A 56,252-nucleotide genomic window follows, 5' to 3' on the forward strand; every position below is an offset into this window, starting at 1 on the left:
ACGCTTCGACACGCTCAGCGAGCAGCATGAACGACCCAGCCACCGCTCCCTGAACCTGTCGAAGGGCCCCGACCCAGCGCCCGCACCGACGCTTCGACACGCTCAGCGAGCAGCATGAACGACCCAGCCACCGTTCCCTGAGCCTGTCGAAGGGCCGCGACCCAGCACCGGAACCCGCGTGCGACTCGCGCCGATAGAATCCTGAGGTGAGCGACGCGCAACCCCAGGTGAAGATCGGCCCCAACGACATCCTGAGGTTCCTCCTCGAGATCTTCGCCGTCGTCTCGCTCGCCATCTGGGGATTCAGCACCTCGTGGCCGGCGCCGTGGCTCAACTGGGTCATCGGACTCGGGGCGCCTGCCATCGCCATCGTGCTGTGGGGCCTGTTCCGCTCCCCCAAAGCCGTCTTCCACCTCGACGTCTTCGGCCGGGCGATCGTCGAGATCCTCGTCTTCGGTGCGGCCGCCGTGGCCTGGTGGGACATGGGGCAGCCGCTCGTCGCCGGCATCTTCGCCGTCGTTGCCCTCGTGTCGGGAATCATCAACGGTCGCAAGGAACTCGCGTGAGCCTTCTCGTCCACGGCGCCCGCAAGCTCGATGCCGACGGGATCGTCGAGGACTTCTGGTTCGCGGCCGAGGGCGATCGCATCCGCGCCACGGGCACCGGCGCGAGCTGGCGCGAGCAGGCGACCGACGACGTGACGGATGCGGCGGGAGCGTGGCTCACGCCCGGATTCATCGACCTGCACCACCACGGCGCCGGCGGCTTCGCCTACGAGGGCGGGGACGACGCCATCCGGGCGGCGCTCGCCACGCACCGTGCGCATGGCACGACACGCTCCGCGCTGAGCCTCGTCGCCAACCCGGTCGAGGCGCTGGGTGCGAGCCTGGAGCGGATCGCTGGGCTCGCGGCCGACGACCCGCTCATCCTGGGGTCCCACCTCGAGGGCCCCTTCCTCGCCGAGTCGCACAAGGGCGCGCACAATCCCGCCTTCCTGCTCGCGCCGACCGCTGAGGTGATCGACGCCCTGTTGGATGCCGCACGTGGCACGCTGCGGCAGGTGACTCTCGCGCCCGAGCTGCCTGGAGGCCTCGACGCCATCGAGCGCTTCGCCGCTGCCGGAGTCGTCGCCGCGGTCGGGCACACCGCCGCGACCTACGAGACGGCCCGCGCAGCCTTCGACGCGGGAGCCACTGTGCTCACGCATGCCTTCAACGCCATGGAGGGCATCCACCACCGCGCCCCCGGCCCCGTGATCGCCGCCCTCGAGGATGACCGGGTCACTCTCGAGCTCGTGCTCGACGGCGTGCACGTGCACCCCTCCGTCGCCGCCATGATCGTGCGCGAGGCACCGGCGCGCATCGCGCTCGTCACGGATGCGATGGCCGCTGCGGGTGCCGGCGACGGCGACTACGTCCTCGGCTCCCTCGCCGTCACCGTTCGCGACGGCGTCGCGAGGATCACCGAGACGGGCTCGATCGCGGGATCGACCCTGCTCACCGACGCCGCCCTCGGCATCGCGATCCAGCGGGCGGGCTTCGATCCCGTCGCCGCCGTGAGCGCCCTCACGCTCACCCCTGCGCGAGTGCTCGGCCGTGACGACGAGCTCGGCCTGCTCGCCGCCGGCTACGCCGCCGATGCCGTGCTGCTCGACGCATCCTTCACGGCGCAGCGGGTCTGGGCGAACGGCATCCGCCTACGCTGAGCGCGGCCCCGGTTCGAGCGCGGCCTGACCGAAAAGCGAGGAGATTCCGAAAAGCGAGGCGATTCCGGGCGGCACGCGGTCGCCCCAACGCGTTTCGGCGGCGTGTCCGCCAAGATCGCCTCGCTTCTCGGTCAGGTCGCGCCGGATTCGGAGGACTCAGGCGTCGGGATGCGACAGGTCGGCATCGGGGTCGGGCGCGGTTCCGCGATCGCCGACGAAGGCCGTCACGAGGAGCAGAGCCCCGACGAGGATTGGCCCGTACCCCTGCACCGCCCCGCCGATCGCGCCGTAAACCCCGACACCGATGAAGACGACGGCGAGGCCGGCCGCCACGAGTGCCACCGAACGCGGCGCGCGGGGCGGCGCGGTTGGTGCATCGAGGGATCTTCGCCGTCGCAACCATCCGTAGAGGCCGAAGAGCACGTACGCGCCACCGGCTGCGGCGGTGACCCAGGCGATCCAGCCCGTCGAGAACAGACCGACGACGACGAAGACGAGCCCGCTCAGCACGATGACCCAAGGGTTGCCGGCGCCCGGTCCCAGAATGTCCCGACGATTCGATGGAGGCGGTGGTGCCTGCGACACATGGGCCTCCCTCGTCTCCCGCAGCTTAGGGAGGCTTCCGCATCAAGCGCAACGCCGCCGGAGCTCTGGACCGATCCGAAAAGCGAGGCGATCCTGCGGGACACGCCGGTCCCGCCCGCGCGTTCCGGCGGCGAGTCGGCGGAATCGCCTCGCTTCTCGGAATCTCCTCGCTTTTCGGCTGAGCAGGAGCGTAAGCCTCGAGCCGCGGCCGCGCCCGCCGGCTCCCTAGAGCGGCACCTCGGGGAAGCGCAGCGCCCACGCCCTGCGGTAGTAGTCCGCGTGCTCGAGGGCGGATGCTGCGGCGTCGTCGACCACGACCGTCACGTGCGGATGCAGCTGGATGGCCGACGCCGGCAGGCTCGCCGTCACCGGGCCCTCCACCGCTCCCGCGATCGCCTCGGCCTTGCCCTCTCCGAACGCGAGCAGCACGAGGTGGCGGGCCCGCAGAATGGTGCCGAGCCCCTGCGTGATGCAGTGCGTCGGCACCTCGTCGAGAGAGTCGAAGAAACGCGCGTTGTCGAGGCGGGTCTGCTCGGTGAGCGTCTTCCAGCGCGTCGTCGAGGCGAACGAGGAGCCCGGCTCGTTGAAGCCGATGTGGCCCGTTGTGCCGATGCCGAGGATCTGCAGGTCGATGCCGCCCGCCTCCACGATCATGGCCTCATAGTCCTCACCGGCGACGGCGATGCCGTCGATGCCGCCGTCGGGTACGTGCACGTGATCGGGGTTCAGGCCGAGGGGCTCGGTCACCTCGCGGTGAATGACGGAGTGGTAGCTCTCGGGATGCGACACCGGCAGGCCGACGTACTCGTCGAGGGCGAACCCGCGCACGCCCGAGACATCGAGACCCTCGTTCCGTATGCGGCGCGCGAGCGCCTCATAGGTCGAGAGCGGGGTCGACCCGGTCGCCAGACCGAGCACGGCCGCGGGCTCGGCGGCGATGAGCCGGGCGATCGCGTCGGCGACGAGCTCGCCCGCCGCCTGGCGCCCGTCGAGGATGACGACTTCAGCCATTGTCCACTCCTGTCAGTGCGGCTCCCACCGCGGCCGCCGGGAAGCCGAGCGGGATGACGTGCATGCGCTCGGCCAGCCCGAGCGAGGCGAGGAACGGCGAGGATGCCGCACCCCGGTCCAGCGCTGCCCGCACGCCGTCGATGAGCGGGGTGCCGAGGGCGCTGAGCCCTCCCCCGATGACGACCGCGTCGACATCGGCCGTGAGCACGAGGATGCGCACCGCGGCGGCGACGCCGTCGAAGAAGCGCTCCCGCACCTCGAGCGCCGACGCATCGCCGGCGTCGGCCGCGTCGAACAGGTCGCGGGCCGGCAGCGCAGCATCCGTCGGCCACATGCGGGCGATCGCCGAGCCGGACGCGAGCGTCTCGACGCAGCCGATCTGGCCGCAGCTGCACTGCACGCCGAGCGGATCGATCGGGATGTGCCCGATCTCGCCCGCCACTCCGTGACCGCCGCGCAGCAGCCTGCCTCCCAGCACGATGCCCGCGGCCAGCCCGGTACCGAGGTTGAGGTAGGCCATGGAGTCGAGCCCGGCGATCGTGCCGGACTGCGCGAACAGGTGATGGGCGCCGACCGCAGCCGCCTTCACGTCGTTCTCGACGCGCACGGCGATGCCGAGGCGATCACTCAGCGCGCGGCCGAGGGCGAGGTCTTCCACGCCCAGGTTCACGGCGTGGCTCACGCGGCCGGTACGCGAGTCGACCGCGCCGGGGATGCCGATGCCGATCGAGTGCACGTCGGCCAGAAGGAATCCCGAGAGCTCCGTGACGCGCTGCACGATGTCGACCGCGGTCTCCACGACCGCACCGGCGCCGAAGCCGGTCGGCATGCGCACCTGCTCGCTCAGGCGGCCGTCGCCGTCCATGGCGATGGCGGCCGTCTTGGTGCCGCCGATGTCGATGCCGAGCCTCATGCCAGCTCCTCGCCCGCGTGCGCCGCGTGGCCGGGTACGTCGAGAAGCGCGAGCAGTGCCCGTCCGAGGCCGCGCGAGGCGCCGAAGGTCGCGATGTCCGCGTAGCGCCGGTCATCCGACGGCCAGCCCATGTCGACCACCAGTACCGGTCGTTCGGAGGAGCGGAGGGCGTCGATCGCCGCACGGGCGAAGGCGTGCCGGTGCAGGTCCTTTCCGACCACGAGCACAGCGCCCGCGGCCGGGAGCTCGAGCCGAGCGCCGTCGCCCACGGGCACGGGTCGCGTCCACACCGTGGCCGCCTCGTCCTCATCGAGCGCGGCGAAGGGACCCCACGGCGCGACGCCGACCGCGATGTTCGCGACCGTTTCGACGCGCACAACGAGGTCGGGCACCGTGCCCGCCGCGAGCCATTCCCGAGCGCGTGCCGAGAGGTCGAAAGCAGCAGCGATGCGGTCGGGGTCGAACACCGGCTCGGCGGAGTAGGCGTCGCTCGAGAGGGGCAGCGCGGCGTTCGTGGCCGCACCGAGCCCGTGCACCCGACCCGCGGCGGCGCGCACGCGGTCGGGGCTGAGCCGGCCCTCGGCGACGGCCGCCAGCACGGCGTCCTCGATGGAGGCGAGTTGCGCATCCGTGTTCTCGGTGCCGATGCAGAGCAGGTCGCATCCGGCTGCGAGCGCACGCACGGCGGCCTCGGGGATGCCGTGGATGCCGCTGGCACCCTTCATGTCGAGGGCGTCGCTCACGATCACGCCGTCGAAGCCGAGCTCTTCGCGCAACAGGCCCTCGAGGATGCGGCGCGAGTGCGTCGCGGGGAACTCGGGGTCCACAGCGGGAATGAGGATGTGCGACGTCATGATGCTGCGGGCCCCCGCCGCGATCGCCGCACGGAAGGGCACGAGCTCGCGCTCCCGCAGCGTCTGGAGCGACGCGTCGATGACGGGCAGGGCGAGATGGGAGTCCTGGGCGGTGTCGCCGTGGCCGGGGAAGTGCTTGGCGCTCACGGCGATGCCTGCGCCCTCGTGGCCGCGCACCCATGCCGCAACGTGTCGTGCAACGTCGTGCGGCGAGGAACCGAAGGAGCGCGTTCCGATCACGGGGTTGTCGGGGTTCGAGTTCACGTCGGCGTCGGGCGCGAAGTTGAGCGTGCAGCCGACCGCGGCGAGCTCGCCCGCCACCGTACGGCCGACGTGCTCGGTCAGCGCCTCGTCGTCGATGCGGCCGAGAACCGCCGGCCCGGGGTAGGGAGAGCCCTGGTCGTAGTAGAGCCGGGTGACGTCGCCGCCCTCCTCGTCGATCGCGATGACCGCCCGCGGGTTCGCGGCCCGGATCGCATCCGTCAGCTGCCGCAGCTGCTGACGGGAGACGACGTTCACGCCGAAGATGCAGACGCCTCCGAGGCCGGCGCGCAGCCGATCCGCGAGCCACTCGGGGAGCGTGGTGCCGACGAATCCCGGCAGAAGCGTCGCCGCAACGAGCGGGCGCAGCTCATCGAGGTCCGCGGGGCTCGTGGCCGGCGCGGACGTGGTCGCGTCGCTCATCCCTTCACCGCCCCGCTCACCAGGCCGCTCGTCATCCGCCCCTGCACGATGAGGAAGAACACGATGACGGGAATGGCCATGAGCGTGGAGCCGGCCATGATGGCCGCCCAGTTCGTCGTTCCCGTGAGTGTCTGGAAGGTGCGCAGCCACACGGGCAGCGTCATGGACTCGGGGCGTGCGTTCACGACCAGCGCCAGGAGGAACTCGTTCCACGCCTGGATGAAGCCGAACACCCCGGTCGCCACCAGCCCGGGGGCCAGCAGCGGGAAGGTGATGCGCCAGAACGCGCCCGACCGCGAGAGGCCGTCGATCATGCCGGCCTCCTCCAGTTCGGCCGGAACGCCGTTGACGAAGCCGCGCAGCGTCCAGATGGTGAACGGGAGCACCGTGGCGACGTAGACGATCGTGAGGCCGGCGATGGAGTTGAGCAGGTGCCAGCCGTCGAGCACCCGGAAGATCGAGACGATCATCGCCTCGCCCGGGATCATCTGCACGATGAGGATGGTGATGATGAACAGCTTGCGGCTGCGGAAGTTGAAGCGCGTCACGGCGAGCGAGGCGAGGAAGGCGAACACGAGGGCGATGGCCACCGTGAGCACCGTCACGATGAGCGAGTTCGCGAACGCCGGCAGGAACGGCGTGCGCCCCGGGTCGAAGAGAACGGTCGCGTAGTTGCGCAGGGTGAAGTTGTCGGGCACGAAGTGCAGCACCCGCCCACGGATCTCGTTGTTCGGCTGGAACGACGTGTTGATCATCCAGTACACCGGAAAGACCGAGGCCAGGAAGACGAGCACCGAGACGGCGCTCAGAACGACGGTGACGACCCGCTTGCGGCCCTTGCCACGGCGCACGCCGACGTTGGCGTCGACGCCGGCGCTCGGAGCGGATGCGCGGGATGAAGCGGTTGCGACGGTGGCGCTCACAGCTCCTCCTCCTTGATGGTCTGGCGCACGTAGTAGATCGAGATGGCCATGAGGATGACGACGGTGATCACGGCGATGGCTCCGCCGATGCCGTACTCACCGCCGGCGATGGACGTGGAGTAGATGTACGTGCCGAGCACGTTCGTCTGCTCCTTGATGCCGCCGATGCCCTGGAGGGCGTAGATCTGCGTGAACACGCGCAGGTCCCAGATGACCTGCAGGATCGTCACGACGAGGAAGATCGACTTGAGCGACGGGAAGATGATGAATCGGAAACGCTGCAGGTAGCCGGCACCGTCGAGCTGGGATGCCTCGAGCATCTCGTCGGAGACCTGGGTCAGGCCCGCGTAGACCGTGAAAGCGACGAAGGGCACTGCGCCCCAGATCACGATGATCGCGGCGACGAGGAAGAACGACATCGGCTCGATGAGCCAGGAGTGCTGGGTGAACTGCGCCTGGCCGAACAGGTTCACGAGCACGTTGTTGATCACGCCGTAGTCGGTGTCGAAGATCCAGCCCCAGACGATCGTGGCGGTCAGCGCGGGCATGGCCCACGCCAGCAGCAACCCGACCGTGGTCAGCAGGCGGAAGAACTTGGGCAGGCGCATCATCATGAGGGCGATGAGGGTTCCGAGCACCATGGTGCCGACCACGCAGACGGCGGCGAAGGCCAGGCTGCGGCCGAGCACCTGCCAGAAGGAGTCGTCGGTGAGCACCTTCACGTAGTTGTCGAACCAGATCCACTCGGGCGGCGCCCCGAAGACCTGGGCGCGTCCGAAGTGCTGGAACGACATGACGAGCAGCTGGATGAGGGGCCATCCGACGATGACGGCGAGGATGGCGAGAGAGGGTACGAGCAGTGCGTACGGGGTGAACGCGCCCTGTCGGCGCCGGCGCGGCTTCGCGGGCGGGACCGGTGCGGTCAGCCGTTCTCCGTCGATGGCTGTGGGTGCCGCATCCGTTGCGGCGAGATTGGAAGACATGGGTGCGCTCCCCCTTATGATGACGAATGTTCCCGCGCGATTCCTAGGGCGGTGGGGCACGAAAGCAGACTGCCCGGCGCGACATGCACGGTCGCGCCGGGCAGTTCTGTGTGGTGCCGAGCCCGCCGATGTGTGGGCGGCGGGCCCGGCGGTCTATCGACTAGCCGTTGAGGATGTCGTCGATCTTCTTGTCGGCGTCCTTCGCGAGGCTCTCCACGTCGCCGCCCTGGGCGATCTTCGTGAAGAGGTCGGTCAGCACGCCGGATGCCTCCACGTCGGCCCACTTCGGCGATGCCGGGGTGAGCTTGGCGTTGGCGGCGGCCTCGGCGATGGCCTTGGCCACGTCGTCGGTGCCGAGCGTGGATGCCAGCGACTTCAGCGAGGGCACGAGACCGGCCTTGCCGTAGATCGTCTGGAAGTCCTTGCTCTCGATGATCTTCAGCGCGTCGACCGCGAGGTCGGGGTGCTTCGACTTGGCCGAGACGCCGATGTTGGAGCCGCCGGCGAAGACCTTCGCCGCGCCGCCGCTCTTGCCGGGCAGGGCGTACACGCCCAGGTTGGCCTCCTGGTCGGGGCAACCGGGGGTCTCGGCGTCAGCGGCCGCGAGGATGGACCACTTCACCCAGCTGGGAGCCGAGAGCTGCAGCGTGGTTCCGTCGCAGAACCCGACCTGCGGGTTGGTCTCCTGGCCGTCCTTGGGGGCGCTGGATGCCTTGGTCATGACCTCCTGCACCTGCTTCAGGCCGGTGACCGAGTCGGCGCTGGAAAGCTGGGCCTCCCACTTGCCGCCCTTCTCGACCGCGACCTCGCCACCGTTCTCCCAGATGAAGGGGAGCGCGTTGTACCAGTCCTGGCCGGGCCACCAGATGCCGGACTTGCCGGGGTTGGCCGAGGCGAGCGCCTCGCCGTTCGACACGTACTGGTCGAGCGTGGTGGGAACGGACAGGCCTGCTGCAGCCAGTGCGTCCTTCTTGTAGAAGACCAGGCGTGCACCGGAGTACAGCGGCGGCGCGTAGAACTTGCCGTCGTAGCTGCCGGCTTCGACGAAGCCCGGAAGCAGGTCGTCTCCGCCGAGGTCGTCGTAGTACTTCGTGAGGTCCAGGAACGCGCCGGCCGACGTGAACGCCGATGCCTGCGTGTTTCCGACCTCGACGACGTCGGGGCTGTCGCTGCCCGACAGGCTCGTGGTGAGCTTGTCGACCAGGCCGGTCCAGCTCTGCTCCTCGATCGTGAGGGTCGAGCCGGGGTGCTTCTTCTCGAAGGTCTTCACGAGGTATTCGCGAGCGTCCTTCGGGGTGTCGGTTCCCACGAACCAGACGCGGATGTTCGCCTTCTCGTCGGAGTCTCCGGAAGCAGCGTTGCCTCCCGAAGCACAACCGGCGAGAGCAAGCGCAGCAGCGGCACCGAGTGCCACAATGCCGAGTTTCCTCATTGCGTTTCCTTTCCTAGGGCGAAGGTGAGGGCAAGGGCGCCGCCACCGTTGGTGCAAGGGCTCTTACGAGACCCCGAGTTGTCCGGATAGGACCATGACGGCCGCGCCGCGCAGGACGATGTCCTGCCCTTGCGAGGTCATCCGGAGCGACAACGACCCGGTGAACTCGGCCATGGTGCGCGTCCGGATCGTCTCGATGGCCGCTTCGGCGAGCGGCCCATCAAGCAGTTCGGCCGGGCCGCTCAGCACGATCTCGTCGAGATCAAGAGCGCCGACCACGGGAGCGAGGGTGATGCCGAGCCGGCGGCCCGCCTCCCGAAGAATGGTGCCGCGTTCCTCGTCGCCGTCGATGCCGGCCAGGCGCGCGGACAGGCGGGGCGCGGCGAGCCACGCCTCGAGGCAGCCGGTCTTGCCGCACGCGCACAGCGGCCCGCCGTCGGTTCCCACCACGACGTGCCCGATCTCGCCGGCAGCGGAACTCGTGCCGAAGACGGGCCGCCCGCCGAGCAGCAGGCCTGCGCCGACGCCGTGGCCGACCTTGATGAGCATGACGTCGCCGTCCGCTCCCCCGAAGCTGTGCTCGGCGTAGATGGCGGCATTGGCGTCGTTCGCGACGAGCACGGGAACCTCGAAACGCTCGGCGAGCATGGCCTGCAGCGTCACTCCCGTCCAGCCGAGGTTGGGCGCCGTGCGCACGACGCCCTCGATGTCGACGATGCCCGGAGAGCCGACACCGATGCCGAGCAGGGGCGCCGTCGCGAGGGCGACGAGGGCGTCGGCGAGTTCGATCACCTTGGCCACCGCCTCGGCTCCCGTCGCACCGGCGAGCGGCACGTCGGTGCGCTGGAGGATCTCGCCGCCGAGGTCGAGCAGCGCTCCGCGGAAGACGGTGTCGTCGGAGAGGTCGATGGCCACGATCTGGAAGGCGCCGTGGTCGAAGGCGAGCAGGGTCGCCGGCTTGCCCGGACGGGCGTCTTCGCGCTGTCCGAGTTCGACGATGAGCCCCTCCGAGATGAGCTCGGCGACGAGGTCGGAGACGGTGACCCGGGTCAGCCCGGTCTCACGGGCGATGTCGGCGCGGGACAGGCCTGACGCGCCGAAGAGCGTCTGGAGGACGAGGGAGCGGTTGTGGCCGCGAGCGTGTTCGGGGAGCACCTTGGCCGTCGGTCGGAGTGTCCGACCGTGGGAGAGCTGCGTCGCCGTCATGTTTGTTAGTAAAGCTTACGAACAAAGCGGGCGCAACACTCGTCGGCAAATTAGTCAAGCATCTTTACAAACTCGTGACCTGCGGGAAACATCCGGGAGAACGTGTCACTGCGCGCGCGTGCCCACGGCGGGTCGAGTGCTCGCGCCAGCGGCGACCTGCGTAGCGTCGCGGCGCGTTCCGATCGCACGCAGCGCGGCCAGGATGCTCACGAGGTCGACCACCTCCTGCAGGGCGGCGCCGGCCGTCGCGGGGATCACCCCGAAGGCGGCCACGACCATGAGGACGACGGAGAGCGCGATGCCGATCCAGATGCTCTGCAGTGCGATGTTCACCGTGTCGCGTCCGATGCGCACCGCGCGGGCGACACGCTCGACGTCGTCGACCAGGATGACCGCTCCGGCCGACTCGCTCGCGGCGGTCGCTCCCTTCGCTCCCATCGCGATGCCCACGTCGGCCGCGGCGAGCACGGGCGCATCGTTCACGCCGTCGCCGACCATGATCACCGGCCTCTCGGTGATGCGCTGCACCTCCTCGACCTTGTCGGCCGGCAGGCACTCCGCTCGCATCCGGGTGATGCCGAGCTCGGATGCGACGTGCTCGGCCGTCTGACTGACGTCGCCCGTGAGCATGACGATCTCCCGGATGCCGAGCGCGCGCAGTGCCGACAGCGTCGCGGCCGCCTCGGCGCGCACGCGGTCCCGTGCGATGAGAACGCCCGCGAACCTCCCCCCGATCGCCGCATAGACCGCGAGCTCGCCCGGACGGATCTCGGCCCGACGGGTCTCGGGCGCGTACTCGGCGACGAAGCGCGGCTTTCCGACGACGACCTGGGCGCCCTGCACCACGGCGACGACGCCGTTCGTCGCCACTTCCTCGGCCTGCGTCGCGGTGGGCAGTCGCAAGCCACGGGATCGCGCCTCGGCCACGATCGGAGCCGCGAGCACGTGCGAGGAGTACGCCTCGGCTGCGCCGATGGCGGTGAGCAGTCCCTCCGCGTCGAAACCGGGCTCCGGACGCACGTCGACGATGCTCGGGTGCCCGCTGGTCAGCGTTCCGGTCTTGTCGAACACCACCGTGCGCGCCGCCGAGAGCCGTTCGAGCACGCCCCCGCCCTTGACGATGACGTTGTTGCGTGCAGCCCGGCTCATGCCGCCGAGGAACGCCACCGGGGCCGCGATCAGAAGCGGGCAGGGCGTGGCGAGCACGAGCACCTCGGCGAACCGCACCGGATCGCCCGAGAGCCACCACGCTGCGCCGGCCAGTGCGAGCGAGAACAGCGTGAACGGCACCGCGTACCGGTCGGCCAGACGCACGACCGGAGCCCGCGACTGCGCGGCGACGGCGACGAGGGCCACGATCTGCTGGTACTGGCTCGCCTGCGCCGTGGCCGTCGCCGTGAGCTGCATCGCGACGGCGCCGTTCACCGAGCCGCTGAGAACCGCGTCGCCGGCCAGTTTCTGCACGGGCAGGCTCTCCCCCGAGATCGAGGATTCATCCACCTCGACCGAGCCCGTCACGAGCCGTCCGTCGACCGGAACGATCTCGGCGGGGCGCACGAGCAGCGTCTCCCCCACCCTCACCGAGTCCACGTCGACGTCGCGGACGGCTCCGTCGCCGTCGACCAGATGCGCCCGCTGCGGCGCGCGGCGCAGGAGCGCGTCGAGCTCGCGCGTGGCGCGGCGCCCTGCGTAGTCCTCGAGCGCCTCCCCACCGGTCAGCATGAGGGCGATCACGAGCGTGGCCACGTATTCGCCGACGAGCACCGTCGCGACGATCGCCGTCACCGCGAGCACGTCCAGACCCCATCGGCCGTGCAGCGCCGCACGCACCATCCCGACCGAGTGCCAGAGCGCCACGACGACCCCGTAGGCGGTGAACAGCCAGCGCACCGCTTCCTGATGGCCGGCGAGGGCGAGCACGATGCCGACGACACCGACGAGAAGGGTCGTACTGACCCACGGATAGCGCCGCACGAGAGCCGCCATGCACCCAGTCTGCCGCTTAAGCGGCGATCGGCCCCCGCCGAAGAAGCGAGGGCCGACCGGCGGATGTGGCGGATCAGGCGCCGAGGCGTGCCTTGAGGTTCTCATCGATGGAGTTCAGGAACTCCTCGGTGGTCTGGTACGGCTGCTCGGGGCCGACGAGCAGGGCGAGGTCCTTGGTCATCTTTCCCGACTCGACGGTCTTGATGACGACGTCCTCGAGGGTGTTCGCGAACTCGATGAGGTCCTGGTTGTCGTCGAGCTTTCCGCGGTGCGAGAGACCGCGCGTCCACGCGTAGATCGACGCGATCGGGTTGGTCGAGGTGGGCTTGCCCTGCTGGTGCTGGCGGTAGTGGCGTGTGACGGTGCCGTGGGCCGCCTCCGCCTCGACGACCGAGCCGTCGGGCGTGGCCAGAACGCTCGTCATGAGGCCGAGCGAGCCGAAGCCCTGCGCAACCGTGTCGGACTGCACGTCGCCGTCGTAGTTCTTGCAGGCCCAGACGTAGCCGCCCTCCCACTTGAGGCTCGAGGCGACCATGTCGTCGATGAGGCGGTGCTCGTAGGTGAGGCCGGCTGCCTCGAACTTCTCCGCGAACTCGGTGTCGAAGACCTCCTGGAAGAGGTCCTTGAACCGGCCGTCGTAGGCCTTGAGGATCGTGTTCTTCGTCGAGAGGTAGACCGGGTAGTTGCGGTCGAGCCCGTAGTTCAGCGATGCGCGGGCGAAGTCGCGGATGGACTCGTCGAGGTTGTACATGCCCATCGCGACGCCGGAGCCGGGCGACTGGAAGACCTCGAACTGCTGCGGCTCGCCGCCGTCCTTCGGCGTGAAGGTCATCGTGAGCGTGCCCTCACCCTCGAATCGGAAATCGGTGGCACGGTACTGGTCGCCGAACGCGTGGCGGCCGACGATGATCGGCTTGTTCCAGCCCGGCACCAGGCGCGGGATGTTGGAGATGATGATCGGCTCGCGGAAGATCACGCCGCCGAGGATGTTGCGGATGGTGCCGTTCGGGCTGCGCCACATCTTCTTCAGGCCGAATTCCTCGACACGGGCCTCGTCGGGCGTGATAGTGGCGCACTTGACGCCCACGCCGTGCTTCTTGATCGCGTTGGCCGCGTCGATCGTGATCTGGTCGTCGGTCTCGTCACGCTTCTGGATCGAGAGGTCGTAGTACTCGAGGTTCACATCGAGGTACGGATGGATGAGCTGGTCTTTGATGGCCTGCCAGATGATGCGCGTCATCTCGTCGCCGTCGAGTTCGACGACGGTGCCGGAAACGGTGATCTTGGACAATTGTTCTCCTCGAGACTCTCGGCCGATCGGCCGCGATAATCCTACCGGAGCGAGGCAAGTATCTTGACATCGAGACAGTTCGCGCCCCGCGTGGGGGCAGCGGTCCACATTTCCTCCGACTACCGGGTGCCTCGGCGCACAGGATAGCCTTGCGGCATGGGTGAGATGAGACTCGAAGAACTGTCGGCCTCGAATATCGTTGCCGCGAACGGCCTGGGCCTGAAGCCCGGGCAGGAGCAGTTCATCACCCCGGTCTCCTACTCCGCCGAGACCGCCGTCATCGACCCCCAGGCGGCCTGGCAGCGGGTCGCCGTGCTCGATGACCGTGTCGTCGGCTTCATCCACGGCAACTTCGACCCCGACAACGAGCACGAGGAATTCCGGGCCTGCATCTGGCGCATCAACGTGGACGCCGATGTGCAGGGCCAGGGCGTCGGTCGCTTCCTCGCCCGCGCGCTCGCCGAAGAGGCGCGCGGTCGCGGCGTGCAGCGCATCACCGTGCTGTGGGAGCCCGGCACGGAGGGCCCCGAGGCGTTCTTCCACCGCATCGGCTTCACCGACGTCGGCATGACGCAGTACGGCGACGTCATCGGGGCACTCGAGCTCTGATGCGTCCGGCCCCCGACCCGGGTGCCGGGCTGCCCGGCTTCGCGGATGCCGTGCTCGAGATCGTCGAGCACATCCCGCCCGGCCAGGTGGCCACCTACGGCGACATCGCCGCGCTGCTCGGCTCGCGCGGCGCCCGTGTCGTCGGCCGCGTGATGGCCCTGTACGGATCGGACGTGCCGTGGTGGCGCGTCGTTCGCGCGGGCGGGCTGCCGCCGCGCGAGCACGAGGAACGGGCCCTTCCTCACTACCGCGACGAGGGTACGCCGCTCGTGATGACGGCTGAGGGCTACCGCGTCGCCACGAGCGCCCGGTGGCGCCCGACCGGCTGAGCAGGCGGGCTCAGTCCAGCGCCTCCGCCGGGATGCTCGCCGTCACCGTGGTGCCCGCGCCGGGTTCGCTGCGCACCTCGACGTGACCCCCGATGGCCGCGATGCGGTCGGCGATGCCGATCAGCCCCGAACCGGCCCCCATGTCGGCCCCGCCCCTGCCGTCATCGCTCACGCTCACCCGCAGTCCGGAATCGTCGACCTCGAGCACGATCCGGCTCGCCCGCGCATCGGCGTACTTCGCCGTGTTCGTCAGGCACTCTGCGATGAAGAAGTACACCGTCGCCTCGGTCAACGGCGGCAGCCGACGCGGTACGTCGACGTGCACCTCGACGGGAATGGACGAGCGGCTCACGAGCTCGCCGATGGCCATGCTGAGCCCGCCGACCGTCAGAGAGGACGGGTGGATGCCGCGCGCGAGTTCTCGCAGCTGCCGCAGTGCGTCGGAGAGCTGGTCGAGCGCCGCCTCGAGATCGACCGCGAGCGCCTCGTCGCCCTCGCTCCGCGCGCGTCCCACGGCCATCCGCAGGCTGAGGGCGACCGAGACGAGGGACTGCTGCGATCCGTCGTGCAGGTCGCGCTCGATCTGCCGGCGCGCCAGGATGCCGGCCTCCACGATGCGCACCCGCGACTCGCGCACCTCGTCCAGCGTCGCCTCGAGTTCCTCGCGCAGCCGCCCGTTGTCGACCGACAGACGCAGGGCGGTCGAGACGGCGCCGAGGAGCTCGCCGTTCTCGCTCAGCACGATGTCGTGATCGATGACGGCGAGCCGGCCGTCGGACGAGTCGATCGGCATGAGGGCGCGCCCCTTCGGCCGATCGCGGTCGGGCTCGCCCGGCATGCGGCGACCGGTGGAGTCCGCGTAGGAGCCGCTGTCGGGCTCCCACCAGTACACCCGCAGGCCGGGGTCGCGCAGCGTGTCGGCGAGCGTCTTCTCCCAGAAGTCCTTGTCGACGCCGTCGCGCGTGAGCACCATCAGGTCGCTGACCCGCCCCCGCAGGCTTCGGATGTACAGCACGCCGGCGACGAAGCTGATCGGGATGGCCGAAACGCCGAGGTAGCCGAGGTAGACGAGCAGGGCGTCGGCCGTCGCCCCCAGCGAGTACGCGACCGACTCGTAGCCGATGGCCGCACAGAACAGCACGAGCGCCACCGGCATGACGAAGGCGATGTTGCGCGCGGGCGTCGTTCCGCGCGTCCAGCGCACCAGGACGATGACGATGATGATGATGATCAGGGTGACGCCGAGCAGCCGGAAGCCCTTGTCGATCACGCCGTACAGCTCATCGTTCGCGAGGAACGCGTACGCGTTGGGCGCACAGTCGCAGCCCGCCTCGGGAACGGTGGCCAGAAGCAGCACCGAGAGGGTCCGGATGATGCCGCCGACTGCGGCGATTCCGACGATCCACCGCTCGATGCCGCTCTGCCAGCGGCCTGCCGGATAGACGGCGACGAGCACGGCGGCGAGGATGGCCCAGTACAACCCGACGGACTCGAGCAGCGGCCAGAGCGCTCCGACCGGCCACGTCGCGGCGATGAAGGGCGGCGGAAGCCAGATGAAGGCGATCGTGATCATCAGCCGCCCGGGAATGGGCGAGTCCGCCGACTGCCAGGCCAGCCAGGCGCAGACGGCGTAGCTGAGCCCGGTGAAGGTGTGCACGATCGTGCGCGTCAGTCCCCACGGCTCCGGGGAGGCCGCCGCCCGAAACCCGATGACCTCCTCGACGACGATGAGCGAGGCCGCCAGCAGCACCAGCAGCAGGCGGCGACCCTGCACCGGGGTCATGGCTGGCCGAGCAGCCGCAGTACCGCGAGCACCCTGCGGTGGTCCTCGGGCGATTCCTCGATGCCGAGCTTGGACATGATGTTGCCGATGTGGGTCTCGACCGTCTTGAGGCTGAGGAACAGCTTGGAGGCGATGCCCTGGTTCGACTTCCCCTCCGCCATGAGGGCGAGCACATCGCGTTCACGAGGCGTCAGCACCTCGACCGAGGCGTTGCCGCGCCCGCCCACGAGCTGGGCGACCACCTCGCTGTCGACGACGGACCCACCGCTCGCGACCGCCTGCACGGCCTGCACCAGACGATCCGGCTCGGCCACGCGGTCCTTCAGCAGGTAGCCCGTTCCGCCGCCGGCACTCATCGCCCGGATGGCGTACGCCGGCGTCGCGTACATCGAGAGCAGCAGCACGCCCACACGGGCACCACCGCTGCGCAGCTTCTCGAGCGCGACGAGGCCCTCATCGGTGTGCGTGGGCGGCATGCGGATGTCGAGCACCACGGCATCGACGGGGCGCTCGCGCACCACCTGCAGCAACTCCTCAGCCGTTCCGACCGAGGCGACGATCTCGCATCCGCCTGCCGTGAGCACCGAGGCGATGCCCGTGCGCAGCAGCATGGCGTCGTCGGCGATGGCGACCCTGGTTCGGGGCGTCTCGGGTTCGACCCTCTCCGCGTTCATCGGTGATCCCAACTCTGAGCGGGGCTGCCTGCCCCGGGGAATGCTCCTGGTCGCCGCCTGATGCCTCAGGCGACGAAAGCCCGAAGCCCCGCTCCGGAGAGCTGGTCCTTCGGAATGAAACCGTCCGCGCCGCTGGACTCGATGCGACTGCCGTAGTCACTCCGGTCACGACTCGATGTCAGAACGATAGCGAAGGAACCGAGCTCGCGCAGCGAGGGCACGACATCGAATCCCATCGCATCCGGCAGCATCACGTCGAGCAGCACGAGGTCGGGCTGTTCGCTGCGCACGAGCTGCATGCCCGAGGTCGCGGATGCGGCGTCGCCGACGACCTCGAAGCCCTCGGCCTCGAGGAGCTTGCGGACCTGGTCACGGAAGACGTCGTGATCATCCACTATCACCACTCGAGAACTCGCCATAGCTCGATTGTCTCCCGCACGCCGGGCCGCATCGCACGGGAGCGCCGAAGATCGGGGCAGACCCCGAGACGGTGACGAGGGGGGCCACCGATGCCACCCCCTTTGGGGAGGGGCAGTATCGATCCCGAACTCGCGGACCTCCCCCGAGCACAGCGGTGGGGGTTCGCCGGCGGCATCGCATCCGCGCCCGAACACGGATGCCCGAGCTCTCCCCGAACGCAGCCCGGAGCGCCGGAGTTCACGAGGAGGGCGGTTCCGCACCCGACGGAACCGCCCTCCGCACGACCTGCCCCCTCCTGCCCCCTCCTGTCACCCGAACGGATGCCCACCATGGAACCTCGCCTGCGAGCCGAACTGCTGAACGAGCTGCGTGAGAGCGCGCGGCTCACCGGACTCGACGAGCTCGTCGACCCGTGCGATGGCCCCCTCGCCCTGATCGATCCGGCCGGCGCCCGCGAGCGCCTGGCCGAGCTGAAGCGCGCACTGCCCTTCGTGCGCTTCTCCGTCGCCGTCGCGGCGCTTCCGCATCCCGCCATCGTGCAGGCACTGTGGGGTGAGGCCGACTTCTCCCTGTCCTCCGCAGCCGACCTGCGGCTGCTCGCCGACGCGGCCGTGCCCGCCGACGGAGCCCTCTTCACCCGTCCCGTCGCGACGAGCACAGAACGCGCTCGTGCCTACGCGGCAGGAGCGCGCACCTTCGTCATCGACAGCCCCAGCGAGGTGGACCGCCTGCTGGAACTCCCGAAAGACGTGCGGGTGCTCGTGCGGCTGGCCACTCCCCGCAGTGCGGACCCCTCGGTCTACGGCATCGCGCCCGAGAACGCCCTGCACCTCGTGCGCTACGCGCTCTCACGCGGCGTCAACATCTCGGGTGTGAGCTTCCACCTCGCCGAGGCCGCCCGATCGGCAGTGGTGCTCGAAGCCGCCCTCAGGAGTGCCCTCGACGTGATCGACTCCGTGCGACGCGTGCTCGGCGTGCACCTGGACGTGCTCGACATCGGCGGCGGGTTCGCGCCCTCGGCGGCGCATCGCGCCGCGGAACTGTCTGCCCAGTCCGCCATCATCCGGCGGGTGCTCGCGCCCCGCCTGCACAGCCTGAGCGTGATCGCGGAGCCCGGCCGCTACATCGCCTCCGGGTGCGCCTTCACGCTCGTACACGTCATCGGCCACGCACGGCATGGTGCACGGCAGTGCGCCTACCTCGATGAGGGCGTCTTCGGACTCTTCGGGGGTCCCTCGAGCTCGGCCGGCTCCCCGGCGCTGTTCGGGCTCGCCGAGGCACTGGGAGCCACCGAGCGGCTGCACCCGACCACGGTCGTCGGCCCATCGGGGTCCGGCTCCGACATCATCGCCGCGGAGGAACTGCTGCCGGCGCTCGCAGCCGGAGACACCCTCGTCGTCCCCCACGTGAGCGGACGCATCCACGCGCCCGATGACCGCATCGTCGTCGTGCCCGTCTCAGGTGAGGCGGTTGTCGCCGGGCCGAACGACGCGCAGCCAGCGATACCCGTAGGCATCCAGGGCGAGCGTGACGGAGCCCTTCGCGTCGACGTCGGTGTCCGCGTCGCGTAACAGGTCGCTCAGCCAGATGCCCTCCGGCTCCCCGCCGAGACGGAAGGTGACGCTCGCGGCCTCGGCCGAGAAGTTGTGAACCCCCACGAAACGCCCGGTGTCGGTGCTGAGCGAATGCACGAGCACCGCGGTGTTCGGCTGGTCGATCACGCTCAGCGTGCCCCAGCCGATCTCGGGCGAGGCCCGGTATCGGGTGGCGAGCTTCATGATGAAGCGCAGCAGCGAGTCACGGTCGTGGCGCTGCTGCACGACGTTCACGTGCTCGGGAGCGTAGCCCGAGGTCGGCGGGGAGGCCACAAGGCGCCGCGCCGGCGCCGTCGAGAACCCGCCGTTCGGCCCATCGCCCCACTGCATGGGGCCGCGCACTGCGGTGCGGCCGGGCAGGTCGAGGTTCTCCCCCATGCCGATCTCCTCGCCGTAGAAGAGCACCGGCGTTCCGGGCAGCGAGAACAGCAGGCTGTAGACCATCCGGATGCGGCGCGGGTCGCCGTCGAGCATCGGCGGCAGCCGGCGGCGGATGCCGCGGTCGTAGACGCGCATGGCCTCGGCATCCGGCGCGAAGGCCGCGAACACCTCCGCGCGCTCGTCGTCCTTCAGTTTGTCGAGCGTGAGCTCGTCGTGGTTGCGCACGAAATTCGCCCACTGCGACTCGATCGCCAACTCGGGACGGGCGGCGAGCGCCTTTCCGACGGGGCGTGCGTCACCCCGGGCGAGCGAAAGGTAGAGGTTCTGCATGGTGATGAAGTCGAACTGCATGTTCAGCTCGCTGCCCGCGGTTCCGCCGAAGTAGTCCACCTGGTCGGCGAAGGGCAGGTTGACCTCGCCCAGCATGATGGCGTCGCTCGAACGGCGCTGCAGGAACGCCCTCAAATCCGCGAGGTAGCCGTGCGGGTCTCTCCACTGCTTACCCGCGGGAACATCGAGGAGGAACGGCACCGCATCGACGCGGAAGCCGGAGACCCCGAGTTCCAGCCAGAATCCCATCACCTTGGCGATCTCGTCGCGCACCTTCGGATTCAGGATGTTCAGGTCGGGCTGCTCCTTGTAGAAGCTGTGCAGGTAGTACTGGCCTGCCTTCTCGTCGTACTGCCAGACGCCGCTCTCCTCGCCGGGGAACACGCTGGCCTCCGCGTTCTTGGGCGGCTCGTCGCGCCAGACGTAGTAGTCGCGGTACGGCGAGTCCGGGCTGGATCGTGCCGCGAGGAACCACGGATGCTTGTACGACGTGTGGTTCACGACGAGATCGATGATGACGCGCATGCCGCGATCCTTGGCCGTGCGCATGAACTCGACCACATCGCCATGGCTGCCCAGGCGCGGGTCGACCCCGTAGAAGTCGGTGATGTCGTAGCCGCCGTCGCGGTCGGTCGTCGGGTAGAACGGCATGAGCCAGAGGCAGGTCACGCCGAGGTCGGCCAGATAGTCCACCCGTTGGGAGAGTCCCTCGAAGTCACCTCGGCCATCGCCGTTGAAGTCCATGTAGCGCTCGACGTCGAGGCAGTAGACGACGGCCGTCTTCCACCACAGGTCGCTCGTGTCGGTGATCTTCACGCGCTCACTTTCTTCAGCTCGGGCAGCACCTGCGCGCCGAAGACATCGAGGAAGGCGTGCTGATCCTGCCCGACGTGATGCAGGTAGACGCCGTCGAAGCCGAGGTGCACGAACTCCGAGAGGTGGGCGAGGTGGGCGCCCACGTCGCTCGAGACGAAGAGCGTCTCGCGTACCTGATCGGCGCTCGCGTTCTCTGTGCGCCGATCGAACTCGGCCGGTGAGGCGATGTCCCACAGGTCGGGCGGGCTGATGAGGCCATGGCGCCACTGATCGCGGGCGATCGCCGCAGCCTCCTCATCGGTCGGCGCCCAGCTCACGTGCACCTGCAGCAGTGCGGGGCCGGTGCCGCCGCTCTCCCGGTAGGCGGTGAGCACGCGCCGCAGGGCGTCGGGCGGTTGCGACGCCGTGACGAGGCCGTCGGCCCAGCCGCCGCCTCGCGTCGCCGTCTCGGGACTGATGGCGGCGGCGAGAAGCGGGGGCGGCACATCGGGCCGTGTCCAGAGCCGCGCACGATCCACGCGCACCGGGCCGTCCTGGCTCACCTCCTCGCCGGCGAACAGGCGACGGATGACGTCGACGCAGGCCAGCATCCGCTGCTCCCGGTCGTGCTTGGGGGGCCAGGCATCGCCGGTGATGTGCTCGTTGACGTTCTCACCGCTGCCCACGGCCACCCAGAACCGCTCGGGGAACATCGCCGCGAGGGTGGCGGCCGCCTGCGCGATGATCGCAGGGTGGTAGCGCTGGCCCGGTGCGTTCACCACGCCGAACGACAGCCCGGTGGTGGCGAGGGCGGCGCCGAGCCAGCTCCACGCGAAGCCGGAGTGCCCCTGCCGGAGTCCCCACGGGGCGAAGTGATCGGAGCACATGGCGGCGTCGAAGCCGACCTGCTCGGCGTGCTGCACGGCGCGGAGCAGTTCGCCCGGATGGACCTGTTCGTGGGAGGCGTGGAAGCCGACGATCGTCAAGGGGATCCTTTCGTCGCCTCGACGCTGCCGGGGTCTCGGCCCTCCTGCAACGGGTTGCGGAGGGCCGGGACCTCGGCTAGGTCGGCCTCACACCAGCGAGTCCCTCCAGGCGGCGTGCAGCTGCGCGAACCGCCCCGAACCGCCGATGAGGTCCTCGGGAGCACCGTCCTCGACGATGCGGCCGTTCTCCATGACGAGCACCCGGTCGGCGATGGCGACCGTCGAGAGCCGGTGCGCGATGATGACCGCCGTGCGATCGGCGAGCAGGGTCTGCAGCCCCTCCTGCACGAGCCGTTCGCTCGGGATGTCGAGCGAGCTGGTGGCCTCGTCGAGGATGAGCACAGCCGGGTCTGCGAGGAACGCGCGCGCGAACGAGATCAGCTGGCGCTGGCCCGCGGAGACGCGTCCACCGCGCTTGTTCACGTCGGTCTCGTAGCCGTTCGGCAGTCCCTCGATGAACTCGTGGGCGCCCACGGCCTTCGCCGCGCGCACGATCTCCTCGGGTGAGGCATCCGGCCGCCCGATCGCGATGTTGTCGGAGACGGACCCCGAGAACAGGTAGGCCTCCTGGGTCACCATCACGATCGCCCGGCGCAGGTCTTTGGGGTGAAGGTCGCGCAGGTCGACGCCGTCGAGGGTGATGGAGCCGTCGGTGGGGTCGTAGAAGCGCGCGAGAAGTTTCGCGAGGGTCGACTTGCCTGCGCCCGTCGAGCCGACGAGGGCGATCGTCTGCCCCGCCGGGATCGCGAGGTCGAACCGCGGCAGCACCTCGCGATCGGAGCGATAGGCGAACCGCACCGCGTCGAAGCGCACGTCGCCCGACGCGGTCCAGAGGTCGACGGGCTTCACGGGGTCGGGCACGCCCGGCTCCTCCTCGAGCACGCCGGAGATCTTCTCGAGCGCGGCCGCGGCGGACTGGTAGGAGTTGTAGAACATCGCCATCTCCTCCATCGGGTCGTAGAACCGCCGGGTGTACAGCAGGGCCGCGAGCAGGACGCCGATGGCCAGGTGGCCCTCGATCACGCGCAGCCCGCCGATGAGCAGCACGATGCCGACGGTGACGTTGCCGATGAGCACCAGGCCCGGGTCGTAGACGGCGAACAGCCCGAAGACCCGCGCGTTGATGTCGCGGTAATCCTCGACCTTGTCCCCGAAGTCCGCCTTGTTGCGGCTCTCGACGCGGAACGCCTTGACGGCGCGGATGCCCGTCATCGTCTCGACGAACTTCACGATGAGCTTGGCCGATGCCACTCGCGAACGCCGGAACAGCACCTGCGAGCGCTTCTGGAACCACCGCGTGAGCACGAACAGCGGCAGCAGCGAGCACACCAGCACGACACCGCCGACCCAGTCGATCCAGAACAGCGCGATCGCGATGAACCCCATGTAGAGCACGCCGCGGATGAGGTTGTTGATGCCTTCGTCGAGCAGTTCGCGGATGGAGTCCAAGTCGCTCGTCTGCCGCGAGATGATGCGCCCCGAGGTGTAGGACTCGTGGAACTCCAGGCTCAGTCGCTGGGTCTGCAGGAACACCCGCGTGCGCAGGTCCATCAGGATCGCCTGGCCGATGCGCGCCGAGAGCACCGTGTACCACGCGATGAGCAGGGCGCCGGCGATGCCCGTGAAGAGGTACGCCCCACCGGCGGCCGCAAGCGGCATCCAGTCCTGCTTCATCAATGCCGGCAGGCCCTTGTCGATGCCGAGGGCGATCAGCGTGGGCCCGGCGACCTGGAAGGCCGTGGAGAGCACGATGACGACGACGGCGACGATGACGCGACTGCGCTCGGGGCGCAGCAGCGAGCCGAGCAGTCGCAGCGACCGACGGCGGATCTGTCGGGATTCCTCGGTGGAGAAGTCGTTCCGCTCCTCACCCTCTACTCCGGTGACGCTCATCGGGCCACCTCCTCTCGTTCGTCGAACAGGTCCCGATCGCTCGTCCGGGCGTTCTCGCGGCGCTCTTCGTCTTCGAGGCTCGAGATGACGAAGCGGTAGTGCTCGCTCTGGGCGAGCAGCTCGGAGTGGGTCCCGACCGCCGTGATGCGACCGTCCTGCAGCAGGGCGACCCGGTCGGCGAGCATGACCGTCGAGGGCCGGTGGGCGACCACGAGGGCCGTGGTCGAGGCGAGCACGTCGCGCAGGGCGGCCTCCACGAGCGCCTCGGTGTCGACGTCGAGTGCCGACAGCGGGTCATCGAGCACGAGCACGGCCGGCTTGGCCGCCACGGCTCGCGCGAGCGCGAGGCGCTGCCGCTGCCCGCCCGAGAGGCTGAGGCCCTCCTCGCCGACGGTCGTCTCGACGCCGTCGGGGAGATCGTGCACGAACTGGGCCTGCGCCACCTGGAGCGCCTCGGCGAGCACCGCATCCGACTCGGGCGACCTCTCGGCGAGCTCCGGCCGACCGAGCAGCACGTTCTCGCGCACCGAGGCACTGAACAGCGTCGCGTCCTCGAACGCCATGGCGATGTGGCTCCGCAGCTCTTCACGGGTGAGGTCGCGCACGTCGACGCCGTCGAGCAGCACCCGGCCGCCCGTGACGTCGTAGAGCCGCGTCGTGAGGGCCGTGATGGTCGTCTTGCCGCTGCCCGTCAGCCCGACGAGCGCCATGGTCTCGCCCGGCCGCACGTCGAGCTCGAGCCCGTCGATGAGGTCGGGGTAGCGCTCCGGAGTGTCCTGGTAGCGGAAGTGCACGTCTTCGAAGTGCAACCGGCCCACGGCATCCGCCACCGTCCGGGGGTTCTGCGGGTCGCGGATGGTGTTGACCTCGTCGAGGATGTCGAAGAAGCGGTCCGTGGCGGTGCGGGTGTCGAAGGTCATCGAGAGCAGGAAGCCGATGGACTCGATCGGGAAGCGCAGCACCGTCGCCGTGGCGAAGAAGCCCACGAGGGTGCCGACGGTGAGCTCGCCCTGAGCGGCGAGCCAGGCGCCTGCCACGAGGCACAGGGCGAAGGCGACGTCGGGCACCATGAGCAGCCACAGCCAGATGCCCGCGATGGCCCGGGCCTTCTCGATCTCGGTTCCCCGAAGCGTCTCGGCCTGCGAGGCGAAGTTCTTCAGCGCGTGCTTGCCGCGTCCGAACGCCTTCAGCACGCGGATGCCGTGCACCGACTCCTCGACGGCGGTCGCGAGGTCGCCCGCCTGGTCCTGGCTGCGCCGTGCGATCTCGGAGTAGCGGCCCTCGAACACGAAGCCGTAGATCCACAGCGGGATCGAGCACACCAGGAAGATGAGGCCGAGCACCCAGTTCATCGAGAGCAGGATGCCGAAGCCGACGAGAATGGTGATGACGTTGACGACCAGGAAGATGACGCCGAAGGCGAGGTAGCGCCGGATGAGGCCCAGGTCGCTGACGGCGCGCGAGAGCAGCTGGCCGCTCGGCCAGCGATCGTGGAAGGCGACGGGAAGGTCCTGCAGCTGGGCGTACAGGGCGTTGCGCATGGCCGCCTCGGAGCGCGTGCTCGGCGCGAGCACGAGTCGGCGACGGGCGCCGATCAGCACGGCCTCGGCGACGCCGAGCCCGATCACGGCGAGGGCCGCAGGCCAGACGGATGCGGTCTTCCCCTCGGAGAGACCGCCGTCCACGAGCGCCTGCAGCACCTGAGGGATCACGAGGGAGACGCCGCTGGCCAGCAGCGCGGCGACCGCGCCGATGACGAGCCGTGGCATCGCCGGTCGCACATAGGGGTAGAGCCGCAGCAGGGTGCGCACGGTTCCGAGGCGCGCCCGTGCGGGGTCAGGGGTGTGAAGCGTCGCAGACATGACTGCTTTCTGGAGCGGTGATCACGGCGACCGTCGGTCGCTGATCAAGGAAGGTGTGGAGGATGACGGTCGCGCGAAGGCGTACCGCCGAGCCGAAGCGGGGCCGGGACGCAGTGCCGGGGCGCTGTCTCCGATCGGCCCGGGAAGTGGCGCCCGCTAGGAGCGCTCGGCCGGGAGGATGGCGCCGCTCATCACGGCGATGATGCCCGTGAACGCACCCGAGTGGGGCTTCGGCTGGGCTGTCTTCGTCATGGAGTCCTCCTGCGCATCATCAGTTCGTGCTGCTGCCGGCATCCGGCGCCGCACAGCCTTTCAGGGTAGCCCCAGCGGGGTCCGGCAGGCAAGTGCTTGCTCCGTCCGGGACGGCGATTGTCAGTTCCTCGCGTCGTCAGACGGGAGTGGTCGCGGCTTCGCCGCGCCTGTTCCTCTACGTGTCGACGGGTGTCGATGAGAAGCGCTCCGCTTCGTACCATTAGGGCATGGCTACACAACTGACACCAGAGGAAGCGATCGAGCGCGCGCGGCGCCTATAGGATGACCGGCTCAACGCCGTTCGCGGCGTCGCTGAGGCGCGCCAGGCGCTCGTCGATGTACGCGAAGAAACCGACCGCGAGCTGTCCGAGCTGCAAGCGCGGATCGCGGAGCGAATCGCCAACGCGGAGCGCGAGGATGTGCGCGCGTACTCGGCCGCCGTGAGCGCCGGGTGGACCGCGGACGAGCTTCGTAAGATCGGGTTCTCGGAGCCTGACAAGAAGGCGCGTGTGCGACGTCGTGCAACGCGCAAGCCGGCAAACCGCCCCGCTCCCGATGCGGCTCGCGACTCGTCGCAGGAGCCTTCCTCCGAGGGTTGATCATGAACTCACTCAGGCCCCACGTTCCGCTCTGCGGCGTGGGGCCTTTCGCATGTCCCCGCGCTGCGGGGTTGCACTCCGCTACGAGGCCGTCAAGGGCGCTACGCGTCCCTTCGGGAGAGCCCTGCGGGCTCCCCTTGACCGCCTCTCCACTGCGTGCAAGTCGGCCAGTGCTCCGTTGAAAGCAGCCAGCTCGGCGCACGCGCCGAACTGCCAACTTTCAATCGGACACACAACAACTGGAAGGCCGAACGATGGACAGGGAAACCGCGCAGATCGAGAACGTCGGAGGGTACGCCGTGCCCGTCGACCCGATGGACGAAATGGGATGCGACTCGTGCCAGTGAACGACAGCCAGAAGCGGCCCACGATGCTCACACCCAAAGCCCTGGCCGCGCAGCTCGGCGTTGACGTCGAGCACCTGCGCCGGCTCCGTGATCAGGGCACCGGGCCGGCCTACATCCGCATCACACCCCGGACCGTTCGCTACCTCAGCTCGGAGGTCGCGGAGTGGCTACAGGAGGATCGTCAAGCGCCGCTGGCCTAGGCGGGACTGACGACGGTGTTGTTGTCGGAGAGCTTGACGCCGGCCCTGCGCTCGACCTCGGCAATCACATCATCAGTCCGAACATCGCCACGCGCCCACAGCGTGAGAACCTGCATCGCCTCACCGACCATCTTCTCGACTCCCCGCCTCGGCTCCTGGACCATCGCGAGCATCGCAAGCAACACGTCCAAGATCGGCTGCTCCTTCGCCGTGAGACGAACGACGAGTTCGTTCTGGGCAGCGCCGAACCGGGCGAGGGCTTCGCCCGGATTGGAACGCGCTCCCATCGCCTGCCGGTAGGCCAGCAACTCGGCCATCGCCTTCAGTAGGGGGCGTCGCGTAGCTCGATCTGCTGTCGCTCACATTCGATGCGCTTGCGGTCAAGAGTGTCCCGAATCCACGGCACGATGACTGATGCGACAAGGGTCACCAGCGCACCGATGCCGACACCCACGAGCCCTATCCACGCCTGCTGCATTCCGGAGTCCTCCATACTCTCAGCGTAGAAGCGACGTGGCTCTACTGCGCGACGTGCGCGGGAGCGTCGTCGTGCTTCGCGAGCGCACGGGAGACGCTGGATGCTCCCACGCCGAAGGTGCGCGCGATCTTCGCGATGCTCACACCGGCAGCGCGCATCCGCGCGGCTTCCTCGACACGCTCGGGGGTCATCACGGAGGGCCGCCCGCCGACGCGACCCTGTGCGCGCGCGTGAGCGAGGCCGCGCATTGTGTTGTCACGGATCGTTGCGACCCGCAACTGAGCGAGAACGGCCATGATGCCGACGATGGCCTCCCCCATCGGTGTTGACGTGTCGACGTCCAGAAATGGCTCGGTGAGGCTCCGTAGTCGGATGCCGCGGCGGCCAAGGTCACGTATCAACTCGATTGCCATCAGCTCCGATCCGGCGATGCGATCAAGCGCCCGGATCACCAACGTGTCGCCCTCGCGAAGGAAGTCCAGGCAAGCGACCCACTGCGGCCGATCAGCGACCCTGCTGGATTCGCCCCGGTCGACGAACACGCGGCCGGCGCCGGCCGCGCGCAGCTCAGCCTCTTGCGCATCTGGGTTCTGCTCCCGGGTACTCACTCGCGCGTAGCCGACGATGTTCACGCTCGATCCTCTTTCGTCTCGACGGTGCCGAGCCCGTAGCGCTGACGGGTGCGCTCCACCAGCTGGTCGGCGTCAATGTCTCCCGCGATGTACAGCTCCGCGTCCGCCAGCATCGCCGGCGACAGCGACAGGCCCTCCATCTCGGCGCTATGGACGCCCTCAGCAACCTGACGAGCTCGCTCGGCCGCTGTCGTTTCAACGGTGTTCGTCATCGCCCCTCCTGCCCGGCCCCGTACCCGCGGTCCGCCATCCGAGAAGTACTAGGCCGCGACTCCTGCGACGGTGTTTCGGATCCCGCTCGGGTGATGTCATTTGCTGATCGTGGAAAGCTCACTTGCCAAAGGGCGCTCCCCATTTCGGCTCCCGCTGGCGTCTCGCGGGAGCCTGGCTCAAAAGGGGTGATCGCCTGCCCGAGGACCGCGGCGAGCTGGTCGTTTCGGCCGGTGTCTTGGCTGTGGAAGCGGGCCTCCACGAATGCGTCGCGCTGAGGCGCTCCTGGCGCGAACAGCGCCGGGTCGAGCCGGTAGCCGGCCTGCTGCGCGAGCTGGGAGAAGAACACGAATTGGGTTCGGGTGTTGCCCTCGCGGAAGCTGTGGATCACGTTGACCTCGCCCCAGCTCTCCGCGAGCTGGTCGACGAACTCGGCCGGCTCCAAGCCGCGCAGGTAGTTCTTGCTCGCCAGCTTCGAATACTCGGCTTCTGCGGCCGCGGTCAGGTGCGAGCCGGCACCGTAGTAGGCGTGGCCGTCCTTGGTCATGAACTGCCCGACCGGAGCGACGCGCTCCTGGCCGGCCCACTCGTACACGTCTTGGAAGATGTGCCCGTGGATCGCCTTCATGTGGTCGTAGTCGAACCGGCCCGTGATCGGCGTCTCTGCCAGCTCCTGAATGCGCGAGTGGGCGTATGCCTCCTCCAACGTGCGCAGCTTGTCGGGGTCGGTCTCGCCGTAGGGCTTGTCCGGCGCGGTGAACTTGTTCCGCAACACAGACGTACCTGGGATGAAGTAGTCATCCCAGGTACGGAAAGTGATGGCGCGGGGCATCAGCCCTGGACGTGTCGGCGGATCGCTTCGCGCGCCTCGTCCCCTGTCAGCTCGTGCCGCGCCTGACGCTCCAAGATGGCGCGCAGCTCCGGGTCAGTGACCTCGTGGCCAGCCAGCGCGAGCGCGGCGTCCGCGAACGCCACGCGCTCGTCGACGTCGGCCTGAGTCGGCCGGGCGGTTGCGATCGTGTGAGCCATGATGCGCCCCTTCCGTGAGCTGTTTCCATTCTACCAGAACCCAACCGAAAACGGGGATATCGGTATTTCGGTTGGAAACAGTTTAGGTGGATAGTTTCGGTGCACTCAGCGTCGGCGTGTCGCCGTCCCGAGAGGGTCGAGGCGGATCGCCCCGTAAACGATCGTTTCTGGGACGCAGACCTGAAAGAGTTGCCGGCATGGCAAAGGGAGCCGGACGACTCGTGATGTTCGGTGTGCCGGGCGCTAGTTCTCTAGAAGTCTCCGTTTGGCGTCCTCGTATTCGCTATCCGCAAGAATCCCCTCCGCGTGAAGGGCAGCGAGCTGCCGGAGTTGGCGCACAAGAGATGGCGACGATATGCCGCCACGATCGCTGAAACGCCTTTGCCGAGCCGTTGTTATGCGGGAAATCAAGTAGATGGCTATCAGGCACAAGCCGACAACTTCGAGAACGAGACCCCCGATCGTCCACATTCTCGCGTCCGCGACGACCGCGGTCGCGGCCAAGTCGGACTGGCTGACACGAGTCTCTGCCATGCCTGCACGGTCTGCTTGGATCAGGAAAGTGGCTGTTCCGAAAATGGTGGCAGCCACGCCGAGTACAAGCGGCAGCAGGCTTGCGTACGAGTCACGCTTTTCCGAGCCGGCCCCAACGCTCGATGGGAGAACTGTGGCGTTCATCTATCGAGGGTAACTCCGCACGTCAGCAGGCGATAGGCGTCCGGTCACCTATCGAATGGCCTCAGCGGGGTCGATTCGCGCTGCACGTGCGGCGGGGAGTAGTGCAGCTAGGGCACCACAGAGAGCACCCGCGACGGGCGAGATGGCGATGGTTTCCCATGGCGCGATCGCTGACCAGCCGCGCACAGCGGAAACAGCCACCGATATCGCTAACCCACCTGCAATCCCTGCAAGGGCGCCGGCGAGACCGATGACAACGCCTTCCCATAGGAAGATTGCAGCAACTCCGCCCTGCCCGAGTCCGACTGCGCGAGCGAGGGCGAGTTCTTGGGTGCGAGCCTGAACCGAGATAAACATTGCGGAAGCTCCGCTGAGTATCGCCAGCGCAAGCAGGGCAATAGCGAGGGAGGCCAACAACCCGTTCAGATCAGTCTGTACCCCCACCCGGAGGTTCCTTAGCTCCGCGGCGGTCTCCACCGAAATTTCGGCGGGCGAGGCCGGCGAAAGTGCTAATGGCACCGCTTCTGCCAAGGGGCCGGCATACCCAGGATCGGTTCGGACGACAATTTGGCTTGACCCTGCGGAGAACTGACCCAGTGGTATGACGACACTGGTGAGAAGGTTCGGCTCACGCGGCGCTGATGTTATCGTCCCAACAATCTCGTACGGCTCGCCGTTGACCCATACTTCCGCCCCCACCCCGTCGCCGTCTTCGGATAGCCCGAGCTGGGCGCGTGCATTGGCGCCGATCAGAGCGATGTGGTTGTTTGCCGACGAGAAAAGGTTGCTCGCGCCTTTGGGCGCGGTCGCGATCTGTAGGACTCCGAATAGGCCTTTGTCGATGGCGACGGTGCTGCCAGGAAAGGGAGACGAACCGGTAGCAGACGTAAAAGCGAATCGGCTGGTGCGGGCCGTGTTGGCATCGAGAGGTGCTACTTGGCCCGCGTCTTGGACATGATCGAGCGAACGCAGTCGATTCAACCAGGCGCTGACCTGGTGGTCGGCTGTTCCTGCTGGCACGTTCACTCGAACTTCGTCGCGAGCTGCGGCTGTCAGCCGCCCGGCGATTTGCTGTGATGCCGTCACGCCGATGCCTGCCGCTCCGATTAGGCCCGCAAACGCTAGGGCAAATGCCGCGATAAGGGCGACAGAACGCAGTGGCCTGGACGTTACGTTGTTGATAGCTCTGGTGAGACGATCCGACGCACGTCTCATGCGCGCTCCACGAGCGGAGGCGTTTGGGACTGCCGTCGGCAACGCACGGGGCTGCTCATCGGCCGGGCGCGCGATGTTGCTCTCGGCGTTCGGGTTCTCGAGAACGCCATCTGCCATCCGAACGGTCCGGTCTGCGTATGCGGCGATGCGGGCGTCGTGGGTGACGAGGATTACCGTCGCGCCTTGATGATTGAGTTCTAGGAGCGCCTCCATCACCTGGTTGCCGGTTTCGCTGTCGAGGTTTCCGGTGGGTTCGTCGGCAACGATGATGGATGGATTCGTGGTGAGAGCTCTGGCGATGGCGAGCCTTTGGCGTTCACCACCGGATAAGGACCGCGCGAGCGCAGCGGCCTTGTTCCCGAGCTCCACGGCTCCCAGCGCTAGTGCAACCCTCTCCGACTGCTCGCGAAGCTCTGCACCCTGGATCGCGAGTGCTAACGAGGCGTTGCGTTCGGTGCTCTCGTAGGGGTTGGCGTAAGAGGACTGGAAGATGAACCCGAACGTGGCGCTTCGCAGATGGTCGATTTGTTGAGGGGTCAGGCTGCGAACATCGATGTCACCGAGCTCGTAATTTCCATCCCAGTGTGAGTCAAGCAGGCCGATGATGTTGAGGAGGGTTGATTTCCCCGAGCCCGACCGGCCGACGATGGCAAGGAATTCACCCGGCTCCACGGTGAGAGAGGCCTCGCGGATCGCGAACCATTGCTGTGACTCTCCGTACCGACGCTGGATGCTGTCGAGTCTCAGCCTCGGCGGCGTGGTCATTGCGACACCAAGACTTCATCCCCGATCTTCAGAGCATCGGCCTTGATCGCAGTCCACCCATCCGCGTTCTTCTGCACAGTGATAGGAGTCCGCGCAGGAGTGCCAGAACCACTGCGTTTGATCACATAGTCGCCGGTGGAATCTGATCGAATGGCGAGTGTGGGGACCGCCATATCTGGCTTTGATTCCGCGCCGAATAGAACAGAAACCGCGTCGCCAGCCATTAGGCTGCCGCCGGGGTCGAGGCTGATGCGGACGTCGCGGCCAGGCGGCCGCCCACTACGAGTAGGACTCGCTTGAAAGTCACCTATCCCGGTGACGGTGCCCGTGCCCTTTTTGCCGCCCGAGCCGGTCAGCGCCACCTTGTCGTTCTGCTTGATCTGTTCGGCTTCGCTCACACTCGCTCGGATGCTTACATATGGAGATCCGGTCCCCAGCACTGCGAAGGGATGGTCATTGTCGACTGATGCCCCCGCTGGTGCGACGGACACCAACGTGAGTGCGCCGAGTGACGCTGGAACGGTGTACAGCTCAGTCGTGGTGATGGTGGTCGAGTAACGCCCGCCAGGCGGATCAATATTCGCGGCGGAGTATGCGGCCCGAATAGCGCTTAGCGTGGCGGTATCCACCTTGCCGGTCTGAGGGACGCCGAGCGCCTTCTGGAGGCTGGCGACGTCCGTTCCCGTGTCGCCGGCAACAAGGTTCCGGAAAAGCGGTATGTCCACGCTGTACAGGAAGACGGGTCGGTTCGAGATCGTGCCCAAAAGCTGTCCGTTGGTGAGCGGGCCGGGCGTTGCGGACGCTGAGGTGACGACAATACGCTCTGCCCCCGCTGGCGGGCTCACGATCACAGGCTGCTGCTGCGTCCCCGACACTTCACCCTGAATGCGAATGTCCGATGTGACCGTTCGCGACTCAACCGACGCGTAGACAGGAACATTGGTGCCGCGTGCGTCGAGGACCGCCGAATCTGGGGATCGAACCCACATGCCCAAGAAGAAGGCTGCACCCGCGATCAGCACCGTGACCAGGACGAACACGAGCGCGCGGAAGGGGTGGTCAAGCCGGCGTATCCGGCGCGGCTCACCCGTCAACGGTAGTGACCAGTTTCTTCGCCTGAGCCAACACCGTCTTCACTTTGTCGCGGTAGGCGATTAGCTCTCCTTCGTGACCGTCGATGTAGTCCGCCTGTTTGCTCGCTTCCCAGTCGGCAAGCGTTTGCACGGAGTTCAACTTCTCCTTGCAGCGCACGTCGATGGCGGCCACCTTCAGCTGTTCCTCCCCTGCTGACGGAAACTGAGGCACCAACACTCTGGCATCCCGATTTGCGGCAAGTCCTTCGGCTTGGATGCAGGACAGCCATTTCTCGCGGGCAGTCTTGAACTCGTCGCTGGACAACAGTGCCTCGAAGGACTCGTTCATCCCTCGATCCACCACCGACTGATCGGGAGTGGTATTCACACCCATGACAGGCAGCTGCTTCTGCGATTTGAAGCACCCCTGGTAGTCCTGCCACCAGTCAGGGCCGAGAGCGTCCTCTTGTACTTGGATTGCTTTGGACTGGCTGGTCTCCGGCAGCTCATATCCGTTCGCTTCGGCATCGGCCGGCGCCCACAACCCGTACCGTCGATCCGGTAGAGGCGTGAGCGCCGACCAATCCTGTTCGGCACGCGGAAAGCTCAACCCTTTTTTCGCCATGCACTTGGCAATCAGAACTGCGTTGGCATGATTCACCGTCTGTACTTCATCCCAGCTCATCGCATAGGACTCAAGAGGTAGCGCAATCTGTGCCGTAGCGGGATCGAGCTTGGCGCGCACATTCGCGTGTGCTTGTGATGGGCCTGACGAACACCCGACCAACGTGGCGACAGCGATGAGCGCTGTTGCGGCAGCCGCGGCTGCCTGCCGCCCTCGGCCCATCAGTAGAAGTAGAGGGAGTCGAACGAGTCGTTTCGCCAGTCGGGCCAATTGAAGAAGCCCGCCCCTCCTCCGGGCTGCTGGAACAATGAACCCGAATAACCGGGGTCGCTGAACCAGCCGATATAGGCAGTTCGGTTGTTGGCGACGGAGGAGATGACGTCGTGGAACCCTGCCAGCGACGACTCGCTGCTGGTCCACGATCCGAAGGCTCCGGCATAGCTGGAGTCAGTCCAGGCGCACGCGCGGTTACTGCCGCACTGAGTGATGGAGGCCTGCGCCGGTGCGCTGAAACCGATGACAGATGCCGCCACGAGGCCTGCCGCCCCCGGAACGCCGATAGCTGAACGCTTCTTCACAAGAATTCCCCAATCCTCATTGAACGTGGAGCTGACCGGAGTCTAGAACCACCGGTCTAGTCCCGCAAGAGCATGGATCACCCCTCCCGGCTGGGCTCGCGTTGCCAGTGCGCCACCTATGCTGGCAGAACGCGAGCGAGGGGGTGGGGTGCACACTGCGGTACTCCTGGCGGCACGCACCCGTGCCCGCTGGCCGCTCGCCGTCGCCCTGGCGCTGGTCTGCCTGCTCGCCGCGCTCGCCCTGACCCTCGTCGCGAACGCCCTGCACACGACTGAAGCCATGGGAGTGCGCTCCCTCGTGGCCGGCGCCCAGGGCGAGAGCGCCGTGCTGCGCGTCAGCGTGAACCGCACCGGCGACGCCGACGACGACGCCGCGGCCGAACGGGCCGTGCGTGCGACCGTGAGGCAGGTGGTGCAGCACGGCGAAGTGGCACGGACCGACACGGAGGATGCCGCGGTGTGGGTGATCACGGCACCCGCGCCCGCCACCGCCGATGGGGCCCGCGCGCTGAGCGGCGAGCTCGGCCGCCTGCCCGAGAGCCTCGAGGCGGCCACCTCGTCGGGCGCGACGGCGAGTATCAGCGGCGGCCTGCTCTCGACCCTCGACTCGGCGGTGCGCGGCTCGCTCGCACTCGCGTCCGTCGCTCCGATCCCGCTTCTGTTCGTCGGAGTCTTCACCGCACTGGCCGTCGCGGAGATCGCGCGGCTCCTGGGTCTCGCGCGGAGCGGCGAGGTGCGACTGCTGGCCGCCCGGGGCCTCAGTCCCGCACAGCGGCGGGCACTCGCCGTCGTGGAGGGCGCGATCCTCGCGCTGCCGACCGCCGCGATCGGATTCCTGGCCGGCGGTGCGTACCTCCCCGCTCTCCCCCTGGTCGCCGGGGTGGTGCTCATCGCCCTCGTCGCGCTTCCCCTCGCCGTCGCCGGCGACGCGCGCGCACCGCGGTTCCGCGGCGCGGCATCCGGCACGCTGATCGCCCTGGCCGCGGTCGCCACCATCGGCGCCGTGGTGACGACGGCGCAACTCCTCCAGTACGGAACGACGCTCGTACCGGATGCCGCAGGAGTCGTTCACGTGGACGGACTGGCCGTGCTCGCGCCGGTTCTCGCCCTGCTGGCTGCCGCCCTGCTGCTCTGCCTCGCCGCGCGGCCGATCGCCCTCGTCGTCGAGCGGATGGCGGCCAGCCGCCGCGGGCTGGGATTCGCGCTCGCCGCACGCCACCTCGCCCGCGAGAGCGCCGTCTACCAGCTCGCCGTCGTCGCCGTCTCCCTCGCCGTCGGCGCCACGGTCTTCGCCTCGGGCTATGCCTCGTCGTGGGCCGATCGCGCATCCGCGTCGGCCCAGCAGTCCAACGGCGCCGAAGTGCGGGTACGCCTCGGCGAGGAATCACCGGCGAGCGCCGCCCTCGCGTCGGCGCGAAGCGAACCCGGCGTCGGGGAGGCGGCTCCGGTGGCGAGCGCGGAACTGAGGATCAGCTCCGACCCGGCGAGCCTCATCGCGATCGACGCGGATCGCATGGCGGTGCTGGACACCGTGGGAGGAACCGTCGACACCGCCGGCATCGGCGCGACGCTCACCGGGGAGGTTCCGGGCCAGCCGCTCGGCCCCGACGCGACGGAGTTCACCGTCGGACTGCACTCGAGCGCGACCGAACCGCGCGGCACCCTCCTCGTCAGCGCCTGGATCATGGACGACGACGGAGCACTGGCCCGGCTCCCCCTCGGCACCGCTGCGGTCGGGGCGGACGCAACGCTGTCTGCGGCCCTCCCCTCGAACGGCGAACAGCGGCTGCTGGCAGTGGATGCCGAACTCACGGAGGGCGCGGGGCAGGCCGATGTGGCCGTCGCCCTCACCCGCATCGCCGGCAGCGAGGATCTCGCCGTTCCGGAGCAGGGCATGACCGTCTCGTCGCTGGAACCCGTGGACCGCCTCATGGCGACACCGGGCGATGCCGTCCCGGTTCCCGCCGTCGTCTCGCGCGCGCTGGCCGATCGTCTCGGACTCGCCCGCGGCGACCGGGTCGATGTCCAGTTCGACGGCGTCGTGCGGGCGACGACCATCCTCGTCGCCGGCGTGACGCCCACGGTGCCGGGGGCCGAGACCGACCTCGCCGTCATCGCGTCGTTGCCGACCTTGGACGACGCGCTGCTGCGCACGAACGAGACGGCCGCCCCGACGAACGAGGTCTGGGCCAGTGCGGTTCACCCCGTCACGGTCGCCAAGCGACTCCAGCACGCCATCGGAGGCGGTGCCCTCGCGACGGCCGCCGTGCCGAGCCGGGCGACCAGGATCGCCGCGCCGGCCGTCGGCATCCTCTGGACCGGCGTGGGGACGGCGGCCGCCTTCGCCCTTGCGGCGGTCGCGGCGATCGCCGTCGCCATGGCGGCACGCCGTCGATCGGAGGTCGCCGTTCTGCGCGCCGTCGGGGTGCGCCCGATGGCGCAGGCGGGTGCACGCGCCGCCGAACTCGGCGGAGCGCTCGGCGGTGCGGTCATCGCCGGAGCCCTCGTCGGCGGGACGGCGGTCGTGCTCACCGTGCCCTCGCTCGTCGGCGCCGCCGTCGTCGATCCCGCGCCATCGCTCGCCGTGACGTTCGATGTCGGCACGCTCGGAGTCCTCGTCGGCGTCATCGTGCTCGCCGTGGCCGCGCTCGTGCTCTCCACCGCCCTCACGGTGCGGGCGCAGGCGCAGCACGCCCAGCCGGAGGCCCCCGAATGACGCCCCGGTCCCACCTCTCCCCGCCGGCCCTCCTCGCCCGTCACCTGCGCGCCCATCCGCTCGGTGCCCTCACCGTCGCGCTGCTCGTCCTCGTGCTCGCCGCCATCCTCACGGCGGCTCCCCGAGCGCTCGCCAGCCTGCACACCTCGGCCCTGCGCTTCGAGGTGGGTGCGATGCAACCGCAACTGCGCGACCCGGTCGCCTCGGTTCTCGGAATCCCGCCGGCAGCGCCGGCCGCCCAGCCCCGGTTCACCGAACAGGACGACGCCGCATGGGGCGGCTTCGACGAGCAGGTGCTGGGCATCCGGAGCGCCCTGCCCACTCCCCTGCGGTCGGCGCTCGAGGCTCCGGAGTACCTGCTCGCCCTCGATTCCCTGCCCGTGCTCCACCCGGGCAGCGGGCCGCACGCGGCACTGCGGTTCGGATACGATCCCCGTGCCGACGCGCACGTGCGGTACATCGAGGGCGTCGCACCTGCCGTCTCCGAGACCGAGATCGAGCTCTCGCTTCCTGCGGCGAGCGCGGAGGCGATGGGCTGGGGGCTCGGCGAGGTGCGCACGGTGCTGACGAGCCCCGGCGCGAGCGTGCCCGTGCGCCTGAGCGGACTCTACGAGCCCATCGACGTCTCGGACGCGTACTGGTCGCACAGCGGCGAACTGCTGAGGCCGACCGTCGTGCAGGAGGGCCTGGGCGATCCGATCTACACCGGCACCGGGCTGGTGAGCCCCGGCATGCTCGCCCGACTTCTGCAATTGCCTGCTGCGCCGCGACTGCAGACCTGGTTCCCGCTCGACGCCGACACCCTCGAAGCCGGCCAGGCCGCGCAGCTGCTCGACCAGTTGCGCCGGTTCGAGAGCTCGCCGACGGGGGTCGCCGTCGAGCGCGCCGAATTCTGGTCGTCGCCCCTGGCCTACAGCTCGCGGGCGGACGACGCCATCCAGAGCTCCCTCTCCCGTTCCGCCACCACGGATGCCGTGGTCGCCATGACCGCATCCGGTCCGCTGGGCGTCATGGCGGCCGTGCTGCTGCTCGGCAGTCGCGTCGTGGCGGAGGGACGCCGCCCCGCGCTGCGACTGCTCGCCGCGCGGGGCGCATCCGCCGGTCAGCTGCGCCGGCTCCTCGGCCTGGAGGGCGCGTGTGCCGCGGTGCCCGGGGCAGCCGTGGGAGCGCTCATCGGCGTGGCACTCACCCCTGGCGGTCTCACCGCGGCGAGCCTGGTGCCCGCCGTGCTGGTGGCCGCACTGCCGATCGCGCTGCTCGCCCTCTCGGCTCCGCGCGCGGCCGAGCGGAGCGGGCGGGCGGACGTCGGCGGCCGACGCAGTGGCCTGCGGCTCGTCGCGGAAGGCGTGCTCGTGGCCCTGGCGGCCGCGGCGACGATCGCGCTCTCCCAGCGCGGCGTGGGAGCCGCGGCCATCGGCGTCGATCCGCTGCTGGCCTCGGTGCCCCTGCTGCTCGCGATCGTGGCCTGCCTGCTCACCCTGCGCATCTACCCGCTGCCGCTGCGCCTGCTGGCCGCCCGGGGACGCTCCGGCCCGGCTCTGACCCCGTTCCTCGGCCCGATCCGCGCACTGCGCGAGCGCGCGACGGGTCTCGTGCCGGTCTTCGCGCTTGTCGTCGGAGTCTCGGTCGCCGTCTCGAGCGGCGTCGTGCTCGCGACCCTGCGCACCGGCGTCCTCGAAACGGCGGCCCAGACGGTGGGTGCCGACATGAGGGTCAGCGGGGCGTCGCTCGCCATCGAGCAGACCGATGCCATCGCGCAACTGCCCGGCGTGCAGGCCGCTGCCACGGCATCCGGGCCCATCGACGCCATCCTCGACGTCGACGGTCGACGCACGAACACCGCCATCATCGTCGTCGACGCGGCGAAGCTCGCCGCGGTGCAGCGTGGTCGCACGCAGGCGGTGCCGCCGGATGCGCTGCGCGCCGGTTCGCCTGTCTCGGTGATCGCCTCACGCCCCGTGTCGAGCCTCGTGGCGTCCGCGAAGCAGGCGACGTTGAACGGAACGCCGGTGCACGTGGGCGAGCAGCGCGACACCACGCCGCTGAGCACCCGCGCGAACTGGGTGGTGGTCGCGGACACCGCAGCCTCGCAGTTCGCGACCGAGGTACCGGCCACTCGCACCGTACTCCTGCGCCTGGACCCGGATGCAGACACCGACGCCCTCGAATCCGGCATCCGCGCGATCGTCGGAGACGAGCCCACGATCGACACGCCCGCCGGCGTCGAGAAGGCCTTGGCCGGCAACCCCTCGAGCGCGGGGCTGCAGGCGGCGCTGGTCGGCGCCATCGCCGTATCGGGCCTGCTCAGTGCGCTCAGCGTCGTGATGACGCTCCTGCTCGGCGCATCCGCCCGGGAGCGGGTCGGCGCCCTGCTGCGCATGCTCGGCGCCCGCCGGCGCGAGACCCGGGCACTCGCGTGGTGGGAGATCGGGCCGCCCGCTGTTGCGGCTGTCGTGGTCGGCGCCTCCCTCGGGCTGCTGCTCGCGCTCGTCCTGCTCACCGGCGTGGACGTGAGCAGCTTCACCGGCGGACGCAGCCGGCCTGCTTTCGTGATCGACCCCGCATTGAGCATCGGCTTCGTCGCCGGGTTCATCGCGCTGACCGCTTTGTTCACGCTCGTCGCCCTCGCCTCGTCGAGGCGGGTGCAGGCGGCCGCCGTTCTGAGGACCGTGGAGGAATGATGAGTACCGTGAGCGCGAACCCGCCGAACGACGCCGACGTTTACTGCTCCGACGTCGTGCGCATCTTCACCGCGCAGGGCGTGGAGGTGCAGGCACTGCAGGGGCTGAACCTGCGACTGGACCGCGGCGAACTCGTCGCCCTCGTCGGTGCGTCCGGTTCCGGCAAGTCGACGCTGCTCGGCATCCTCTCGGGCCTGGACACGCCGACCGCTGGCGTGGCGCACGTCGCCGGTCACGACCTGCTCACCATGGGCCGGAAGGAGCGGGTGCGCTTCCAGCGCCGTAGCGTCGGCTTCATCTGGCAGCAGACGGCCCGAAACCTGCTGCCCTACCTGACCGCCGCCGAGAACGTCGCGGCGGTGCTCGCGATCGCCGGTCATCGCGGCGACCGTGCCGCGCGCGTGCACGAGGTGCTGACGGCGCTCGAGGTCGGCTCCTGCGCCGACCGCCGGCCTGCGCAGTGCTCGGGCGGCGAGCAGCAGCGCATCGCCATCGCCGTCGCGATCGCCAACGAACCGCGGGTGCTGCTCGCGGACGAGCCGACCGGTGAGCTCGACGAGGCCACCTCCGTCGCGGTGCTCGAGGCCATGCGCACCGTCAACGCCCGACTTGGGGTGACGACCCTCATCGTGACCCACGACCCGGCGGTCTCGGAGCACGTCGCGCGCACCGTCCAGATCCGCGATGGGCGCACCTCGACCGAGGTGCTGCGCAGCAGGCATACCGACGAGCACGGCCGGGAGAGCGCCGTCGCCGAGGAGTTCGCCGTGCTCGACCGGGTCGGCAGGTTGCAGCTGCCGCAGGAGTTCGTGAGCACGCTGGCCTTGCGGGACAGGGTGCGGCTCGCACTCGAGAGCGATCACGTCGGGGTGTGGCCAGGCCAGGGGCAGAGCCAGGGTGCCCCGGCCCCGGCGCGGGCGCGGCGTCGGCACGCGGCGGATGCGGTGGATGCGGCGGACCTCCAGCCCGGCGCCGACCCATCCACGGAGGAGCAGCGATGAGACCGATCCTGCGTGCGGTGGGTCTGACGCGCATTTACGCGAGCTCCTCGGCAGAGGTGCGCGCGTGCGACGACGTCACCCTCGAGGTGGCCGCCGGTGAGCTCGTCGTCGTGCGCGGTCCATCCGGAGCGGGCAAGACGACCCTGCTCAACCTGCTCGGCGGCCTCGACACGCCGACGGGTGGCCAGGTCTTCGTCGAGGGCGTCGAGCTGGGCACGCTCGACGAGGATGCGCTCGGCGATCTGAGACGCACCCGGTTGGCCTACATCTTCCAGAGCTTCGGCCTGATCCCGGTGCTCTCAGCGGCGGAGAACGTCGAGGTGCCGCTCCGGCTCGCCCGCATGGACGGGCGCCTTCGCGACGCACGGGTCGCACAGGCCCTCGCCGCTGTGGGCCTCGCCGAGCACGGCGCCCAGCGGCCGGGCGAGCTCTCGGGCGGTCAACAGCAGCGGGTCGGCATCGCGCGTGCTCTGGTGACCGAACCCGGAGTGCTGCTGGCCGACGAGCCGACCGCCCAGCTCGACAGCTCGACGGCCGGCACCGTGATGGACCTCATCGCGGGCCTCGTGCGCGAACGCGGCATCGCGGCCGTCGTCTCGACCCACGACACACTGCTCGTCGCGCGCGCCGATCGGGTGATCGAGCTGCACGACGGACGGGTGCTCAGCGCACGCGCACGCTGAGGCAGGTGACGCAGCCCTCGAGCTTCTCGAACTCGGAGATGTCGACGGTGACCACGCGGTAGCCGAGGTCGGCCAGCAGTCCGGCCGTGACCGGAGCGGCCGCCGACATCAAAACCGTGTCGGGCGCCAATTCGACCACGGCGGCTCCCGCGGCCTCCGGAGCGTCGATGAAGCGGTCGAAGACACCGGCATCGGCGAGCAGCGGACGGTAGCCGATGACCGTGCCGTCGGGGAGGGCGGTCGCAGCGCTCTTCAGGTGCAGCGCATCCGTCAGCGGCACGGCGACGACGGTGTAGCCGAGCGGCGCGAGCAGCACGCGCAGCTGGCGGATGCCCTCCGCGTTCGTGCGCGTCGAGCGGCCGACGTAGACGGTCGAGCCGACCTTGAGCACATCGCCGCCGTCGAGCGTACCCGGAGCCTCGACGCGCTCGACGCGGATGCCCGGGATGCCGCGCACGGCCGCCTCTGCGCCGATGATCTCCTCACGGCGTGACTCGGCGCCGGGGCTCGCGATGACGGCGGTGTCGCCGAAGAGCACCACGGCATCCTCCACGAAGACGGAGTCGGCGAGTTCGGGAGCCGGCTCCACCTCGACCACGTCCCAGCCCTCGGCGGCGAGAGCGGCGCAGTAGTTGTCCCACTGCTCGTCGGCGAGGGCGGTGTCGACCGCGCTCGGCTCGCGGTGGGTGAGCAGTCCTTCGGAGAGGTTGCCTGCGGGCGCGCGGACGAGGGCGATGCGACGCATGCCGGCATCCGTGGACTGGCGATAGCCGACGATGGCACGGTAGAGCGGGCGGCCGATGCCGACCTCGGCGAGGGTGACGGTGATCACGAAGATGAGGTTGAAGCTGACCAGGCTCGCGAACACCTGGCCGACGATGGGACCGGACAGTGCGGTGCCCGAGGTCGCGACCGAGAGCAGCGACCCGACCACGGCGCCGATGATGGCGGCTCCGAGTCCGCCTGCCAGGGCGGGCAGCCACCACCGGGTCGCCCCGAGTGCATTGAAGACGGCGAGGAGGATCGCCGTGACGACCGCGGGCAGCACGAAGAAGTTGAGCGCGCTCACGAACGCGGCCGTCGCCTGCTGGCTGCTGATGAAGAAGACCAGGCTCGTGATGACGAGCGCGACGACCGCGACCACGAGCGCGGAGAGCACGCCGGCCGCGATCCTCCGGCCGGCGTCGGGCTTCACAGGGGTGGGCGGGCGGGTGGCTGCACTGGCGAAAGTCATGACTGCGACCCTACCGTGCAGGCCTTTCCCGCCCGTCCGCCCTCGGCTATGAGTCTGCTGAGGGCGACGCGCTCGCCGGGTGAGCGGCCAGCCGCTCTCGTGCGAGCCGCTCGGCCTCCTCGAGCGTCGTCGTGCCGCCCTGCTTCGCGGCGGCGAAGATGCCCGTGAGCGTCTCGCCGATGCCCTCGAGCCGTTCCGCGATCTGCTCCGCCGACGCGGGGTCGGAGCCGGATGCGCCGTCGAGGTAGATGACGCCGCCGGCGTTCGCGATGAAGTCCGGCGCCCAGAGGATGCCGCGGTCGGCGAGGCGGCGCGCACCCGATCTGTTAGCCAGCTGGTTGTTCGCGGCGCCGACGACACCCGCCACCCGAAGCCGGTCGATGACCTGGTCGGTGACCACGCCGCCGAGGCCGCACGGCACGAGCAGGTCGGCGGGCGTCGTGAGGGCGGCGGCCGGCTCGCTCCAGCGGGCGCCGAGCTCGTCGGCGAGCCGGCGCTTCGCGGGGTCGATGTCGGTCACGGTGAGGCGGGCGCCGCTCTCGACGAGGGCACGGGCGAGCCGGGATCCGACCTGACCGAGCCCGGAGATCACGATGTGCCGCCCGTTCACCTCCGCACTGCCGAAGAGGGAGTCGAGCGTCGCCCGCACGGCGGCGTGAACGCCGGTGGCCGTGGCATCAGCCGGCTCCCCCACTCCGCCCTGCTCGGCGGGAAGCCCGCAGACATGCCGGGTGCGCAGCGCGACGATGGCCATGAGCGGCGCACTCGTGCCGACATCCTCGGCGGTCATGTAGGCGCCGTCGAGGCTCTCGACGGCGTCACCGAGGTCGAGCATGGCCGCCTGCCTGCCCTCCTCGGTGAGCACGGTACCGGTCGGGATGACGATGACGGCCTTGCCTCCGCCTCGGGCCAGGCCCGCGGTGGCGTTCTTGAGGGTCATCGCCCTGGACAGGCGCAGCGCATCATCGAGCCCGTCTGTCCAGGAGTCGTAGTGCCAGAACCGGCAGCCGCCGAGGGCCTGGCCCAGCCGGGTGGAATGCACGGCGACGACGATCACGAGCCCGGAGCGCCGGCCGGTGACGACGAGCACGCGCTCGTGGTCGAGGTCGGGGCGGGGGTGGGCCGGAGCGGAACCGCTAAGCGGTGTCTCGGCGGGAGTGGCGACGATGCCGGCCGGCGCGGAGTGGTGGGCGGTGCCGGTGGTCGGGGTGGTCGCGCGTTCGTGCTCGATGAGAGTCATCGTTGAGTCTCCTTCTGTGCTGCTTCGTGGGCAGCCTGGGTGCGGCGCGGGGTGTGCGCCGCCTCCAAGGTTACCCGCAGGCGCCCGAAGACGACCGAGGGAGGAGCGCTGATTTCTGGGAGGAAGATTAGAGATTCGCCGCCACTCTTGCGGAGTGGATCTCACCTCTGCCCTGGTCTCCCTTGGACCGATCGCCCTCGTCGCCATCGGCGCGATGGTGTTCATCGAGAATGGACTGCTCTTCCCCTTCCTTCCCGGCGACAGCCTGGTCTTCGCCGCCGCCCTCATCGCGGCGCCGCTGCACGTGCCGCTGCTCGTGATGGTCCTGATCGCAGCGGGGTGCGCGATCATCGGGGCCGAGGTCGGTTTCATGATCGGGCGACGGTTCGGCCGGCGCCTGTTCCGACCGGATGCACGGCTGTTCAAGACGCGCTACCTCGACGAGGCGGATTCCTTCTTCGCGCGATGGGGTCGGGGAGCGATCGTGCTCGCCCGGTTCGTTCCGGTGGTGCGCACCTTCATCTCTCCGGCCATGGGCGCCTCGACCCTGCCGCATCGCACCTTCAGCCTCTGGAATGCGATCGGCGGTCTCGCCTGGGCGATCCTCCTGAGCGCAGCCGGATACTTCCTCGGCTCCATTCCGTGGGTGGCCGCGAACATCGAGTGGATCTCGCTCGGCATCATCGTCGTCTCGGTGGCGCCGGTCGTGGGGACGGCACTCGTGCGACGGATGCGGGGGCGCTCCCATGCCGCCTAGACCACTCGCCGGATCGCGCCTCGAGTCGGCCGGGGCGCGGCCGGCGCACGCCGGCCTGCAACGCGTTCCCGAGCTGAGCGCGCTGTTCTGGATCGTCAAACTGCTGACCACCGGCGTGGGCGAGACCTTCTCCGACTTCCTGGTGAAGGCGTACGAGCCCGTCGTCGTCGTTCTGCTGGCCGCTCTCGTCTTCGCGGCCTGCTTCGGCATCCAGTTCTCGGCCAAGCGTTACGTCGCGTGGCGGTACTGGTTGTTCGTGAGCGTGGTGGCCGTGTTCGGCACGATGGTCGCCGACGTCACCCACATCGTGCTCGATGTTCCCTACCTGCTCTCCTCGATCGTCTTCGCCGCAACGCTCGCAGCCATCTTCGGCGCCTGGTGGACGAGTGAGAAGACGCTGTCGGTGCACGCGATCACCTCGAATCGGCGCGAGCTGTTCTATTGGGCCACGGTGCTCGCGACCTTCGCATTAGGCACCGCTCTCGGCGACCTGACGGCGACCACCTTCTCGCTCGGCTACCTCGGATCGGCCGTGCTGTTCGCTGTGCTGTTCGCGATGCCTGGAATCGGCTACCGGCTGAAGCTGCCCGCGACGGCGGCGTTCTGGTGGGCCTACGTGCTCACCCGCCCCCTTGGCGCGTCGGTCGCCGACTGGCTCTCGGTCGGTCACGCGCGGGGAGGGCTCGCGCTCGGGCCGTTGCCCGTCAGCGCCGTCGGGGCGGTGCTCATCGTCGCAGGCGTGGGGCTGATGCAGTCTCGGAGTCGACTTCAGCGGAGCGTTCCGCAATCCTGATGGGAGATCGCGGAAAGGAGCAGGAGATGACCGACCCGCGCCCGCGGCTGCTGCTCATCGAAGACGACGCGCAGCTCGGTCCCCTGATGCGCGATGTGCTCGAGGAGGTCTACACCGTCACGCTCCGCGTCGATGCCGCCAGCGGATTGGAGGCGGCACGCGCGTCGGACTTCGACGTTCTGGTCGTGGACCGCCGACTCCCGGGCGCCGACGGCATCGATGTCGTCGAGTCGCTGAGAAAGGCCGGGTTGAGCACGCCGATGCTGCTGCTCACCGCGCTCGGCACCCTTCACGACAAGGTGCGGGGACTGGATGCCGGCGCGAACGACTACCTCGTGAAGCCCTTCGAGTTCGACGAGCTCTTCGCCCGACTTCGCGCCATCCGTCGCGTGTACTCCGGCGAGGGGCCCTTCATCCGCATCGGCTCGTGGGAGTACTACCCCGAGAGCCGCGCCATCTACTCGCCCTACGACGGCCGCGGCATCCTCACGGCGCGCGAGAACGAGTTGCTACGGCTGCTCGCCGCGCATCCCCAGCACACCTTCTCTCGAAAGGAAATCCTGCGCACCGTCTTCGACGAGACAGACCAACCGGGCACCGTCGACACGTATGTCCACTACCTTCGTCGCAAGACCGACCCCGACATGATCACGACGGTCCGCGGCCGCGGCTACCGGTTGGGGCAGCTATGAGGCAGGCGCTCTCCGATGACCCCGACGAGCGAGCGGTACGACGCGCATCGCTCACGGTCGGTCTGCAGATCGCGATCGCCACGACCGTGCTCTTTCTCTGCGTCGTCGTCGCCGCCTTCGCCTTCGTGCTGAATCGCATCGACCCGAACCGACTGTTCAGCCAGCGCGAGGCCACCATCGACATCGGCGGCATCGACATCCTCGAGGGTGCGATCATCATCGGCCTCGCCGCGGTGGCCCTCGCTGCGGCGCTGAGCTGGTTCCTCACCCGTCGTGCCGTACGCCCGCTCGGGCAGGCACTGCGCCTGCAGCGTTCCTTCGTGGCCAATGCCAGCCACGAACTGCGCACTCCGCTCGCGGTGCTCGACGCCCGGCTGCAGCAGCTCGAGAGGCGCACCGCCGCCAGCGACCCGACGATGACGACGATCGCCGAACTGCGCCGCGACACGGCCACCTTGGTGCACATCGTCGACGACCTGCTCGAGGCCGCCGACCAGCAGCCGGGTTCGACCGACCCCGTTCTCGCGAACCCGGTCGTCGAACTCGCGGTCGACTCGATGCGGCTGCTCGCCAGCGAGCGCGGCGTTGCGATCCACTTCGACGCGAACGACGCGCTCCACGTCGATATGCCCGCTGTGGGCATCCACCGGTGCGTCGTCGCGCTGCTCGACAACGCCCTCAAGTTCTCGCCCGCCGGCGCGACCGTCGAGGTCGCCCTCACCGCGACCGCGGGTGCCGTCGAACTGTCGGTGCTCGATCACGGCACGGGTATCCGGGGTCTCGAGCCGAACGCGAGCTTCGATCGGTTCGCGCGCGGAACGGATGCCGGCGGCCGGCCCGGATTCGGCATCGGCCTCGCCCTTGTTCGCGACACCGTCGAGCGCTTCGGCGGCACGGCGCACGTGGCGAGCACGGGGCCTCGCGGCACGCGCATCATCCTGCGGATGCCGCGCGCCGGTCAGCCACGCCGTCGGCGCTGACGGCGCGGGCATCCTCAGAGACATCTCAGAGCGGGACTGCTTCGGTGGTCGAAGTCCGGTCCCGCCCCCCGGGCGCACCGATCGAACAGGCGCCTCAACCGCCCGGCTCACCGCATAGCGGCCGGCGCCGCTCAGTGGAAGAAGTGGCGCTCTCCGGTGAAGTACATCGTGACGCCGGCTGCCTTCGCTGCGGCGATGACCTCATCGTCTCGAATGGAGCCTCCCGGCTGCACGATCGCCCGAACGCCGCCGTCGATGAGGATCTGCGCTCCGTCGGCGAAGGGGAAGAAGGCATCGGAGGCCGCGACGGACCCCGCCGCACGCTCGCCGGCGCGCGAGACGGCCAGCCGGCAGGAGTCCACGCGGTTCACCTGTCCCATGCCGACGCCGACGGATGCTCCGCCCGACGCGAGCAGGATGGCGTTCGACTTCACGGCGCGGCAGGCCGTCCACGCGAACGCGAGGTCGGCCGCCGTGGCCTCGTCGGCCGGTTCGCCGGCGACGAGCGTCCAGTCCGAGAACGGGGCGAAGTGGTGGTCGGCGCGCTGCATCAGCAGGCCCCCTGAGACCTGCTTGATCTCCACCTGCGTGCTCTCGAAGTCGGCGGGCAGGCGCAGCACGCGCAGGTTCTTCTTGGCCAGCAGCACCTCGAGCGCGTCCGGCTCGAAGTCGGGCGCGATGAGAACCTCGGTGAAGATGCCCGCGACCGTCTCGGCCATCGCCCGCGTCACCGTGCGGTTGGCGGCGATCACTCCGCCGTACGCCGAGACCGGATCGCAGGCGTGCGCGCGCTCGTGCGCCGAGGCGATGGCATCCGTCGCATCGGAAGCGGCCACGGCGATGCCGCAGGGATTGGCGTGCTTGATGATGGCGACGGCCGGCTCGGCGAAGTCGAAGGCGGCGCGCACGGCGGCATCGGCGTCGACGTAGTTGTTGTACGACATCTCCTTGCCGTTCAGCTGCTCGGCCTGCGCGATGCCCCGGCCGCGCGTCGAGGAGTACAGCGCGGCACCCTGGTGGGCGTTCTCGCCGTACCGCAGCGACTGCTGGCGCGTCCAGGTGCCACCGACCCAGCCGGGGAATCCGGTTCCCTCGTCGTCGTGAGAGACTGCGGAGCCGAGCCACGACGCCACGGCGACGTCGTACCCGGCGGTGTGGCGGAAGGCGTCGAGGGCGAGCGCGCGGCGTTGGGCGAGGGTGGTGCCCCCGGTGGCCACGGCGTCGATGATCTCCGGATAGCGCGAGGGGTCGATCACGATGGCCACGTTGGCGTGGTTCTTCGCCGATGCGCGCACCATGGCCGGCCCGCCGATGTCGATCTGCTCGATGACGTCGACGTCCGTCGCTCCCGAGGCGACCGTCTGGACGAACGGGTAGAGGTTGACCACCACGAGCTCGAACGGCGAGATGCCGAGCTCGATGAGCTCGGACTCGTGGTGCTCCAGCCGCAGATCGGCCAGGAGGCCGGCGTGGATGGCGGGGTGCAGTGTCTTGACGCGGCCGTCGAGGGCTTCGGAGAAGCCGGTGACGCTTGCCACGTCGGTCACGTCGAATCCGGCATCGCGGATGGTCGCGGCCGTCGTGCCGGTCGAGACGAGCTCGACGCCCTGGCCGACGAGGGCCGCGGCGAGTTCGAGCAGTCCGCTCTTGTCGCTCACCGAGAGCAGTGCCCGGCGGATGGGCACGACGTCGTGTTCGCGGTAGAGGCTGGGGTCGTGGCGGGGGCCGCTCATCGGGTCAATTCCTCCAGGGAGACGTCGGAGTTGGCGATGTCGAGAACGGCCTGGATGAGCAGGCGGCGCTCGACGGGCTTGATGCGCTCGTGCAGGGTGGCCTCGGTGTCGCCGGGGTGAACCGGCACCCGCTCCTGAGCGATGATCGGGCCGCCGTCGACGCTGTCGTCGACGACGATGAGCGAGGCGCCGGTCTGCGCGACGCCCGCGGCGAGCGCGTCGCGCACCCCGTGCGCTCCGGGGAACTCCGGCAGGTATGCGGGATGGGTGTTGATGAGCCGCGGCGAGAGCGCCTGCACGACGCGGGGCGGCAGCAGGCGCATGAGCCCCGAGAGCACGACGAGGTCGGGCTGCCATTGCCGCACCTGTTCGAGCAGGGCGTCGCCCCACGTCTCGCGGTCGGGGTATGCCGGGTAGGCCACGGTGAAGGTGGGGATGCCGTACTGCTCACCGAGGGCCAGCCCATCGGCATCGCGGTCGGCACCGATCGCGACGACGCGGGCGGGGAACTCGGCGTCCTGCGAAGCCTCGAGCAGCGCCCGCAGGTTCGATCCGCCACCGGAGATGAGCACGACGAGCGACAGCACGGGTTCGAGCCTACCGGCTCGCCTGAGTCCGCCCGACGGTCTCGGCGTGCCCCTCGGGCGCGGGCGCATTCCCCGGAACCGACATCCGTCGGCCCAGCACGCCGAGCACCGCCGCGATGATCGCCGGCGCCCCGACCTCGAGCGCGGCGAAGGCGCCGACGAGCAGGGGATCCGGCCCGACGCTCGCCAGCCGGCCGGGACCGAGCGCGCCGCCCGAGAACCAGGCCAGCACGACCAGGGCGATGCCGGTGACGACGCCGATTCCGGCGCCGACCGCCGCCGGCTGCCACAGCGGTGCGTCATTGTCGATGCGCCGCCGGCAGCTCCACCCCGCCGCCGCGCCCAGGACGATGGGGATGAGCACCCCGAGCCAGCCGATGGCGGGAGTGCCCTGGGGAAGCGCGCCGAACAGCGGCAGGCCGGGAAGGGAGCCGAGTGTGGTTCCCGCCGGCGAGACCGAGGTTGCGGCCCCGAGCGCGAAGCCCGGCCCCACGATCCACGAGAGTGCCCAGATGATGGCGTTCGGCAGCAGCGACGCCTGCAGCAGGGTGAGGGCGGCTCCGCCCGCGGCGCCGGCGTGCAGGGCCTCGTACAGCCCGATGACCGTGGAGTAGGAGAGCACGAGGCACATCGCGACGGCGACGGATGCCACGCCGACGAGTCCGGCGACAGCGGCGCTCGCCCCGCGCGCCACACTCGCGAGCGCTGCGCGCAGCTGCCGGGGCCAACGCTCCAGAAGCGCTCGCTCCCAGGCGGCCAGGGCATCCCGTCCTCCGTCGGGGAGGCGGTGGATGGCCCACTCCGACCCGGCGATCGCCGAGAGCAGGTATACGAGGGCGGGAAGGGTCAGCGCCTGCAGGTGCGAGGGTCGTGCCACCTGCTCGCCTGCCGTCGCGAGCACGAGGGCGCTCAGCGCGCCGAAGACGACCGCCGAGACGAGCACGCCGAGCACGCGCGATCCGCCGAGGGCGCTGCGGCGCCCGACCCGCACGCCCATGGCGATCGTGAGCACGCTGAAGCCGAGCAGGGCGATGCTGACCGGGAAGGCGGCCTCCGCCCCCGGAAGGCCGGTGGCGACGGCGAGGGCGCTCGGCAGCTGCACCATGAGGTCGACTCCGTGACCGAGCAGCCAGATGTCGACCGCGGCGCGCCAGAAGCCGAACCAGTCGGGGCCCATGGCGAAGGTCGTCGCCCACAGCACGGTGAGGGGCACGAGCGGCACCGCGATGCCGATGGCGATCGTGATCAGCGCCTCGAGCCCGGCGAGCAGTGCGGTGGTTGTGCGGTTCATCCGTCAGGAACGATACCCGGCGGATGCCCGCGTTCACGCCACGATGCTCGGGGTGTCCGGGCTGGGGTCGGCGAGAGCCTCGGATGCCGGTCGCTGCAGCAGTTCGCTGATGCCGAGCACGACGATGGCCAGAACCGCGGTCCAGATGATGAGCGGCGCCGAAAGGGGTCGCACGAACAGCACCACGGCTGCCGCGGCAATCACGACGACGACCCGCACGACGACCCGCTGGGCGTACAGCCAGCGGCCGAAGCGTCCGGTCGTCACGCCGTGCGCATCCGCCGTGCGGCGGGCCCTCGCGAACCAGCTGGTGAAGAGGGAGCGCAACGCGCGGGGAGCGCGGTAGGGGCCGGCGAGCCAGGTGACGACGGCGACGGTGATGGCGAGCACGGCGACTGCAACGGCACTCGAGGCGATGAACGCGGTCAGCTGGGAGTAGATGACGCCGGCGGCATCGGCCGGCAGCACGCTCTTGGCGGTGAGGGCCACGAACACGACCTTGCCGATCGCGATGCCGCTCGCCACGGCGATCATGACGAGCCCGAGGCCGATGCTGGCCCCGAGCAGTCCGCGGATGCGACGGCGGGCGGCGAGCACGCCCACCACGAGGAACGCGAGCGTCACCCAGGGCAGCCACGTTCCGACGGCGACCGAGATGGCGTACGCGACCTGCACGAGGGTCGTGGTGTCGGACTTCGCGATGACGACGGTCTTGTCGACGGCCGGGATGTTCGCGGCGAACGCGATGCCTCGATCCACGAGCCGTTGCTTGACCTCGGCGATGATGGGGCCCAACTGCACGCCGATCTCGCCGTTCGCGCCGATGCTGACGGCCGCGTTCTCATCGCCCTGCATGGTCAGCATCAACTGGTCGTGGCTCACCCGCAGCGCCTGCGACCAGATGTCGGCGAACGCGTCGGAGGTGACGATGTCGTTCACGATGCGGCTGACGAGGGATTGCAGGCCGGCCGTGGCCGGCTGGCGGAGCAGGTTGAGCGCGTCGGCGGCGCGTGGGGGCAGACCGAGCTGTTCGATGCCGTCGAAGACGGCGTCGGTGAGGGCTGGGATGTCGACCTGCTCGTCGATGGCCGCGACGACCTGGTCGGAGATGAAGGCCTGCACCGCCGGGTCTTCGGCAAGGGGTGCGAAGGTCGCGACGAAGGCATCCGTGTCGGTCAGCTGCGTCTTCGCCCACGAACCCACGAGGGCCACCGGCGCGAGGATGAGCCCGATGAGGATGCAGGCGACCGAGAGCACCGTCCACCACCGGCTCGTTCTGGCCTGGCGGACGCGCACGGCCGCCGCTTGCGCGAGCGGCTCGATCGGCTGGGTCGCGGCGAGCTGGATCGCCTCGTCGCGTTCGCGCTGCAACCGGTCGTTCTCGGCGCTCAGTCGCTCCTCGGTCTGCTGCCACTGGATGCGCAGCAGGGCGTTCTCTGCGGCGAGACGTTCCAGCTCGCCCTCCAGCTGAGAATTCGTCATCCGAGCCATGACGCCCACACTAGCGCCGAAGCCCGCCCCCGTGGCGGGAGCGGGCTTCGGTGTGCGGATGCTGTCGGCTACAGGGAGGCGAGCACCTCGCGCATGAGGCGGGCGGTCTCGCTCGGGGTCTTGCCGACCTTGACGCCGGCGGCCTCGAGGGCCTCCTGCTTGGCCTGCGCGGTGCCCGCGGAGCCCGAGACGATGGCCCCGGCGTGGCCCATGGTCTTGCCCTCGGGCGCCGTGAAGCCGGCGACGTAGCCGACGACGGGCTTGGTCACGTTGGCCTTGATGAAGTCGGCTGCCCGCTCCTCGGCGTCTCCACCGATCTCGCCGATCATGACGATCGCCTTCGTCTCGGGGTCGGCCTCGAAGGCCGCGAGGGCGTCGATGTGCGTGGTGCCGATGATGGGGTCGCCGCCGATGCCGATGGCGGTCGAGAAGCCGAGGTCGCGCAGCTCGTACATCATCTGGTAGGTCAGGGTGCCCGACTTCGACACGAGGCCGATCGGTCCCTTGCCGGTGATCGTCGCGGGCGTGATGCCGACGAGCGACTCGCCGGGCGTGATGATGCCGGGGCAGTTCGGTCCGATGATGCGCGTCGTGTTGCCCTTGGCCTTCGCGTGCGCCCAGGCCTCGGCCGAGTCCTGCACCGGAATGCCCTCGGTGATCACGACGAGCAGCGGGATGCCGGCGTCGATGGCCTCGATCATCGCATCCTTGGCGAAGGCCGGCGGAACGAAGATGATCGAGACGTCGGCGCCCGTGTTCTCGACGGCCTCGACGACTGTGCCGAAGACGGGGAGCTCCACGTCGCCATGCGTGACCGTGGTGCCGGCCTTGCGGGCGTTCACGCCGCCGACGACCTGGGTGCCGGCCTTGAGCATGAGAGCGGTGTGCTTGGTGCCCTCGCCGCCGGTGATGCCCTGGACGATGACCTTGGAGTCTTTGTTGAGGAAGATCGACATTCTTACTGAATCCTGTCCTTGCGTCGGGGCTTAGGCGTTCGCCAGTTCGGCGGCCTTGTCGGCGCCTTCGTCCATGGTGGCGGCGAGCGTGACGAGCGGGTGGTTGTAGTCGTTGAGGATGCGACGGCCCTCCTCGACGTTGTTGCCGTCGAGGCGCACGACGAGCGGCTTGTCGGCGTGCTCGCCGAGCGTCTCGAGCGCTCCGACGATGCCGTTGGCCACGGCGTCGCAGGCGGTGATGCCGCCGAAGACGTTCACGAAGACCGACTTGACCTGCTCGTCGCCGAGGATCACGTCGAGTCCGGCCGCCATGACCTCGGCGGAGGCTCCGCCGCCGATGTCGAGGAAGTTGGCCGGCTTCACGCCAGCGTGCTTCTCACCGGCGTAGGCGACGACATCCAGGGTCGACATGACCAGTCCGGCACCGTTGCCGATGATGCCGACCTCGCCGTCGAGCTTGACGTAGTTGAGGTTGGCCGCCTTGGCCTTGGCCTCGAGCGGGTCGGCCGCCGACTTGTCTTCGAGCGCCTCGTGGTCGGGGTGGCGGAAGTCGGCGTTCTCGTCGAGCGTGACCTTGCCGTCGAGGGCGATGATCTCGCCTTCCTCGGTGAGCACGAGCGGGTTCACCTCGACGAGCGTCGCGTCCTCTGCGGTGTAGACCTCGTAGAGCTTGACGAACACGGGGGCGACCTTGTCGATGATCTCGGCCGGGAACTTGGCCGCGACCGCGATCTCCTTGGCCTTCTCCAGGTCGAGCCCGGCACCGGGGTCGACCTCGATGCGGGCGAGTGCTTCGGGCTTCTCGACGGCGAGCTGCTCGATCTCCATGCCGCCCTCGAAGCTCGAGAGCGAGAGGTAGGACCGGTTGGCGCGGTCCAGCAGAACGGAGAAGTAGTACTCCTGGGCGATGCGGGCGCCGCCGGCGACCATCACGCGCTTGACGACGTGGCCCTTGATGTCGAGTCCGAGAATCGCCTTCGCGGCCTCTTCGGCCTCGTCGGGCGTCTTGGCGACCTTGACGCCGCCGGCCTTGCCACGGCCACCGACCTTGACCTGCGCCTTGACGACCACCACGCCGCCGAGCTTCTCCGCAGCAGCACGCACCTCTTCGGGCGTGTCCGCGATGATGCCCGGGAGCACCGGGACCTCGTATTTCTCGAACAGGTCTCTGGCCTGGTACTCGTAAAGATCCACGCTGTACTTCCAATCCGCACTGAGCGTCTGCCGCTTGATTCTCGGGGTGTGGGTTGGCCGCTCCAACTCGAAGTCTCTCGACATCGAGAGAATTGGGGGCCCTAAGAACTCTACTCTTCCCGTCCGGCGCCCTCGAACCGCGCACGGAAGCCGGCACTCGCAGTGAGCCGGCCCGCCGCATCCGCCGCCAGCACCTCGATGGGCCAGCGACGGCACGCCTCATCGATCGCGCCTTCACCGGCAGCGCAGAGCCAGGTGGCGCAGACGTCGGCCGTGAGGATGTCGGGGGCGAGCACCGAGACCTGGCGCAGCGACGCGCCTGCCGCGCCCGATCGACCCCACAGGTGCTCTCCGCGTTCGGCCGTGCCCGAGGTCGCGAGCGCCCGCAGGTCCCCGGCGAGCACCACCTCGGTCAGGAGCGCGCTCCGGTCCTCGGGATCCACGATTCCCGCGCGCCACGGCCGACCAACGGATGCCGCTGCGCCGACGAGCACGTCTCCGCCCACGTTGAGGCACCAGTTCCGCGCCCCGGCCTCGTCGAGGGCATCAGCCGCCCGCTGCATCGAGAGCGCCTTCACGACCCCGTTCAGATCGAGGACTCCGTCGGCGCGGTGCGGCGTGAACCAGCCGTCCGTCGCGGCGCTCCAATGCAGCGCGGTGCCGTACGCTTCACGCACGGGTGCGCTGGTCTGTGCGAGGGACATCTCTCCTCGGGCCACACGGGAGAGTTCCGAGTCATCCCGGTACAGGCTGAAGAGGGCGTCGTCGTGCTCGAAGAGCCGCTGCACGGCAGTCTCGACCCTTTCGCCGCCGTCGTGCAGGAGCGAGGCGACCGTTCCCATCGTCGGGAAGACGCATCGACGCATCGATCCGGTCGGTGCGCGCCCCATCATCCGGTGAATCCGGCGGCGTCGAGAGCGGACTGCAACGACTGCAGGTAGGCCTCGCTCGTGTAGGTCGCGCCGCTCACCGTGTCGACCGACGCGGACTGCGCCTGCATGACCTCGGAACGCAGGATGGGCGCCGCCTGGTTGCTGATGGCGACCGACCGCGACTCGCGATCGGTCAGGTGAAGGGCCGTGACGTCGGTGATGCTGCCATCGCTCACGCTCACCCGCACCTGCACCGTGCCGAAGCGGGTCTCGACGGCCGTGCCATCGAAGGTGCCGGATGCCGCGGTCGCGGCCGCGGGCGTCGGCTCCGCCGGCGTCGGATCGGCGGGCGTCGGCTCCGCTGGGGTCGGAGTCGCGGGCGCGTCGGTCGCAGACGGTGATGCAGCGGCCGGCGTGGTCGCATCGGGGCTGACCGGTGCGGGGGCCGACAGGGTGGTCGCTCCGGAGGCTGCCGCTTCCGTGTGCCCGGCCTGCCAGCCCCACCCGAGCACGGCGGCCGAGGCGACACCGGAGATGACGATCACGCGCGCCCTCACCAGTCGAACCTCTCGTAGTGAACCTGCTCGCTCTTCAGGCCGATCGCGCTCGCCTCGTGCACGATGGCATCCGTCCAGCGGCGGGGTCCGCAGACGAAGACGTCGGCGTCGCCGACCCAGGGCGCGTAGCTGCGCAGATCGTAGCCTGCGGCGACGGATGCGCCGCTGAGCCACGAAGCCGAACCGGCATCACGGTGGCCGAGGTCGAGGTAGAGGGTGATGCCCTTTCGCCGGCAGAGCTCGGTGATCTCATCGAGCAGGTAGACCTGCTCGAGGCTTCCGGCTCGGATGATGAACGCAGCTTTCCACGGCACGAACACGGCTTCCTCGATGAGGGCGCGAAGAGGTGCGGTGCCGATACCGGCAGCCAGGTAGAGCACCGACTCGCGGGTACGGGCATGCTCCGTGAAGATGCCGTAGGGGCCCTCGACGCTCACGCGGGTGCCCGGCCGGAGGGCGGCGAGCGCGGCAGACCCGGTGCCGAGGGCACGCACCGAGATACGCACTTCGTGCGTGCCGATGGAGCTGAGGGAGTACGGATGCGCCTGCCACCACAGGCCGGCCGTCCAGAAGCGCCAGACGAGGAACTGCCCACCCCGTGCCCGAAGTGCGGCGAGGGCGCGGCCGCGCATCCGGATGTCGGCCACGCCGTGGGTCACTCGCACCGCGCTCACCCGAAGCCCGTGCCGGAGGGATCGGTACACCGGCAGGGCGAAGCGGAACAGGAGCAGTGACAGGGCAACGGCGACGTAGAGCACGATCCAGTACCAGCGCTGCAGGGTGCCCTCGGCGAAGAGCCCGCCGACGCTGAACTGGTGCGGAACCGCGGCGAGCGCCCCGGCGTACGCGAGCAGGTGCACGAGGTGCCAGACCTCGAAGCGCA

53 protein-coding genes (1 of these 53 running past the window's edge) are annotated in these 56,252 nt (G+C 69.4%); 14 read left to right on the top strand and 39 right to left on the bottom strand.

Annotated elements, in window-relative coordinates; translation table 11 throughout:
* The first annotated feature begins 206 nt into the window (after positions 1-206).
* Both WDJ51_RS06200 and WDJ51_RS06205 read left to right on the top strand, forming a co-directional pair.
* Positions 207-566 carry a YrdB family protein gene (locus WDJ51_RS06200; RefSeq protein WP_337851569.1) on the top strand — a complete coding sequence of 120 codons (360 nt, stop codon included), beginning with the start codon at positions 207-209 and terminating at the stop codon, positions 564-566.
* A complete protein-coding gene (locus WDJ51_RS06205) occupies positions 563-1,705 on the top strand; it encodes an N-acetylglucosamine-6-phosphate deacetylase (RefSeq protein ID WP_337851570.1) in 1,143 nt (380 codons plus the stop codon). Before WDJ51_RS06200 ends, WDJ51_RS06205 begins: the two co-directional genes overlap by 4 nt.
* Positions 1,706-1,861: 156 nt before the next feature.
* Here the strand turns inward: WDJ51_RS06205 and WDJ51_RS06210 are convergent, their stop codons facing one another.
* The 10 genes from WDJ51_RS06210 to WDJ51_RS06255 form a co-directional block, all read right to left on the bottom strand.
* Complete coding sequence (locus WDJ51_RS06210) at positions 1,862-2,290, bottom strand: hypothetical protein (RefSeq protein ID WP_337851571.1); 429 nt, start codon at positions 2,288-2,290, stop codon at positions 1,862-1,864.
* 225 nt (positions 2,291-2,515) lie between these two features.
* Positions 2,516-3,301, bottom strand: a complete 786-nt coding sequence (gene nagB / locus WDJ51_RS06215) for a glucosamine-6-phosphate deaminase (protein ID WP_337851572.1) — start codon at positions 3,299-3,301, stop codon at positions 2,516-2,518.
* Positions 3,294-4,214 (bottom strand): ROK family protein, encoded by a 921-nt coding sequence (locus tag WDJ51_RS06220; RefSeq protein WP_337851573.1) that lies wholly within the window; start codon positions 4,212-4,214, stop codon positions 3,294-3,296. Before WDJ51_RS06220 ends, nagB begins: the two co-directional genes overlap by 8 nt.
* On the bottom strand, positions 4,211-5,752 hold the full coding sequence (nagZ, locus tag WDJ51_RS06225; RefSeq protein ID WP_337851574.1) for a beta-N-acetylhexosaminidase: 1,542 nt from the start codon (positions 5,750-5,752) through the stop codon (positions 4,211-4,213). Before nagZ ends, WDJ51_RS06220 begins: the two co-directional genes overlap by 4 nt.
* Entirely contained in the window at positions 5,749-6,675 is a 927-nt protein-coding gene (locus tag WDJ51_RS06230; RefSeq protein ID WP_443218465.1) for a carbohydrate ABC transporter permease, read from the bottom strand. The genes nagZ and WDJ51_RS06230 overlap by 4 nt, the downstream gene beginning before the upstream one ends.
* On the bottom strand, positions 6,672-7,658 hold the full coding sequence (locus tag WDJ51_RS06235; protein WP_337851575.1) for a carbohydrate ABC transporter permease: 987 nt from the start codon (positions 7,656-7,658) through the stop codon (positions 6,672-6,674). Before WDJ51_RS06235 ends, WDJ51_RS06230 begins: the two co-directional genes overlap by 4 nt.
* 160 nt (positions 7,659-7,818) lie before the next feature.
* Positions 7,819-9,090: an extracellular solute-binding protein gene (locus WDJ51_RS06240; RefSeq protein WP_337851576.1), complete on the bottom strand. Its 1,272-nt coding sequence runs from the start codon at positions 9,088-9,090 to the stop codon at positions 7,819-7,821.
* 63 nt (positions 9,091-9,153) lie between these two features.
* Complete coding sequence (locus tag WDJ51_RS06245) at positions 9,154-10,296, bottom strand: ROK family transcriptional regulator (RefSeq protein ID WP_337851577.1); 1,143 nt, start codon at positions 10,294-10,296, stop codon at positions 9,154-9,156.
* Between the two features lie 105 nt (positions 10,297-10,401).
* Complete coding sequence (locus tag WDJ51_RS06250) at positions 10,402-12,282, bottom strand: heavy metal translocating P-type ATPase (RefSeq protein WP_337851578.1); 1,881 nt, start codon at positions 12,280-12,282, stop codon at positions 10,402-10,404.
* 73 nt (positions 12,283-12,355) lie between these two features.
* Complete coding sequence (locus WDJ51_RS06255) at positions 12,356-13,573, bottom strand: NADP-dependent isocitrate dehydrogenase (RefSeq protein WP_337851579.1); 1,218 nt, start codon at positions 13,571-13,573, stop codon at positions 12,356-12,358.
* Positions 13,574-13,729: 156 nt separating this feature from the next.
* Between WDJ51_RS06255 and WDJ51_RS06260 the strand changes: the two genes are divergently transcribed.
* Positions 13,730-14,182 carry a GNAT family N-acetyltransferase gene (locus WDJ51_RS06260; protein WP_337851580.1) on the top strand — a complete coding sequence of 151 codons (453 nt, stop codon included), beginning with the start codon at positions 13,730-13,732 and terminating at the stop codon, positions 14,180-14,182.
* Entirely contained in the window at positions 14,182-14,511 is a 330-nt protein-coding gene (locus tag WDJ51_RS06265; RefSeq protein ID WP_337851581.1) for an MGMT family protein, read from the top strand. The genes WDJ51_RS06260 and WDJ51_RS06265 overlap by 1 nt, the downstream gene beginning before the upstream one ends.
* 10 nt (positions 14,512-14,521) lie before the next feature.
* On the opposite strand, the gene WDJ51_RS06270 is transcribed toward WDJ51_RS06265, so the two are convergent.
* From WDJ51_RS06270 to WDJ51_RS06280, 3 genes are all read right to left on the bottom strand, one after another.
* Positions 14,522-16,294 (bottom strand): sensor histidine kinase, encoded by a 1,773-nt coding sequence (locus WDJ51_RS06270; RefSeq protein WP_337851582.1) that lies wholly within the window; start codon positions 16,292-16,294, stop codon positions 14,522-14,524.
* Positions 16,291-16,968, bottom strand: coding sequence for a response regulator transcription factor (locus WDJ51_RS06275; protein WP_337851583.1), 678 nt, complete (start codon positions 16,966-16,968; stop codon positions 16,291-16,293). The genes WDJ51_RS06270 and WDJ51_RS06275 overlap by 4 nt, the downstream gene beginning before the upstream one ends.
* Before the next feature lie 65 nt (positions 16,969-17,033).
* Positions 17,034-17,363, bottom strand: coding sequence for a response regulator (locus tag WDJ51_RS06280; protein WP_337851584.1), 330 nt, complete (start codon positions 17,361-17,363; stop codon positions 17,034-17,036).
* A 354-nt stretch (positions 17,364-17,717) separates the two neighbouring features.
* Here WDJ51_RS06280 and WDJ51_RS06285 point away from each other — a divergent pair, with 354 nt between their 5' ends.
* The gene (locus tag WDJ51_RS06285; RefSeq protein ID WP_337851585.1) at positions 17,718-18,959 is read left to right on the top strand and encodes a hypothetical protein; all 1,242 of its coding nucleotides are present in this window, start codon (positions 17,718-17,720) and stop codon (positions 18,957-18,959) included.
* Here WDJ51_RS06285 and WDJ51_RS06290 read toward each other — a convergent pair.
* From WDJ51_RS06290 to WDJ51_RS06305, 4 genes are all read right to left on the bottom strand, one after another.
* Positions 18,846-20,510: an alpha-amylase family protein gene (locus tag WDJ51_RS06290; RefSeq protein WP_337851586.1), complete on the bottom strand. Its 1,665-nt coding sequence runs from the start codon at positions 20,508-20,510 to the stop codon at positions 18,846-18,848. The two genes, WDJ51_RS06285 and WDJ51_RS06290, sit on opposite strands and share 114 nt — an antisense overlap.
* Positions 20,507-21,475, bottom strand: a complete 969-nt coding sequence (locus WDJ51_RS06295) for a TIGR03885 family FMN-dependent LLM class oxidoreductase (RefSeq protein WP_337851587.1) — start codon at positions 21,473-21,475, stop codon at positions 20,507-20,509. Before WDJ51_RS06295 ends, WDJ51_RS06290 begins: the two co-directional genes overlap by 4 nt.
* A gap of 87 nt (positions 21,476-21,562) precedes the next feature.
* Entirely contained in the window at positions 21,563-23,368 is a 1,806-nt protein-coding gene (locus WDJ51_RS06300; RefSeq protein WP_337851588.1) for an ABC transporter ATP-binding protein, read from the bottom strand.
* Entirely contained in the window at positions 23,365-25,230 is a 1,866-nt protein-coding gene (locus WDJ51_RS06305) for an ABC transporter ATP-binding protein (RefSeq protein ID WP_337851589.1), read from the bottom strand. The genes WDJ51_RS06300 and WDJ51_RS06305 overlap by 4 nt, the downstream gene beginning before the upstream one ends.
* A gap of 1,188 nt (positions 25,231-26,418) precedes the next feature.
* On the opposite strand from WDJ51_RS06305, the gene WDJ51_RS06310 reads away from it, so the two are divergent.
* Entirely contained in the window at positions 26,419-26,628 is a 210-nt protein-coding gene (locus WDJ51_RS06310) for a helix-turn-helix transcriptional regulator (RefSeq protein ID WP_337851590.1), read from the top strand.
* Here WDJ51_RS06310 and WDJ51_RS06315 read toward each other — a convergent pair.
* The 11 genes from WDJ51_RS06315 to WDJ51_RS06365 form a co-directional block, all read right to left on the bottom strand.
* The gene (locus WDJ51_RS06315; RefSeq protein WP_337851591.1) at positions 26,625-26,945 is read right to left on the bottom strand and encodes a hypothetical protein; all 321 of its coding nucleotides are present in this window, start codon (positions 26,943-26,945) and stop codon (positions 26,625-26,627) included. The genes WDJ51_RS06310 and WDJ51_RS06315 overlap by 4 nt on opposite strands.
* A gap of 5 nt (positions 26,946-26,950) precedes the next feature.
* A complete protein-coding gene (locus WDJ51_RS06320; protein WP_337851592.1) occupies positions 26,951-27,121 on the bottom strand; it encodes a hypothetical protein in 171 nt (56 codons plus the stop codon).
* A 26-nt stretch (positions 27,122-27,147) separates the two neighbouring features.
* Positions 27,148-27,738 (bottom strand): recombinase family protein, encoded by a 591-nt coding sequence (locus WDJ51_RS06325; RefSeq protein WP_337851593.1) that lies wholly within the window; start codon positions 27,736-27,738, stop codon positions 27,148-27,150.
* Positions 27,735-27,950, bottom strand: coding sequence for a hypothetical protein (locus WDJ51_RS06330; protein WP_337851594.1), 216 nt, complete (start codon positions 27,948-27,950; stop codon positions 27,735-27,737). Before WDJ51_RS06330 ends, WDJ51_RS06325 begins: the two co-directional genes overlap by 4 nt.
* Complete coding sequence (locus WDJ51_RS06335; RefSeq protein WP_337851595.1) at positions 27,947-28,780, bottom strand: Fic/DOC family protein; 834 nt, start codon at positions 28,778-28,780, stop codon at positions 27,947-27,949. The genes WDJ51_RS06330 and WDJ51_RS06335 overlap by 4 nt, the downstream gene beginning before the upstream one ends.
* Complete coding sequence (locus tag WDJ51_RS06340; RefSeq protein ID WP_175339055.1) at positions 28,780-28,977, bottom strand: hypothetical protein; 198 nt, start codon at positions 28,975-28,977, stop codon at positions 28,780-28,782. The genes WDJ51_RS06335 and WDJ51_RS06340 overlap by 1 nt, the downstream gene beginning before the upstream one ends.
* A gap of 243 nt (positions 28,978-29,220) precedes the next feature.
* A complete protein-coding gene (locus tag WDJ51_RS06345; RefSeq protein ID WP_337851596.1) occupies positions 29,221-29,655 on the bottom strand; it encodes an SHOCT domain-containing protein in 435 nt (144 codons plus the stop codon).
* 48 nt (positions 29,656-29,703) lie between these two features.
* A complete protein-coding gene (locus tag WDJ51_RS06350) occupies positions 29,704-31,635 on the bottom strand; it encodes an ATP-binding cassette domain-containing protein (protein WP_337851597.1) in 1,932 nt (643 codons plus the stop codon).
* Positions 31,632-32,729, bottom strand: a complete 1,098-nt coding sequence (locus tag WDJ51_RS06355; protein WP_337851598.1) for a hypothetical protein — start codon at positions 32,727-32,729, stop codon at positions 31,632-31,634. Before WDJ51_RS06355 ends, WDJ51_RS06350 begins: the two co-directional genes overlap by 4 nt.
* A complete protein-coding gene (locus WDJ51_RS06360) occupies positions 32,719-33,453 on the bottom strand; it encodes a hypothetical protein (protein ID WP_337851599.1) in 735 nt (244 codons plus the stop codon). Before WDJ51_RS06360 ends, WDJ51_RS06355 begins: the two co-directional genes overlap by 11 nt.
* Before the next feature lie 101 nt (positions 33,454-33,554).
* Positions 33,555-33,911: a peptidase inhibitor family I36 protein gene (locus tag WDJ51_RS06365; protein ID WP_337851600.1), complete on the bottom strand. Its 357-nt coding sequence runs from the start codon at positions 33,909-33,911 to the stop codon at positions 33,555-33,557.
* Positions 33,912-34,059: 148 nt separating this feature from the next.
* On the opposite strand from WDJ51_RS06365, the gene WDJ51_RS06370 reads away from it, so the two are divergent.
* Genes WDJ51_RS06370 through WDJ51_RS06385 form a run of 4 tightly spaced genes read left to right on the top strand, consistent with a single transcriptional unit; the run spans position 34,060 to position 40,992 of the window.
* Entirely contained in the window at positions 34,060-36,627 is a 2,568-nt protein-coding gene (locus WDJ51_RS06370; protein WP_337851601.1) for a hypothetical protein, read from the top strand.
* Positions 36,624-39,308 (top strand): FtsX-like permease family protein, encoded by a 2,685-nt coding sequence (locus WDJ51_RS06375; protein WP_337851602.1) that lies wholly within the window; start codon positions 36,624-36,626, stop codon positions 39,306-39,308. The genes WDJ51_RS06370 and WDJ51_RS06375 overlap by 4 nt, the downstream gene beginning before the upstream one ends.
* Positions 39,308-40,309, top strand: a complete 1,002-nt coding sequence (locus tag WDJ51_RS06380; protein ID WP_337851744.1) for an ABC transporter ATP-binding protein — start codon at positions 39,308-39,310, stop codon at positions 40,307-40,309. Before WDJ51_RS06375 ends, WDJ51_RS06380 begins: the two co-directional genes overlap by 1 nt.
* Complete coding sequence (locus tag WDJ51_RS06385) at positions 40,306-40,992, top strand: ABC transporter ATP-binding protein (protein WP_337851603.1); 687 nt, start codon at positions 40,306-40,308, stop codon at positions 40,990-40,992. The genes WDJ51_RS06380 and WDJ51_RS06385 overlap by 4 nt, the downstream gene beginning before the upstream one ends.
* Here the strand turns inward: WDJ51_RS06385 and ddaH are convergent.
* Positions 40,973-42,226 carry a dimethylargininase gene (gene ddaH / locus WDJ51_RS06390; protein WP_337851604.1) on the bottom strand — a complete coding sequence of 418 codons (1,254 nt, stop codon included), beginning with the start codon at positions 42,224-42,226 and terminating at the stop codon, positions 40,973-40,975. The genes WDJ51_RS06385 and ddaH overlap by 20 nt on opposite strands.
* Positions 42,227-42,272: 46 nt before the next feature.
* Positions 42,273-43,466 (bottom strand): Glu/Leu/Phe/Val dehydrogenase family protein, encoded by a 1,194-nt coding sequence (locus WDJ51_RS06395; RefSeq protein WP_337851605.1) that lies wholly within the window; start codon positions 43,464-43,466, stop codon positions 42,273-42,275.
* A gap of 154 nt (positions 43,467-43,620) precedes the next feature.
* Between WDJ51_RS06395 and WDJ51_RS06400 the strand changes: the two genes are divergently transcribed.
* Genes WDJ51_RS06400 through WDJ51_RS06415 form a run of 4 tightly spaced genes read left to right on the top strand, consistent with a single transcriptional unit; the run spans position 43,621 to position 46,688 of the window.
* Positions 43,621-44,223: a VTT domain-containing protein gene (locus tag WDJ51_RS06400; protein WP_337851606.1), complete on the top strand. Its 603-nt coding sequence runs from the start codon at positions 43,621-43,623 to the stop codon at positions 44,221-44,223.
* A complete protein-coding gene (locus WDJ51_RS06405) occupies positions 44,213-45,016 on the top strand; it encodes a COG4705 family protein (RefSeq protein ID WP_337851607.1) in 804 nt (267 codons plus the stop codon). Before WDJ51_RS06400 ends, WDJ51_RS06405 begins: the two co-directional genes overlap by 11 nt.
* Before the next feature lie 26 nt (positions 45,017-45,042).
* Positions 45,043-45,708, top strand: coding sequence for a response regulator transcription factor (locus tag WDJ51_RS06410; protein ID WP_337851608.1), 666 nt, complete (start codon positions 45,043-45,045; stop codon positions 45,706-45,708).
* Positions 45,705-46,688 carry a sensor histidine kinase gene (locus tag WDJ51_RS06415; RefSeq protein WP_337851609.1) on the top strand — a complete coding sequence of 328 codons (984 nt, stop codon included), beginning with the start codon at positions 45,705-45,707 and terminating at the stop codon, positions 46,686-46,688. Before WDJ51_RS06410 ends, WDJ51_RS06415 begins: the two co-directional genes overlap by 4 nt.
* A gap of 131 nt (positions 46,689-46,819) precedes the next feature.
* Here WDJ51_RS06415 and purH read toward each other — a convergent pair whose 3' ends face one another.
* From purH to WDJ51_RS06460, 9 genes are all read right to left on the bottom strand, one after another.
* On the bottom strand, positions 46,820-48,421 hold the full coding sequence (purH, locus tag WDJ51_RS06420) for a bifunctional phosphoribosylaminoimidazolecarboxamide formyltransferase/IMP cyclohydrolase (RefSeq protein ID WP_337851610.1): 1,602 nt from the start codon (positions 48,419-48,421) through the stop codon (positions 46,820-46,822).
* The gene (gene purN / locus WDJ51_RS06425) at positions 48,418-49,008 is read right to left on the bottom strand and encodes a phosphoribosylglycinamide formyltransferase (protein WP_337851611.1); all 591 of its coding nucleotides are present in this window, start codon (positions 49,006-49,008) and stop codon (positions 48,418-48,420) included. Before purN ends, purH begins: the two co-directional genes overlap by 4 nt.
* Positions 49,009-49,018: 10 nt before the next feature.
* Positions 49,019-50,299 (bottom strand): cell division protein PerM, encoded by a 1,281-nt coding sequence (locus tag WDJ51_RS06430; RefSeq protein ID WP_337851612.1) that lies wholly within the window; start codon positions 50,297-50,299, stop codon positions 49,019-49,021.
* A gap of 33 nt (positions 50,300-50,332) precedes the next feature.
* Positions 50,333-51,781: a hypothetical protein gene (locus tag WDJ51_RS06435; RefSeq protein ID WP_337851613.1), complete on the bottom strand. Its 1,449-nt coding sequence runs from the start codon at positions 51,779-51,781 to the stop codon at positions 50,333-50,335.
* 77 nt (positions 51,782-51,858) lie between these two features.
* Entirely contained in the window at positions 51,859-52,746 is an 888-nt protein-coding gene (gene sucD, locus WDJ51_RS06440) for a succinate--CoA ligase subunit alpha (protein ID WP_337851614.1), read from the bottom strand.
* A gap of 30 nt (positions 52,747-52,776) precedes the next feature.
* The gene (gene sucC, locus WDJ51_RS06445; protein ID WP_337851745.1) at positions 52,777-53,940 is read right to left on the bottom strand and encodes an ADP-forming succinate--CoA ligase subunit beta; all 1,164 of its coding nucleotides are present in this window, start codon (positions 53,938-53,940) and stop codon (positions 52,777-52,779) included.
* 110 nt (positions 53,941-54,050) lie between these two features.
* Positions 54,051-54,833, bottom strand: a complete 783-nt coding sequence (locus WDJ51_RS06450) for an FAD:protein FMN transferase (protein ID WP_337851615.1) — start codon at positions 54,831-54,833, stop codon at positions 54,051-54,053.
* Positions 54,830-55,369: an FMN-binding protein gene (locus WDJ51_RS06455; protein ID WP_337851616.1), complete on the bottom strand. Its 540-nt coding sequence runs from the start codon at positions 55,367-55,369 to the stop codon at positions 54,830-54,832. Before WDJ51_RS06455 ends, WDJ51_RS06450 begins: the two co-directional genes overlap by 4 nt.
* Positions 55,366-56,252 carry the 3' portion of a ferredoxin reductase family protein gene (locus WDJ51_RS06460; RefSeq protein ID WP_337851617.1) on the bottom strand. It continues 502 nt past the right edge of the window, so the window shows 887 of its 1,389 coding nt (coding positions 503-1,389); its start codon lies beyond the right edge, outside the window — the gene reads right to left on this strand; the stop codon is at positions 55,366-55,368. The genes WDJ51_RS06455 and WDJ51_RS06460 overlap by 4 nt, the downstream gene beginning before the upstream one ends.

Source organism: Rathayibacter sp. YIM 133350 (genome assembly GCF_037404875.1).
Taxonomy (GTDB): Bacteria; Actinomycetota; Actinomycetes; order Actinomycetales; family Microbacteriaceae; genus Orlajensenia.

Bases quoted from the DNA above. Each gene is read 5' to 3' on its own strand.
- nagZ (WP_337851574.1), bottom strand. From the start codon at position 5,752: ATGAGCGACGCGACCACGTCCGCGCCGGCCACGAGCCCCGCGGACCTC.
- WDJ51_RS06300 (WP_337851588.1), bottom strand. From the start codon at position 23,368: ATGAGCGTCACCGGAGTAGAGGGTGAGGAGCGGAACGACTTCTCCACC.
- sucD (WP_337851614.1), bottom strand. From the start codon at position 52,746: ATGTCGATCTTCCTCAACAAAGACTCCAAGGTCATCGTCCAGGGCATC.
- WDJ51_RS06405 (WP_337851607.1), top strand. From the start codon at position 44,213: ATGCCGCCTAGACCACTCGCCGGATCGCGCCTCGAGTCGGCCGGGGCG.
- WDJ51_RS06435 (WP_337851613.1), bottom strand. From the start codon at position 51,781: ATGACGAATTCTCAGCTGGAGGGCGAGCTGGAACGTCTCGCCGCAGAG.
- WDJ51_RS06330 (WP_337851594.1), bottom strand. From the start codon at position 27,950: ATGACGAACACCGTTGAAACGACAGCGGCCGAGCGAGCTCGTCAGGTT.
- WDJ51_RS06345 (WP_337851596.1), bottom strand. From the start codon at position 29,655: ATGAACGCCACAGTTCTCCCATCGAGCGTTGGGGCCGGCTCGGAAAAG.
- WDJ51_RS06395 (WP_337851605.1), bottom strand. From the start codon at position 43,466: ATGACTCTCATCGAGCACGAACGCGCGACCACCCCGACCACCGGCACC.
- WDJ51_RS06320 (WP_337851592.1), bottom strand. From the start codon at position 27,121: ATGGAGGACTCCGGAATGCAGCAGGCGTGGATAGGGCTCGTGGGTGTC.
- WDJ51_RS06415 (WP_337851609.1), top strand. From the start codon at position 45,705: ATGAGGCAGGCGCTCTCCGATGACCCCGACGAGCGAGCGGTACGACGC.
- WDJ51_RS06250 (WP_337851578.1), bottom strand. From the start codon at position 12,282: ATGGCGGCTCTCGTGCGGCGCTATCCGTGGGTCAGTACGACCCTTCTC.
- WDJ51_RS06270 (WP_337851582.1), bottom strand. From the start codon at position 16,294: ATGACCCCGGTGCAGGGTCGCCGCCTGCTGCTGGTGCTGCTGGCGGCC.
- WDJ51_RS06315 (WP_337851591.1), bottom strand. From the start codon at position 26,945: ATGGCCGAGTTGCTGGCCTACCGGCAGGCGATGGGAGCGCGTTCCAAT.
- WDJ51_RS06275 (WP_337851583.1), bottom strand. From the start codon at position 16,968: ATGAACGCGGAGAGGGTCGAACCCGAGACGCCCCGAACCAGGGTCGCC.
- WDJ51_RS06335 (WP_337851595.1), bottom strand. From the start codon at position 28,780: ATGCCCCGCGCCATCACTTTCCGTACCTGGGATGACTACTTCATCCCA.
- WDJ51_RS06380 (WP_337851744.1), top strand. From the start codon at position 39,308: ATGAGTACCGTGAGCGCGAACCCGCCGAACGACGCCGACGTTTACTGC.
- WDJ51_RS06410 (WP_337851608.1), top strand. From the start codon at position 45,043: ATGACCGACCCGCGCCCGCGGCTGCTGCTCATCGAAGACGACGCGCAG.
- WDJ51_RS06235 (WP_337851575.1), bottom strand. From the start codon at position 7,658: ATGTCTTCCAATCTCGCCGCAACGGATGCGGCACCCACAGCCATCGAC.
- purH (WP_337851610.1), bottom strand. From the start codon at position 48,421: ATGAGCGGCCCCCGCCACGACCCCAGCCTCTACCGCGAACACGACGTC.
- WDJ51_RS06305 (WP_337851589.1), bottom strand. From the start codon at position 25,230: ATGTCTGCGACGCTTCACACCCCTGACCCCGCACGGGCGCGCCTCGGA.
- WDJ51_RS06260 (WP_337851580.1), top strand. From the start codon at position 13,730: ATGGGTGAGATGAGACTCGAAGAACTGTCGGCCTCGAATATCGTTGCC.
- WDJ51_RS06350 (WP_337851597.1), bottom strand. From the start codon at position 31,635: ATGACCACGCCGCCGAGGCTGAGACTCGACAGCATCCAGCGTCGGTAC.
- WDJ51_RS06450 (WP_337851615.1), bottom strand. From the start codon at position 54,833: ATGATGGGGCGCGCACCGACCGGATCGATGCGTCGATGCGTCTTCCCG.
- WDJ51_RS06265 (WP_337851581.1), top strand. From the start codon at position 14,182: ATGCGTCCGGCCCCCGACCCGGGTGCCGGGCTGCCCGGCTTCGCGGAT.
- nagB (WP_337851572.1), bottom strand. From the start codon at position 3,301: ATGGCTGAAGTCGTCATCCTCGACGGGCGCCAGGCGGCGGGCGAGCTC.
- WDJ51_RS06285 (WP_337851585.1), top strand. From the start codon at position 17,718: ATGGAACCTCGCCTGCGAGCCGAACTGCTGAACGAGCTGCGTGAGAGC.
- WDJ51_RS06245 (WP_337851577.1), bottom strand. From the start codon at position 10,296: ATGACGGCGACGCAGCTCTCCCACGGTCGGACACTCCGACCGACGGCC.
- ddaH (WP_337851604.1), bottom strand. From the start codon at position 42,226: ATGACTTTCGCCAGTGCAGCCACCCGCCCGCCCACCCCTGTGAAGCCC.
- WDJ51_RS06375 (WP_337851602.1), top strand. From the start codon at position 36,624: ATGACGCCCCGGTCCCACCTCTCCCCGCCGGCCCTCCTCGCCCGTCAC.
- WDJ51_RS06385 (WP_337851603.1), top strand. From the start codon at position 40,306: ATGAGACCGATCCTGCGTGCGGTGGGTCTGACGCGCATTTACGCGAGC.
- WDJ51_RS06340 (WP_175339055.1), bottom strand. From the start codon at position 28,977: ATGGCTCACACGATCGCAACCGCCCGGCCGACTCAGGCCGACGTCGAC.
- WDJ51_RS06240 (WP_337851576.1), bottom strand. From the start codon at position 9,090: ATGAGGAAACTCGGCATTGTGGCACTCGGTGCCGCTGCTGCGCTTGCT.
- WDJ51_RS06220 (WP_337851573.1), bottom strand. From the start codon at position 4,214: ATGAGGCTCGGCATCGACATCGGCGGCACCAAGACGGCCGCCATCGCC.
- WDJ51_RS06430 (WP_337851612.1), bottom strand. From the start codon at position 50,299: ATGAACCGCACAACCACCGCACTGCTCGCCGGGCTCGAGGCGCTGATC.